Origin of the sequence: Duganella sp. BJB1802 (genome assembly GCF_013369445.1) — a bacterium.
Lineage (GTDB): Bacteria > Pseudomonadota > Gammaproteobacteria > Burkholderiales > Burkholderiaceae_D > Rugamonas > Rugamonas vulcania_A.
The window spans coordinates 227,941-283,325 of sequence record NZ_JABWEF010000008.1 but is presented as its reverse complement, the minus strand read 5'-3'; the positions used below and the strand labels follow the sequence as shown (position 1 = coordinate 283,325).

At 66.4% G+C, this 55,385-nt stretch carries 52 protein-coding genes and 1 pseudogene (2 of these 53 only partly in view); 32 read left to right on the top strand and 21 right to left on the bottom strand.

The genetic code is table 11. The features are described 5' to 3' along the window. A protein-coding gene (locus HUX88_RS15225) for a helix-turn-helix domain-containing protein (protein ID WP_117011482.1) crosses the window boundary here: on the bottom strand, positions 1-148 show its 5' end (the start). Its footprint begins 743 nt before the window's first position; the window shows 148 of its 891 coding nt (coding positions 1-148); its start codon is at positions 146-148; its stop codon lies off the left edge, out of view. A 125-nt stretch (positions 149-273) separates the two neighbouring features. On the opposite strand from HUX88_RS15225, the gene HUX88_RS15220 reads away from it, so the two are divergent. Together HUX88_RS15220 and HUX88_RS15215 are read left to right on the top strand one after the other, a co-directional pair. After that, complete coding sequence (locus HUX88_RS15220; protein WP_176362322.1) at positions 274-1,440, top strand: 4-hydroxybenzoate 3-monooxygenase; 1,167 nt, start codon at positions 274-276, stop codon at positions 1,438-1,440. Between the two features lie 52 nt (positions 1,441-1,492). Beyond that, a complete protein-coding gene (locus HUX88_RS15215; RefSeq protein ID WP_176362321.1) occupies positions 1,493-2,176 on the top strand; it encodes a hypothetical protein in 684 nt (227 codons plus the stop codon). Positions 2,177-2,189: 13 nt separating this feature from the next. Here the strand turns inward: HUX88_RS15215 and HUX88_RS15210 are convergent, their stop codons facing one another. From HUX88_RS15210 to HUX88_RS15190, 5 genes are read right to left on the bottom strand one after another with little or no spacing between them, the layout of a single operon-like run. After that, on the bottom strand, positions 2,190-2,408 hold the full coding sequence (locus HUX88_RS15210; RefSeq protein WP_176362320.1) for a hypothetical protein: 219 nt from the start codon (positions 2,406-2,408) through the stop codon (positions 2,190-2,192). A gap of 24 nt (positions 2,409-2,432) precedes the next feature. After that, positions 2,433-3,359 carry a PaaX family transcriptional regulator C-terminal domain-containing protein gene (locus HUX88_RS15205; RefSeq protein WP_176362319.1) on the bottom strand — a complete coding sequence of 309 codons (927 nt, stop codon included), beginning with the start codon at positions 3,357-3,359 and terminating at the stop codon, positions 2,433-2,435. Beyond that, positions 3,356-4,690, bottom strand: coding sequence for a permease (locus tag HUX88_RS15200; RefSeq protein WP_176362318.1), 1,335 nt, complete (start codon positions 4,688-4,690; stop codon positions 3,356-3,358). The genes HUX88_RS15205 and HUX88_RS15200 overlap by 4 nt, the downstream gene beginning before the upstream one ends. Continuing rightward, complete coding sequence (locus HUX88_RS15195) at positions 4,687-4,947, bottom strand: DUF2249 domain-containing protein (RefSeq protein ID WP_117011102.1); 261 nt, start codon at positions 4,945-4,947, stop codon at positions 4,687-4,689. Before HUX88_RS15195 ends, HUX88_RS15200 begins: the two co-directional genes overlap by 4 nt. After that, positions 4,944-5,405 carry a hemerythrin domain-containing protein gene (locus tag HUX88_RS15190; RefSeq protein ID WP_117011101.1) on the bottom strand — a complete coding sequence of 154 codons (462 nt, stop codon included), beginning with the start codon at positions 5,403-5,405 and terminating at the stop codon, positions 4,944-4,946. The genes HUX88_RS15195 and HUX88_RS15190 overlap by 4 nt, the downstream gene beginning before the upstream one ends. A 147-nt stretch (positions 5,406-5,552) precedes the next feature. On the opposite strand from HUX88_RS15190, the gene HUX88_RS15185 reads away from it, so the two are divergent. From HUX88_RS15185 to HUX88_RS15165, 5 genes are all read left to right on the top strand, one after another. Continuing rightward, positions 5,553-6,590 carry a peptidase U32 family protein gene (locus tag HUX88_RS15185; RefSeq protein WP_176362317.1) on the top strand — a complete coding sequence of 346 codons (1,038 nt, stop codon included), beginning with the start codon at positions 5,553-5,555 and terminating at the stop codon, positions 6,588-6,590. Positions 6,591-6,603: 13 nt separating this feature from the next. Further along, a complete protein-coding gene (locus HUX88_RS15180; protein ID WP_176362316.1) occupies positions 6,604-7,506 on the top strand; it encodes a U32 family peptidase in 903 nt (300 codons plus the stop codon). Continuing rightward, positions 7,503-8,000 carry an SCP2 sterol-binding domain-containing protein gene (locus tag HUX88_RS15175; RefSeq protein ID WP_308937129.1) on the top strand — a complete coding sequence of 166 codons (498 nt, stop codon included), beginning with the start codon at positions 7,503-7,505 and terminating at the stop codon, positions 7,998-8,000. The genes HUX88_RS15180 and HUX88_RS15175 overlap by 4 nt, the downstream gene beginning before the upstream one ends. An 81-nt stretch (positions 8,001-8,081) precedes the next feature. Next, positions 8,082-8,336, top strand: coding sequence for a CopG family ribbon-helix-helix protein (locus tag HUX88_RS15170; RefSeq protein WP_176362315.1), 255 nt, complete (start codon positions 8,082-8,084; stop codon positions 8,334-8,336). Further along, positions 8,326-8,607 (top strand): type II toxin-antitoxin system RelE/ParE family toxin, encoded by a 282-nt coding sequence (locus HUX88_RS15165; RefSeq protein WP_117011091.1) that lies wholly within the window; start codon positions 8,326-8,328, stop codon positions 8,605-8,607. Before HUX88_RS15170 ends, HUX88_RS15165 begins: the two co-directional genes overlap by 11 nt. Before the next feature lie 19 nt (positions 8,608-8,626). On the opposite strand, the gene HUX88_RS15160 is transcribed toward HUX88_RS15165, so the two are convergent. Together HUX88_RS15160 and HUX88_RS15150 are read right to left on the bottom strand one after the other, a co-directional pair. Further along, positions 8,627-9,334 carry an anaerobic ribonucleoside-triphosphate reductase activating protein gene (locus HUX88_RS15160; RefSeq protein WP_176362314.1) on the bottom strand — a complete coding sequence of 236 codons (708 nt, stop codon included), beginning with the start codon at positions 9,332-9,334 and terminating at the stop codon, positions 8,627-8,629. Between the two features lie 13 nt (positions 9,335-9,347). After that, positions 9,348-11,552, bottom strand: a pseudogene (locus HUX88_RS15150) (ribonucleoside triphosphate reductase); the annotation flags it as partial. Positions 11,553-11,861: 309 nt separating this feature from the next. Between HUX88_RS15150 and HUX88_RS15145 the strand changes: the two are divergent. Both HUX88_RS15145 and HUX88_RS15140 read left to right on the top strand, forming a co-directional pair. Beyond that, the gene (locus tag HUX88_RS15145) at positions 11,862-12,392 is read left to right on the top strand and encodes a hypothetical protein (RefSeq protein ID WP_217916338.1); all 531 of its coding nucleotides are present in this window, start codon (positions 11,862-11,864) and stop codon (positions 12,390-12,392) included. A 160-nt stretch (positions 12,393-12,552) separates the two neighbouring features. Further along, positions 12,553-13,380: an endonuclease/exonuclease/phosphatase family protein gene (locus tag HUX88_RS15140; protein WP_176362312.1), complete on the top strand. Its 828-nt coding sequence runs from the start codon at positions 12,553-12,555 to the stop codon at positions 13,378-13,380. 101 nt (positions 13,381-13,481) lie between these two features. Here the strand turns inward: HUX88_RS15140 and HUX88_RS15135 are convergent, their stop codons facing one another. From HUX88_RS15135 to HUX88_RS15110, 6 genes are all read right to left on the bottom strand, one after another. After that, entirely contained in the window at positions 13,482-15,509 is a 2,028-nt protein-coding gene (locus tag HUX88_RS15135; protein ID WP_176362311.1) for a M13 family metallopeptidase, read from the bottom strand. Between the two features lie 73 nt (positions 15,510-15,582). After that, the gene (locus HUX88_RS15130; protein ID WP_176362310.1) at positions 15,583-16,161 is read right to left on the bottom strand and encodes an SCO family protein; all 579 of its coding nucleotides are present in this window, start codon (positions 16,159-16,161) and stop codon (positions 15,583-15,585) included. Next, positions 16,158-16,964 (bottom strand): formylglycine-generating enzyme family protein, encoded by an 807-nt coding sequence (locus HUX88_RS15125; RefSeq protein ID WP_117011073.1) that lies wholly within the window; start codon positions 16,962-16,964, stop codon positions 16,158-16,160. Before HUX88_RS15125 ends, HUX88_RS15130 begins: the two co-directional genes overlap by 4 nt. Next, entirely contained in the window at positions 16,961-18,382 is a 1,422-nt protein-coding gene (gene nirK / locus HUX88_RS15120; protein ID WP_176362309.1) for a copper-containing nitrite reductase, read from the bottom strand. The genes HUX88_RS15125 and nirK overlap by 4 nt, the downstream gene beginning before the upstream one ends. A 131-nt stretch (positions 18,383-18,513) precedes the next feature. After that, positions 18,514-18,780 carry a DUF2249 domain-containing protein gene (locus HUX88_RS15115; protein WP_117011069.1) on the bottom strand — a complete coding sequence of 89 codons (267 nt, stop codon included), beginning with the start codon at positions 18,778-18,780 and terminating at the stop codon, positions 18,514-18,516. Between the two features lie 56 nt (positions 18,781-18,836). Then, positions 18,837-21,104 (bottom strand): nitric-oxide reductase large subunit, encoded by a 2,268-nt coding sequence (locus HUX88_RS15110; protein WP_117011068.1) that lies wholly within the window; start codon positions 21,102-21,104, stop codon positions 18,837-18,839. Between the two features lie 185 nt (positions 21,105-21,289). Here HUX88_RS15110 and HUX88_RS15105 point away from each other — a divergent pair, with 185 nt between their 5' ends. The 6 genes from HUX88_RS15105 to HUX88_RS15080 all read left to right on the top strand — a co-directional run bounded on the left by HUX88_RS15105 (position 21,290) and on the right by HUX88_RS15080 (position 27,360). Beyond that, a complete protein-coding gene (locus HUX88_RS15105) occupies positions 21,290-21,685 on the top strand; it encodes an Rrf2 family transcriptional regulator (RefSeq protein ID WP_176362308.1) in 396 nt (131 codons plus the stop codon). Between the two features lie 198 nt (positions 21,686-21,883). Beyond that, positions 21,884-23,152: a nitrate/nitrite transporter gene (locus HUX88_RS15100; RefSeq protein ID WP_117011066.1), complete on the top strand. Its 1,269-nt coding sequence runs from the start codon at positions 21,884-21,886 to the stop codon at positions 23,150-23,152. A gap of 25 nt (positions 23,153-23,177) precedes the next feature. Beyond that, complete coding sequence (locus HUX88_RS15095) at positions 23,178-24,563, top strand: NarK family nitrate/nitrite MFS transporter (RefSeq protein ID WP_117011064.1); 1,386 nt, start codon at positions 23,178-23,180, stop codon at positions 24,561-24,563. A 13-nt stretch (positions 24,564-24,576) separates the two neighbouring features. Beyond that, complete coding sequence (gene hemN / locus HUX88_RS15090) at positions 24,577-25,995, top strand: oxygen-independent coproporphyrinogen III oxidase (protein ID WP_176362307.1); 1,419 nt, start codon at positions 24,577-24,579, stop codon at positions 25,993-25,995. 11 nt (positions 25,996-26,006) lie between these two features. Continuing rightward, on the top strand, positions 26,007-26,687 hold the full coding sequence (locus HUX88_RS15085) for a Crp/Fnr family transcriptional regulator (protein WP_176362306.1): 681 nt from the start codon (positions 26,007-26,009) through the stop codon (positions 26,685-26,687). Between the two features lie 10 nt (positions 26,688-26,697). Further along, positions 26,698-27,360 carry a carbonic anhydrase gene (locus HUX88_RS15080; protein WP_117011058.1) on the top strand — a complete coding sequence of 221 codons (663 nt, stop codon included), beginning with the start codon at positions 26,698-26,700 and terminating at the stop codon, positions 27,358-27,360. 193 nt (positions 27,361-27,553) lie between these two features. Here the strand turns inward: HUX88_RS15080 and HUX88_RS15075 are convergent, their stop codons facing one another. The 3 genes from HUX88_RS15075 to HUX88_RS15065 all read right to left on the bottom strand — a co-directional run bounded on the left by HUX88_RS15075 (position 27,554) and on the right by HUX88_RS15065 (position 28,981). After that, on the bottom strand, positions 27,554-28,033 hold the full coding sequence (locus tag HUX88_RS15075) for a hypothetical protein (RefSeq protein WP_117011056.1): 480 nt from the start codon (positions 28,031-28,033) through the stop codon (positions 27,554-27,556). A 341-nt stretch (positions 28,034-28,374) separates the two neighbouring features. Next, the gene (locus tag HUX88_RS15070; protein ID WP_117011055.1) at positions 28,375-28,593 is read right to left on the bottom strand and encodes a DUF3079 domain-containing protein; all 219 of its coding nucleotides are present in this window, start codon (positions 28,591-28,593) and stop codon (positions 28,375-28,377) included. Between the two features lies 1 nt (position 28,594). Next, the gene (locus tag HUX88_RS15065) at positions 28,595-28,981 is read right to left on the bottom strand and encodes a hypothetical protein (protein ID WP_176362305.1); all 387 of its coding nucleotides are present in this window, start codon (positions 28,979-28,981) and stop codon (positions 28,595-28,597) included. A gap of 206 nt (positions 28,982-29,187) precedes the next feature. Between HUX88_RS15065 and HUX88_RS15060 the strand changes: the two genes are divergently transcribed. The 9 genes from HUX88_RS15060 (at position 29,188) to HUX88_RS15020 (ending at position 40,984) form a co-directional block, all read left to right on the top strand. Continuing rightward, complete coding sequence (locus tag HUX88_RS15060; protein ID WP_217916337.1) at positions 29,188-29,631, top strand: nitrous oxide reductase accessory protein NosL; 444 nt, start codon at positions 29,188-29,190, stop codon at positions 29,629-29,631. A gap of 170 nt (positions 29,632-29,801) precedes the next feature. Further along, positions 29,802-33,509 (top strand): nitrate reductase subunit alpha, encoded by a 3,708-nt coding sequence (locus tag HUX88_RS15055; protein WP_161089183.1) that lies wholly within the window; start codon positions 29,802-29,804, stop codon positions 33,507-33,509. Then, the gene (narH, locus tag HUX88_RS15050; protein ID WP_117011052.1) at positions 33,506-35,062 is read left to right on the top strand and encodes a nitrate reductase subunit beta; all 1,557 of its coding nucleotides are present in this window, start codon (positions 33,506-33,508) and stop codon (positions 35,060-35,062) included. The genes HUX88_RS15055 and narH overlap by 4 nt, the downstream gene beginning before the upstream one ends. Continuing rightward, positions 35,055-35,735: a nitrate reductase molybdenum cofactor assembly chaperone gene (gene narJ / locus HUX88_RS15045; RefSeq protein WP_176362303.1), complete on the top strand. Its 681-nt coding sequence runs from the start codon at positions 35,055-35,057 to the stop codon at positions 35,733-35,735. The genes narH and narJ overlap by 8 nt, the downstream gene beginning before the upstream one ends. Positions 35,736-35,745: 10 nt before the next feature. Next, a complete protein-coding gene (narI, locus tag HUX88_RS15040) occupies positions 35,746-36,429 on the top strand; it encodes a respiratory nitrate reductase subunit gamma (RefSeq protein ID WP_117011050.1) in 684 nt (227 codons plus the stop codon). A gap of 10 nt (positions 36,430-36,439) precedes the next feature. Next, positions 36,440-37,186: a peptidylprolyl isomerase gene (locus HUX88_RS15035; protein WP_176362302.1), complete on the top strand. Its 747-nt coding sequence runs from the start codon at positions 36,440-36,442 to the stop codon at positions 37,184-37,186. Between the two features lie 119 nt (positions 37,187-37,305). After that, positions 37,306-38,280: a GTP 3',8-cyclase MoaA gene (gene moaA, locus HUX88_RS15030; RefSeq protein ID WP_176362301.1), complete on the top strand. Its 975-nt coding sequence runs from the start codon at positions 37,306-37,308 to the stop codon at positions 38,278-38,280. An 85-nt stretch (positions 38,281-38,365) separates the two neighbouring features. Beyond that, positions 38,366-40,294: a type IV pili methyl-accepting chemotaxis transducer N-terminal domain-containing protein gene (locus HUX88_RS15025; RefSeq protein ID WP_117011044.1), complete on the top strand. Its 1,929-nt coding sequence runs from the start codon at positions 38,366-38,368 to the stop codon at positions 40,292-40,294. A 24-nt stretch (positions 40,295-40,318) separates the two neighbouring features. Next, the gene (locus tag HUX88_RS15020; RefSeq protein WP_176362300.1) at positions 40,319-40,984 is read left to right on the top strand and encodes a response regulator; all 666 of its coding nucleotides are present in this window, start codon (positions 40,319-40,321) and stop codon (positions 40,982-40,984) included. Between the two features lie 7 nt (positions 40,985-40,991). Here HUX88_RS15020 and HUX88_RS15015 read toward each other — a convergent pair whose 3' ends face one another. After that, complete coding sequence (locus HUX88_RS15015; protein WP_176362299.1) at positions 40,992-41,255, bottom strand: heavy-metal-associated domain-containing protein; 264 nt, start codon at positions 41,253-41,255, stop codon at positions 40,992-40,994. A gap of 198 nt (positions 41,256-41,453) precedes the next feature. Between HUX88_RS15015 and HUX88_RS15010 the strand changes: the two genes are divergently transcribed. After that, positions 41,454-42,656, top strand: a complete 1,203-nt coding sequence (locus HUX88_RS15010) for an NnrS family protein (protein WP_176362298.1) — start codon at positions 41,454-41,456, stop codon at positions 42,654-42,656. Positions 42,657-42,670: 14 nt separating this feature from the next. Further along, positions 42,671-44,302 carry a bifunctional aminoglycoside phosphotransferase/ATP-binding protein gene (locus tag HUX88_RS15005; protein ID WP_176362297.1) on the top strand — a complete coding sequence of 544 codons (1,632 nt, stop codon included), beginning with the start codon at positions 42,671-42,673 and terminating at the stop codon, positions 44,300-44,302. Here HUX88_RS15005 and HUX88_RS15000 read toward each other — a convergent pair. Next, positions 44,259-47,459, bottom strand: a complete 3,201-nt coding sequence (locus tag HUX88_RS15000) for an EAL domain-containing protein (RefSeq protein ID WP_176362296.1) — start codon at positions 47,457-47,459, stop codon at positions 44,259-44,261. The two genes, HUX88_RS15005 and HUX88_RS15000, sit on opposite strands and share 44 nt — an antisense overlap. A gap of 268 nt (positions 47,460-47,727) precedes the next feature. On the opposite strand from HUX88_RS15000, the gene HUX88_RS14995 reads away from it, so the two are divergent. From HUX88_RS14995 to HUX88_RS14970, 6 genes are all read left to right on the top strand, one after another. After that, positions 47,728-50,262 carry a cation-translocating P-type ATPase gene (locus tag HUX88_RS14995; RefSeq protein ID WP_176362295.1) on the top strand — a complete coding sequence of 845 codons (2,535 nt, stop codon included), beginning with the start codon at positions 47,728-47,730 and terminating at the stop codon, positions 50,260-50,262. Beyond that, on the top strand, positions 50,243-50,779 hold the full coding sequence (locus HUX88_RS14990) for a cytochrome b (RefSeq protein WP_217916336.1): 537 nt from the start codon (positions 50,243-50,245) through the stop codon (positions 50,777-50,779). Before HUX88_RS14995 ends, HUX88_RS14990 begins: the two co-directional genes overlap by 20 nt. A 76-nt stretch (positions 50,780-50,855) precedes the next feature. Then, entirely contained in the window at positions 50,856-51,827 is a 972-nt protein-coding gene (locus tag HUX88_RS14985; protein WP_176362294.1) for a YncE family protein, read from the top strand. Between the two features lie 6 nt (positions 51,828-51,833). Then, positions 51,834-52,496, top strand: a complete 663-nt coding sequence (locus HUX88_RS14980) for a response regulator transcription factor (RefSeq protein ID WP_161090982.1) — start codon at positions 51,834-51,836, stop codon at positions 52,494-52,496. Beyond that, positions 52,493-53,794: an ATP-binding protein gene (locus HUX88_RS14975; RefSeq protein ID WP_176362293.1), complete on the top strand. Its 1,302-nt coding sequence runs from the start codon at positions 52,493-52,495 to the stop codon at positions 53,792-53,794. The genes HUX88_RS14980 and HUX88_RS14975 overlap by 4 nt, the downstream gene beginning before the upstream one ends. Before the next feature lie 18 nt (positions 53,795-53,812). Then, positions 53,813-54,241 (top strand): hypothetical protein, encoded by a 429-nt coding sequence (locus tag HUX88_RS14970; protein ID WP_176362292.1) that lies wholly within the window; start codon positions 53,813-53,815, stop codon positions 54,239-54,241. Here HUX88_RS14970 and HUX88_RS14965 read toward each other — a convergent pair. Both HUX88_RS14965 and HUX88_RS14960 read right to left on the bottom strand, forming a co-directional pair. Continuing rightward, entirely contained in the window at positions 54,221-55,309 is a 1,089-nt protein-coding gene (locus HUX88_RS14965; RefSeq protein ID WP_176362291.1) for a serine hydrolase, read from the bottom strand. The two genes, HUX88_RS14970 and HUX88_RS14965, sit on opposite strands and share 21 nt — an antisense overlap. An 8-nt stretch (positions 55,310-55,317) precedes the next feature. Continuing rightward, positions 55,318-55,385, bottom strand: the final stretch of a protein-coding gene (locus HUX88_RS14960; protein ID WP_176362290.1) for an acyl-CoA dehydrogenase. Its footprint extends 1,030 nt past the window's final position; the window shows 68 of its 1,098 coding nt (coding positions 1,031-1,098); its start codon lies off the right edge, out of view; its stop codon occupies positions 55,318-55,320.

Genomic DNA, 55,385 nt, shown 5'->3' with positions numbered 1-55,385 from the left:
TGTGCTTTTCGATGTGCCAGTGGTGCACCCGGCTGCGGGTTTCTATCAGTTCGATATGCACGAATTCGGCGTTTTCCACCCGTGTTTGCTCGCCGTACAGGGCGAACTGTGGGACGTCCGGCGGTGCCGGTTTTGTGTTGCGGGTCATGGAGACGGGCGCCGATGGAAGTGGTTGGGTGTCGAAATAGTACAAGTTTTATGCCGTTTCATCCATTTTTTTTGCGATGGCCCGGCGCTACGATGGCGGCACACCAACACCATATCGGAGACAACATGCGTACCCAGGTAGCCATTATCGGCGCCGGCCCAGCGGGCCTGCTGCTATCCCATCTGCTGCACTTGAGCGGCATCGAATCGATCGTGCTGGAGTCGCGCAGCCGCGCCGACATCGAGGCGACCATCCGCGCCGGCGTGCTGGAACAGGGCACGATGGATATCCTCACCAACGCCGGCGTGGGAGCCCGCATGAAGGCCGAGGGCGCGCTGCATCACGGCGTGGAGCTGGCCTTCGGCGGCAAGCGCCACCGCATCGACCTGACGGAGCTGACCGGCAAGGCCATCACCGTCTATCCTCAGCATGAGGTGATCAAGGACCTGGTGGCGGCGCGCCTGGCCGCGCAGGGGCAGCTGCTGTTCGAAGTCGGCGGCGTGCAGCTGCATGGCGTCGACACCGCCACGCCGTCGGTCAGTTTTGTGCATGGCGGCGAGGCGGCGCGCATCGAGGCCGATTTCGTCATCGGCTGCGACGGCTACCACGGCGTCACGCGGCCGGCCATGCCGGGACAGGGGCGCGAGGACTTCACCCGCAACTACGGCTTCGGGTGGTTCGGCATCCTGGTTGAATCGGCGCCGTCGTCGGATGAACTGATCTACGCGCGGCACGATCGCGGCTTCGCGCTGGTCAGCACGCGCACGTCGACGGTGCAGCGCCTGTACTTCCAGTGCGATCCGGCCGACCACGTCGACAACTGGTCGGACGACCGCATCTGGGCCGAGCTGCACGCGCGGCTGGAGAACAACGACGGCTGGCGCGTCAACGAGGGGCGCATCTTCCAGAAGGGGATCATCGGCATGCGCAGTTTCGTGTCGACGCCGATGCAGTCGGGACGCCTGTTCCTGGCCGGCGACTCGGCCCACATCGTGCCGCCGACCGGCGCCAAGGGCATGAACCTGGCGGTGTCGGACGTGAACCTGCTGGCACAGGGACTGGAGCAGTTCTACCGCCAGGGCCGGGACGAGCGCCTGCAAGGCTACACGGATGCCGCGTTGAAGCGCATCTGGCGCGCCGAGTACTTCTCGTGGTGGATGACCAGCCTGCTGCACACCTTCGCCGACGCCACGCCGTTCCAGCGCGAGATGCAGCGCGCCGAACTGGAATGCGTGGTCAGCTCGCGCGCGATGGCGACCGCGCTGGCGGAAAACTACGTCGGCGCCTTCTGACCGTCCGCGATCCGGTAAAATTCGCGGATCAGAACCATTCGATCCGCGCCAGATGAATACACAAGCAGCACCGACTCCCAAGTACAAAAATTCGAAACCCGGTTGGTTTAGAAAGCGGTTCCGCAAGGTGGAAGTCATCCACACCAAGCTGACCGACCAGAATGAGGCATACACGATATTCGCCAACGGCGAGCTGCTGGGAAAAGTGTCCAGGCACACGCATAAGAGGATCGTGGACTCCACCAGTCAGTGGTTCGAATTCCTGAACTGGGCGTTCGGAGCGGCTTGCTTCGTCTTCGCGCAAGGCGTCCAGGGAACGCCGAATCCGCCGCTCAACGCCGGCATTTCGCTGGTCTGGATGTTCCTGCTGTATCTACACCAGAGAACAGTCAAATTCCCACGGCTGCTGTCCAAGGATACAACCATCGACCTGCCGGGCGACCAGGGCTCCCTCGACGAGCGCAGGAAGATCCTGTTGAAGGCATTGACCGGGAAATACCTGGGGTTTTTCGACATCGTCAGGCGGGCGCCATTTTTCCTGATCGGTTATTTCTACCTGGTGTTCATCGCCACGCTGGCGTATGGACCTTTCCAGAACGCGGAACTCCTTGGCACCAAACTCTCTCGTCTATTTCTGCCTGATAGCTGCGCGTGTATCGTCAAGCCGGTTGAAGACAAGCCCGTGACAGCAGTCCCCAAGCCGTTCGACCCACAACACTGGACCGGGCCGCGCTAAGCGGCCGGCCGCTTCAGCGCTTCCGGCCCGGCGACGCCACGGCGGCCATGGGCGCGCGCGGACTGGCCGCGCCGAACAGCGCCTCGACCATCGGGTCGCGCCGTACCACGGTCTTGTTGGCGCGCAGCGGTTGGCAGATGTCGTCGATCAGGCGGTGTATGCGGCTGCCTTCGCGGCTGATGGTGACGCTCAAGGTGGGACCGTTGTAGAAGGTCTTGATGATGGATTCCATAGGTTTCTCCTGAATGTATGGACCTTATGCCGTCAGCACATGGTCGGATGTGAGTAGCGGGCGGCGTATCCGCGCGACGCCGGGGGCCGGGCTGGGCGCCGCCGCGGCGGCCGTCACCGTCTGGATGTGGCGGCGCGCCTGGCCGGCGCAGCGGCAGTACAGCGCCACGTAGGTCTGGTAGGCCGCCATCGCCGGCCACGCGGCCGGCAGCAGCTCCTGCGGCAGCAGCGGATCGGCGCGCCGGCAATGCTGGTAGCCGTGGCTGACCAGCAGCCGTATCGCGAAGGCTTGCGCGTCGCTGATGGCGCCGTGCTGGTCGAGCAGCTTGCGCAGCGGCTGGAAGCGCTGCTGGAACTGGCGATACAACGCGTCGGCGGCGTCCAGGTCCCATTCGCTGCGGCCGAACAGCGGCTGGCGCATGGCCGCGGCCAGCTGCGTGCCGCTGACGTCGAACGAAGCCAGGCCGTGGTCTTCCGACGCGGACGCGCCCTCGATGCCGGCGCAGTAGGACGCCGGCCGCGCCAGCAGGTTGTGCGCCAACGGGCAGTAGTCCAGTGCCAGCAAGCGCTTGCGCGCGGCGGTGTAGCGCGCGGCGCTGATGCCGCCGCTGTTGACCAGGATGCTCCAGTCCTCGGCGAAGCTGCGGGCCGGCGGGATGTCGAGCCGTTGGCGCGCGGCGCGCACGGCGGCCGCAGTGGCCGGGGCCAGCATGCACAGGCTGCGGCGGCCATGGCGTTCGACCCGGATGGCCTGGTGTTCGGTCAGGCGGAACAGCGCCGTGCGGATCGCCCGCTCCTGGAAGCCCAACGGCTCCATCAGCGCGATGGCGCTGGCCAGCCATTGGCTCTTTTGCCCGAACAACTGGGCTTCGCTGAACATCAGCACCAGCATGGTGTTCAGGCGCGGCCTGGCTTGTCGCAGGCAGTCTTCGAGATGGCTTTCGGTGTTCATGTTGGGGCGGTGACGGATAAAGTGGAGCCGGACCCGGAGCGCAGCCGCCAGTACAGGCGCGCCGCCGTGGCCAGGTTGTACCAGAGCCAGAGGCAGGCCACGCACATCAGGGCGGCGGCCGGCCGGGCCAGCGCGTCGGGTCGGAGGCAGGCGGCCGACAGCAGCAGCAAGGCCGCCGCGTGGGTCCGGAATTGCCACTTCGCGCGGGACTCGGGAATGATCTTGTTGATGCCGGGGAGCTTGTGTCCGGGGCCGGGCGCCTCTTCGCGCAGGTGGTACCAGGTCAGGAAGGGCACGATCTTGTACAGCATGCCGTGGATGGCCGATTGCGCGACGCCGGCCACCAGCAATACCCCCAGCAGCAGCGGGCGCGCGTTGGACGCCTGGTCGGCGGGCCACAGCCACACCGCCAGCGCGGCCAGCAGGCTGGCCATCGCGGTGCGCCAGTACAGCGTGGTGGGATCGGCCGTCGGGCGCGTGCGGTGCGCCAGCAGGTACAAGGTGCAGGCGCCGAACACGCCGTAGCCGGCGCCCAGCAGCACGGTGCAGGCGTCGTGGAACAGGCGGGCCGGCCCCTGCAGGCCGCTCGACAGCGAGGCCGCCGTCAGCAGCAGGAACATGGCGGTGGTGTAGCCGCCGGTGAGCAGCGCGGGATAGGGCGGCGTGACCATGAACATCGGCACCACCTGGAAGGCGATGGCGATCACCAGCAGGCCGACCCAGCCCTGCAGGCCCCACATCGCGTGCAGGTCGGTCAGGCGGGCCAGCGGCCAGCCGGTGGCGCCGGGCCAGGCGAAGGCGCCGGCCAGCAGGCCGCCCAGCACCATCGTCACGCCCAGCGCCGCCAGCGCCAGGCGGATGCCGGCCATGACCGCGCCGGAGCCGGGCGCGTGCTGGCGCCACATGCCGACCGTGCAGGCGCCCAGGAACAGCAGCAGCGCGGACAACAGCAGCGCCATCGCGCCGCGGAACAACCAGGTCTGCTCCAGCCAGAAGGCGGAGGCCAGCAACAGCGTGCCCGCGCACAGGCCGGCGTGCACGGCGGCGCCCACCGCGCCGGCGCGCGGCACGGTGATGCCGGCCACCACCGGCAGGATCTGCATCAGCGCCCCGATCATCGTCATGCTCAGGCAGCCGAGCACCATCAGGTGCGTCAGCGCCAGCGTGTGCGGCGACCACCGGCTGATCAGCGCGTCCGGTCCCTGCCACGCCAGCAGCGCCGCCGCCAGCGCCGCGAACAGCGGGGCGCTGAGGAAGAAGCGCAGCGGCAGCGACAGCGGCGGATTGTCGTCGAACGACAGCGCGCGCCGGGGGGCGTCGAGGGGTTTCATGCGGAGGGCGCGTCCGGCACCAGCCAGATCAGCACTTCGAAGCGCAGGTCCTCCAGCTGGGTGGTGCGGTAGTCGTAGCCGTAGCGCTGCAGCACGCGGTACAGCGGAATGGGATTGCGGTCGATCAGCACGCGCAGGCGCTCGTCCGGTCCCAGCGTGTCGAGCGCGTCGAGGATGCGCACCATCGGCTCCGGCGGCTCCATGCCGCCCACGTCCAGCAGGCGCGCGCTGCCTTCGTGTGCCAGCGCGGCGCTCATGCCGGGCTCCCGGTTTCGGCCAGCGCCAGGCTTTCCATGCCGGCGATGACGGCGTCGGCCTGGTCCGCCAGCGCGCGGTCGGCGTGCGGGTAGAGGATGCCTTCCTCCTTCAGGTTGTGCTGGTGCATCAGCACGCGCAGCGTGTCGGCGTTGTCGAAGAAGTCCTCGCTGTCGCGGCGGCCGAGGGCGGCGCTCATCTCGCACAGCGTGTCGCGCATGTGGCCGTGCTCGGCGCGCATGACGGCGGTCGGGCCGTAGGCGTTGCCCATGGCACGGTCCAGGCGCGGGAACAGGACGCGCTCCTCCTTGTCCAGGTGGAGCTCGAACATCCGCAGGAAGGCGGCGAAATCGTCCTCGGCCATGTCCCAGTCCTTGCGGGCGATGGCCGCTTCGGCCACGGCGTACTGCTCGTCGCAGCGGCGGTGTTCGCGATCCATGTAGGTGGCGATCTTGTTCATCTCGATTCCTTGGTTATGTGCTGTGGAGCATTGTCCCATTCGAGCAAGCTGAATTTCTTTGATTCACATCAAGGATTTTCAGGTTGACGGCGGGATACAGTTCGTTCGCCGTTTGGCCATGATCAATTACCCGTGCCTTTTCACCACATGAATCGAACCGACTCTCCCGTTTCCCCCGCCGCGCGGCCCATCGAGCTGGTGTGCCCGGCCGGCAGCCTGCCGGCGCTCAAGTCGGCGGTCGACCTGGGCGCCGACTGCGTCTACCTGGGCTTCCGCGACGCCACCAACGCGCGCAACTTCGCCGGCCTCAATTTCGACGACGCCGCCATCGCCACCGGCATCGCCTACGCGCACGAGCGCGGCTGCAAGGTGCTGCTGGCGCTGAACACCTACCCGCAGCCGGACGCCACCGACTTGTGGCGCACCGCCATCGACCGCGCCGCCGCGGCCGGCGTCGACGCCGTGATCCTGGCCGACCCCGGCCTGATGCGCTACGCCTGCGACCACCACCCGTCGCTGCGCCTGCACCTGTCGGTGCAGGGCTCGGCCACCAACGCCGAGGCCATCAACTTCTACCACCAGCACTTCGGCATCGCCCGCGCGGTGCTGCCGCGCGTGCTGTCGCTGGCCCAGGTGGAGCACGTGGTCAAGCACACCGAGGTCGAGATCGAAGTGTTCGGCTTCGGCAGCCTGTGCGTGATGGTCGAGGGGCGCTGCGCGCTGTCGTCCTACGTGACGGGCGAATCGCCAAATACCCACGGCGTGTGCTCGCCGGCCAAGGCGGTGCGCTGGCAGCAGAACGCCAACGGCCTGGAATCGCGCCTGAACGGCGTGATGATCGACCGCTACACGCCGACCGAGAACGCCAGCTATCCGACGCTGTGCAAGGGCCGCTTCGAGGTCGAGGACGAGACCTACTACGCGGTCGAGGAGCCGACCAGCCTGAACACCCTGGAACTGCTGCCGCAGCTGCTGGAGATGGGTGTGCGCGCGGTCAAGATCGAAGGGCGCCAGCGCAGCCCGGCCTACGTGGCGCAGGTCACGCGCGTGTGGCGCGAGGCGCTCGACCAGTGCCTGGCCAACGCCGCGCGCTACTCGGTCAAGCCGGGCTGGATGTCGGAACTGAATACCTTGGCGGAAGGGCAGCAGCACACGCTGGGCGCCTACCACCGCTCGTGGAAATGAAACTGGAGTCACAATGATGAAATTAGCCTTGGGGCCGCTGCTCTACTACTGGCCGCGCGCCCAAGTGATGGAATTCTACGAACAGATCGCCGACACGCCGGTCGATATCGTCTACCTCGGCGAGACCGTGTGCTCGCGCCGGCACGAGCTGCGCGCCGCCGACTGGCTGGCCGTGGCCGCCATGCTGGCCGAGCGCGGCAAGGAGGTGGTGCTGTCCTCGCTGGCGCTGATCGAGTCCAGCGCCGACTTCGGCGCCCAGCGCCGGCTGGCGGCCAACGGCCACTACCAGATCGAGGCCAACGACATGGGCGCGGTGCAGCTGGTGTCCGGGCAGGGCGGTTTCATCGCCGGTCCGCACCTGAACATTTACAACCCGCCAACGTTGCAGCTGATGCACGAGTTGGGCGCGCGGCGCTGGGTGATGCCGTTGGAGATGAGCCGCACCGGCCTGGGCCACATGCAGAACGGACGTCCGGCCGGCATGGAGACCGAGGTGTTCGCCTTCGGCCGCATGCCGCTGGCGTTCTCGGCGCGCTGCTTCACCGCGCGCAACCGCAACCTGCCCAAGGACGATTGCCGCTTCAGCTGCATCGACCATCCGGACGGCCTGATGATGCGTACCCGCGAGAAGCAGGAGTTCCTGGTGCTGAACGGCATCCAGAGCCAGTCCGCGCTGGTGTACAACCTGGTGGGCGAAATGGCCGAGATGAGCGCGATGGGTGTCGATGTCGCGCGGCTGAGCCCGCAATCGCAGCACATGCCGCAGATCATCGCGGCCTTCGACGCCGCGCGCGGCGGCGCCTCGCAGGCCACGCCGAGCGCGCAGGCCATGGAGGGGCTGCTGCCGGCCGCCGCCTGCAACGGCTACTGGTACGGCAAACCCGGACTTGAATATCGCATGGAGGACGCAGCATGATGAATACCATAAGCAATCCGCAGCAGGGCGGCGCGCGGCCCTTGCCGGCGCCGCTGGCGGCGTTCGGCCGGCTGCTGCCGGCCTATCCCGGCGCGCTGCTGTGCGTGGCGGCGCTGAACCTGGTGCTGCGCCCGCACCTGCCCGACGATGTGCGCGCCAGCCTGCGCGGCAAGCACATGCGGGTGAGCGTCAGCGACGCCGGCGTGTCGTTCGATTTCACCTGGCGCGACCAGGGCTTCGCGCCGCTGCGTGCGGAAGGTGTGCCGGACCTGGACATCGGCGCCTGCACCCGCGACTTCATCGCGCTGGCCCGCCGCGAGCAGGACCCGGACACGCTGTTCTTCTCGCGTCGTCTGTCGATGCAGGGTGATACGGAGCTGGGTCTGCTGGTCAAGAACACGATGGACGCGATCGCGCTGCCGATGACGGAACTGGGCAAGCAAGCCCTGACCCGCCTGTTCGACAGCCTGCCAGGCCGGCGCACGCGGGCCTAGTCCGGAGCGCGACGGCTGCCGCCTTGGCTTTGTGACTATAATACGTACATCGACCACGTCTTATATGTTCACTTTACTCCGATGAAGATCAAGAAGCCAAGCGCCGACAAGGCAATGACTGTCCGCCTCCCGGCAGACCTGGTCGGTCAGCTTGATAGGCTGATTCAGGCAACCGGCCGCAACAAGAGCGCAATCACCGTGGCCGCACTCCGTCATTACCTGGAGACCGAGTCCTGGCAAATCCGGGACATCGAGGAAGGTATTGCGGAAGCGGATCGCGGCGAATTCGCTAGTGCGAGCGAAGTAAAGTCCTTCTTCGAAAAATATGGCGGTTAAGTGGACCAAAACTGCGCTGGCCAACCTCGTTGCCATCGTCGAGTACATTGAGCAGGATAACGCCGAACGGGCAAAATCGTTTGTCCTGGAAATCCAGGCGAAAACAAATAGCCTGGCCGAGTTCCCCAATATGGGACGTCCCGGCCGAGTGACCGGTACTCGCGAGTTGGTCATTCACCCCAACTACATTATTCCGTACAGAGTCCGAGGGGACGTGGTGGAAATCCTGCGGGTGCAGCACGTGGCCCGGCGCTGGCCCCGGCGGTTTTGAAACGTCTGCCAGGCCAGGGTTAGTGGTTGCGGCGCACGCTGAAGCGGGGGAATAGCGGCTTGATGCGTTCCAGCAGCTCCTCCCCCGGATAGCCGGCCACCGCGCTGGTCACCAGCGCATCGTCCTGGCAGCCGGTGGCGCGGAACTCCTGCAGCACGTAATGCCCGACGCCCAGCGCCGACAAGGCCCGCGCCAGCGCCACCAGCTGCGTGGGCGGCAGCTGCGCCGGATGCACGGTGGTGCGGCACTCATACTCGACACCGCTGGCCTGCACCGCCGCGATGCTGGTCCGCACCGGATCGCCGCTGCCGGCCACGCCCGTCACCACGGGATACAGCGAGAACGGCGCCTTGACGTCGAGCCCCACCCAATCCACCAACGGCAGCACGCTGGCCAGCCGGTCCGGGTAGATGCCGGCCGTCTCCAGGCCGATGCGGAAGCCCAGCGCGCGCACGTCGGCGATGGCCTCGCCCAGCGCCGGATCCATCGTGGCCTCGCCGCCGCAGAACACCACCGCGTCCAGCAAGCCCACGCGCCGCGCCAGCGCGGCCAGGATGCCATCCCACGGCAGCGGACTGTCGCCGGTGCGCGGCTGCAGGTGCGGATTGTGGCAATAGCCGCAGCGCCACGGACAACCCTGCACGAAGATCACGGCCGACAGCAGGCCGGGATATTCGGTGGCGCTGAACGGCGTGTAGCCGCCCACCTTGAGCGTGGCGCGTCCCATGTCAGCGGCCGGCGTTGACGGCGGCTTCGCTGAAGAATTTACGCTCGTGGAATTCCCCCTGCTTGCCGATGTTGAACGAGGCCAGCGGACGGTGGTAGCCCATCACGCGGGTCCAGATCTCGCACGGCTGGCGCTCGGCGTTGTCGAGTTCGGCGATGGTGGCTAGTGGCAGATTGTTCATGTCGTTTCCTTGGTTGAGTTGAAAAGATCAGGCCGTGGCGGCCTGTTTGCGCGCCAGCAGATCGGCGTCGCACTTGGGGCAATACTGATGGCTGCCGTTCAGGTAGCCATGCTTGGGACAAATCGAGAACGTCGGCGTGATGGTGATGTACGGCAGGCCGAAGCGGCTCAGCGAACGGCGCACCAGCTGGCGGCAGGCGTCCGCGCTCGACAGCGCCTCGGTCATGTACAGGTGCAGCACGGTGCCGCCGGTGTACTTGCGCTGCAGCGCGTCCTGCTGCTCCAGCGCCTCGAACGGATCGTCGGTGTAGCCGACCGGCAGCTGCGAGGAGTTGGTGTAGTAGGGCATCTCCGCCGTGCCCGCCTGGCGGATGGCCGGGTAGCGCTTGCGGTCCTCCTTGGCGAAGCGGTAAGTCGTTCCCTCGGCCGGGGTGGCCTCCAGGTTGTACATGTGGCCGGTCTCGGACTGGAACTCGACCATGCGGGCGCGCACGTGGTCCAGCAGGCGCAGCGCCAGCGCGCGGCCCCATTCGGTGGTGATATCGTGCTCGCCGCTCGGATCGAAGTTGCGTACCATCTCGTTGATGCCGTTCACGCCCAGCGTCGAGAAGTGGTTGCGCAGCGTGCCCAGGTAGCGCTTGGTGTACGGGAACAGGCCGTTGTCCATGTGGCGCTGGATCACCTTGCGCTTGATCTCCAGGCTGTCGCGGCCCAGCTCCAGCAGGCGGTCCAGCGCGGCCAGCAGGCCGGCTTCGTCGCCGCGGTGCAGGTAGCCCAGGCGCGCGCAGTTGATCGTCACCACGCCCAGCGAGCCGGTCTGCTCGGCCGAGCCGAACAGACCGTTGCCGCGCTTGAGCAGCTCGCGCAGGTCCAGTTGCAGGCGGCAGCACATCGAACGGATCATGTTCGGCTTGAGCTCGGAGTTGATGAAGTTCTGGAAGTAGGGCAGGCCGTAGCGCGCCGTCATCTCGAACAGACGCTCGGCGTTCGGGCTGTCCCACACGAAGTCTTCGGTGATGTTGTAGGTCGGGATGGGGAAGGTGAAGGCGCGGCCCTTGGCGTCGCCGGCCATCATGATCTCGATGTAGGCCTGGTTGATCATGTCCATCTCGGCCTGCAGGTCGCCGTAGGCGAACGGCATTTCCACGCCGGCGATGTGGGGGATCTGCTCGCGCAGGTCCTCCGGGCAGACCCAGTCGAAGGTCAGGTTGGTGAACGGCGTCTGGGTGCCCCAGCGCGAGGGCACGTTGAGGTTGTAGATCAGCTCCTGCATGTACTGCTTGACCTCGGGATAGCTCAGGCTGTCCTTGCGGATGAAGGGCGCCATGTAGGTGTCGAAGGAGCTGAATGCCTGCGCGCCGGCCCATTCGTTTTGCAGCGTACCGAGGAAGTTGACGATCTGGCCGATGGCGCTGGACATGTGGCGCGGCGGGCTCGACTCGACCTTGCCGGGCACGCCGTTCAGGCCCTCGTTGAGCAGGGTGCGCAGCGACCAGCCGGCGCAGTAGCCGGCCAGCATGTCGAGGTCGTGGATGTGGATGTCGGCTTCGCGGTGGGCGCGGCCGACTTCGGGAGGATAGACGTGGTTGAGCCAGTAGTTGGCGATCACCTTGCCCGACACGTTGAGGATCAGCCCGCCCAGCGAATAGCCCTGGTTGGCGTTGGCGTTGACGCGCCAGTCCTGGCGGTCCAGGTATTCGTTGATGGAGGCGGCGACGTCGACCAGCGAGTGGCGGTCCTGGCGCAGCTTGGCGTGCTGCTCGCGGTAGACCACATACGCGCGCAGGGTTTTGCGGTAGCCGGCGTCGTACAGCACGCGCTCGACGGTGTCCTGTGCCAGCTCGACCGTCAGCACGTCCTCGGGACGCAGCGACGACAGGTGCAGCAGCGTGCACTCGGTCAGCTGGGCGGCCTCGCGGGCGTCGAACTCGCCGCTGGCGCGGCCGGCCTTGAGCAGCGCGGCTTCGATCTTCTCCAGCGCGAAAGCCTGCTCGCTGCCGTCGCGTTTGGTGATCTGCGTATGAAACAATCCTTGCATGCTTTCTCCTTGATCCCATATCTAGTTGGTTTCGATAGGTTAGGCACTAGATATGGTGTCGTCAATCAAAGTCAGCGGGATTTTGCAATTCCATGATCCAGATTGCCTTTGTGACTGTGTTGACGGCCTTGTATCGTGTGGTGATACGCGCTACAGTCGTGCCGGCCATACTTGATGTAAACCAAATGGAGTCAAAAACCAATTGGGGTCAAGTCTGACATTCGGACACGGTCTCTACTGTCGGTCGGCGCAACAGCAGAGATCGTGTCCGAATGTCAGACTTGACCCCAATTTCGGTTCAAAAAAACGATGAAGAAAATTTTAGCTTTGTTTGCTGTGATATCGATTTCGGTGACTACGCCGGCGCTTGCACAAGATCACGCACCGGTATCGTCCATCACAACCGCCACTTGGGCGCAGTACAAGGGCGATTATCAGCAAAGCCCGCTCTGTGGCAAGGACGAGATCACGTTGTGGACCTGCGAGACAGGCAAGCGGGTCTATTCGCTGTGCTCTTCGCATGAAATGACGCGCACGTCCGGCCACATGCAGTACCGGGCTTCCGATCACGGCAAGGTTGTGCTGACGTACCCGGCTGAGAAGCGAACGCCGCTGGGAGCATTTGTTTTCAACTCCTACGGAAGCGGCGACGCATCGGTCGAGTTCACAAACAACGGCTACGTCTATACGCTGTTTGATGCGCTTCGAGGGAATTCGTCAATCCATGTCGTAGCACCGTCTGGAAAACAGACGGAAATAAAATGCGGCGGCAATCAAACCCTTCAGCTCAACTACTCGATGCGGCTGATGTATGACTCAGGTGTGTGGGCAGGCAACTAAACAGAATGGGGTCAAGTCTGACATTCGGACACGAGCTCTGCTGTAGGGCCCGTCTACAGCAGAGCTCGTGTCCGAATGTCAGACTTGACCCCAAGTGTTTGACCCCAAGTGTTGCTTTGCACCGGTGCTAGAATGCAGCTTCTCTTTCGAAAGGAGTCCCATGCGTCGCCTTGCCTTGCTGTTGCTCTTGCTCGCTCCGATGGCCTTTGCTCAGGTCGACCTGAATGTGGCTACCTATAATCTCCGCTTCGATAATCCCAACGATGGCAAGAACGTCTGGTCCGCCCGCAGGGACGCCTTGCGCGCGCTGGTGCGCTATCACGAGTTCGACCTCTGGGGAACGCAGGAGGGCTTGGGTAATCAATTGACGGATCTTGACGCGCTGGGGGACTTTGCGCGCGTCGGCGCTGGCCGCGATGATGGCAAGCACGTCGGCGAACACTCAGCCATCTTCTATCGAAGCGCGCGCTTCGCGCTGGAGGACCACGGCGATTTCTGGCTCAGCGCCACGCCCGAGCAGCCGTCGATGGGTTGGGACGCGCGCTGCTGCAAACGCATCGCGACCTGGGCGCGCCTGCGCGACAAACCGACCGGCCAGGTGTTCGTCGTCCTGAACGCGCATTTCGATCATGAAGGCGTGGTGGCGCGCCGCGAGTCGGCGCAGTTGCTGCTGCAACGCGGCCGCGCGCTGGCGGGGACATTGCCATTGATCGTGATGGGCGACTTCAACAGCACACCCGACAGCGAAGCCTACGCCACCATCGGCGCCGCGCTGCGCGATGCAAGGGCCATCAGCCAGACGCCGCCTTATGGACCGGTGGCGACTTTCAATGACTTCGACGTCACCAAGCCGCCCCGCGAGCGCATCGATTACATCTTCCTCAGCCCGCAGTGGCAGGTGCTGCGCTACGCCGTCCTCACCGACTCGGTCGACGCGCGTTACCCATCGGACCACTTCCCGGTCGTGGCGCGCCTGCGCCTGCGCTAGCGCCCAATGGGGTCAAGTCTGACAATCGGACACGATCTCTGCTGTAACGCTGCTTTACAGTAGAGGCCGTGTCCGAATGTCAGACTTGACCCCAATTTTGTTTACCACATGATGACGCGCTGCTCCGGCGGCAGATACATCGGATCGCCCGGCTTGATGCCGAACGCTTCGTAGAAGCCCGGCTGGTTCATCACCGTGCCCTTGGCGCGGAACTCGCCGGGCGAGTGCGGATCGCTCTTGATCTGCGCGATCGCCGCTTCGGGACGCAGCTTGGCGCGCCATTTCATGGCGAAGCCGATGTACAGGCGCTGCTCGCCGGTCAGGCCGTCCAGCACCGGCGACGGCTTGCCGCCCAGCGAACGCTGGTACGCCTTGTACGTGATCGACAGACCCGAGTTGTCGCCGATGTTCTCGCCCAGCGTCAGCTCGCCGTTGATGAAGTAGCCCGGCACCGGGCTGTAGGCGCCGTATTGCTTGACCAGGCCGGCCGCGCGCGCCTTGAAGGCGGTGCGGTCTTCCACGGTCCACCAGTTGCGCAGGCGGCCCCTGGCGTCGTACTGGCTGCCGGAGTCGTCGAACGCGTGGCTGATCTCGTGACCGAAAGTGATGCCCAGCAGGCCGTAGTTGACCGCGTCCTCGGCCTTCACGTTGAAGAACGGCGGCTGTAAAATCGCGGCAGGAATCGTGATGGCGTTCAGCGATGGGTTGTAGCTGGCGTTGACGGTCTGCGGCGTCATCGACCATTCCTCACGGTCCACCGTCTTGCCCAGTTTTTCCAGGTTGCGCGCACGGCTCCACGCGCGCGCCGAGCGTACGTTGGCGATCAGGTCGTCCTTCCGGGTGTTCATGGCGCTGTAGTCGCGCCATTTTTCCGGGTAGGCGATGTTCGGCTTCAGCGCCGCCAGCTTGAGCTGGGCTTCCTTCTTGGTCTCCGGGCCCATCCAGTCCAGCTGGTCGATGCCGTCCTTGAACGAGGCCACGAAGTTGTTGAACATGGCCATGACGCGCGGCTTGGTCTCGGGCGGCAGGTACCTCTGCACGTACAGCTTGCCCACCGCGTCGCCCAGCGCGCCATCGGTGAAGCGCAGCGCCAGTTGCCACTGCGGTTCGCTCTGAGGCACACCGCGCAGCACCGTGCCCTCGAAGGCGAAGCGCTCCTTGACGGCGGCGCTGTCCAGGTAGGAGGCGTAGCTTTCGATGATGCGCCAGTTGAAGTAGCTCTTCCACGATTCCAGCGGCACCTTGGCGACGGCGTCGGCGAAGCCGGTCAGGAAGCTCGGCTGGCGCACCACGGCCGACGATTCCTTCGGCGCCAGGCCGGCGGCGGTGAAGTAGGCTGGCCAGTCGAAGGCCGGCGCCAGCGCGGCGAACTGGTCGAACGCCACGCGGTTGTAGGATTTGACCGGATCGCGCATCTGCACGCGGGTCCATTGCGCGGCGGCCAGGCGGGTCTCGACGTCGAGGATCTGCGCGGCGTGGGCGGCGGCTTCCTGGTCGCCGCTCATGGCCAGCATGGTTTCGATATGCGTCAGGTACTTGGCGCGCACGGCCTTGAGCTTGGCGTCGTCGTCCTTGAGGTAGTAGTCGCGGTCGGGCAGGCCCAGGCCGGACTGGCCGACGTTGATGGTGTAGTGCTCGGGATCCTGCGCATCCGGCGCGACGTGGGCCGAGAACGGCGTCGGGATGCCGTTGCGCTGCAGGTAGGCCAGCAGCGCCGGCAGGTCTTTCTTGTCCTTGAGCGCGGCCACGCGGGCCAGGTCGGACCGCAGGGGCTTGAAGCCGGCGGCGTCGCGCGCCTTATCGTTCATGAAACTGGTGTACAGGTCGGCGATCTTGTGCGTGTCGCTGCCCGGCTTGCCGGGGTGCTTGACGGCCGCGTCCATCAGCGTGCGCAGCTGGCCTTGCGCGGTTTCGCGCAGTTCGATGTAGGTGCCCCAGGTCGATTTGTCGGCCGGGATGTCGGTGTTGCGGGTCCAGACGCCGTTGACGTAGCCATAAAAGTCATCCTGGGGACGGATAGTCGTGTCCAGGGATTTCAGGTCGATGCCGGACGCCTGTTGGGCATGCAGCGACGGGGTGGAAAAGGCGAACAGGGCGCAGCAGGCGGCGCTGGCTAGCGTACGTTTCACGAAGGTTCCTCTGACGTGGGTTGGTCGGTGGGCGGGATTATACCCGCCGACCAGTCCCTGCCAGTAACCAACTTTACTTGATCAGCGCGGCCACCTGCTTGACGAACGCGGGATCGGGATCGGCGTCGAGCCGGGTGGTGTCGGCCAGCACGCTGCCGCTGGCGTCGAGCAGCGCGATGCGGGTGGTGTGGTTGATCTCGCCGCTTTCCAGCACGCGGTACTTGATGTTGAGCGTGGCCGCCAGCGCGCGGGTCTGGCTGTCGCTGCCGGCCGCCACCAGGCGGTACTGCGCCGGGTCGAGCTGGTGCATCATCAGCAGGCTGCTCAGCGCGGCCGGCGTGTCGTGTTTCGGGTCCAGGCTGATCATCAGCACGCGCACGCGCTTGCCGTCCGGCCCCAGCGCGGCCACGGTGCGCTTGAGCGTTTCGATGATGACCGGGCAGGCCGCGTGGCAGTCGCCGTAGAACATGGTGATGAGCACCGGCGTGCCGGCCATGTCGTGCAGCGCGAAGTGCTGGCCGGCGGCGTCGGTCAGCGTGGCGTCGAGGTGGTAGACGGAATTGCCGGGCAGCGCGGCGGCCGACCAGGCGTACATGGGGAGTAGCAGCGCGGCGGCCAAAGCGGCGCGGCGCAGGGGAGCGAAGTAGTTCATGGTCGTGATCCTTGTTCGTGAGGGGCGGGCTCGCGCACGCAGCGGAAGCCCAGGTTGGCGCCGTCCTGCCGCGCGTCCATCGCGGACAGCAGGGCCAGGCGCATCAATACTGCGTAATTGCGGCGGTCGGCCAGCGACAGGGCGGCGCCGCCGCAGTAGTCGAGCAGTTTCTGGTCGCCGCTGGCGCGGCTGTCGGCATTGACGAACAGGCCGCTGTAGTCCTCGACCCATTCCCACACCAGCCCATGCAGGTCGTGGATGCCGTAGTAGTTGGCCTGGCCGGCCGCCACGCTGTGCGGCGGCTGCTTGCCGGCGTCGGCGTACCAGCCCAGGATGTGGGCCAGCCAGGCCGGATCGTCGCGGGCGTCGGCGCGGTGGTCGTCGGCGGCGGCCGCGAACTCCCATTCGTACCAGCGCGGCAGGCGGCCGCCTTCGGAGGCGCAATACGCCTGCGCGGCGAACCAGCCCACGTGCACCACCGGCGCGTCGGCGGCCAGTGGCGTGTAATCGGTGGCGCCGCTCCAGCCGGACAGATAGCTGGGCGCGGCCAGCAGCGCAGGCACCTGCCCGCGCCGCCATTCCGGCGTGTGGCGCACGAAGGCGGAGAATTCCGCGTTCGTCACCAGCCGGGTGCGCAGCAGATAGGGCGCCACGACCGCGGGCGACGCCACGCCGTCGGCGGGCAGCACGCTGCGCAGCGTGCCGCCGGCGATGGCGCGGTAGTCGGCATCCCCGGCCATGCCGTCGCCGGCCAGCACGGCCAGCGTCAGCACGGCGCTGCGGATCGCGGCGCGCCCGTTCATGGCTGGCGCGATTTGCGCATGTCGCGCACTTGGGCCGGCGTGACCGCAGGCGTACCCTTGTTCAGCTCGACACCGACGTAGTTGATCACGGCGGCGATGTCGTCATCGCTGAGGTCCTGCGGCGGCATCACGCCGTTGTAGTGCTCGCCGTTGACGACGATCTCGCCATTGCGTCCGTTGAGCACGATGTGCGCCATTTCATACGGACGTTGCTGGAAGAAGTCGGAATTGGCCAGCGGCGGGAACACGCCGGCGACACCCTTGCCGTCGGGCTGGTGGCAGGCCGAGCAGTTGCTGTCGTAGACGGCCTTGCCGCGCAGTTGCTGGGCGCGGTCGGCCACGACCGGTGCCGGCTTGGCGGCGGCGGGCTTGGCGGCCACCGGGGCGGCGGCGCCGGCCAGCGGCTTCTTGATGCCCTTGCTGTAGATCTCAGGCCGGTCCGGGCCGCTCACCGCCAACAGGCCGATGGCGCCCTTGTTGAAGGCGCGCGTCAGCGAGTGGTCGACCAGGGTCAGGTTGCCCGGCACGCGCGGCGTGAATTCGACGATGGTCGAACCGCCGGCGGGCACCATGGTGGTCTGCACGTTTTCCTGGTAGTGGGTGCCACCCTCGGTGTAGACGCGGTCGAAGATGGCGCCGATCACGTGGAAGCTGGAGGTGATGTTCGGGCCGCCGACGCCGAAGTACATCCGCACTTTCTCGTTGGCCTTGGCGGTCAGCGCGTTGGCGCCGGTCAGCGCGCCGTCGGCGCCGTTGAATACGACATAGGTAGGTTTTTCATCGATGGCCTTCTGCATGTCGAAGCCCTGCAGGCCGGGCGCGCGGTAGGCGCCGTTGGTGTAGAAGTCGCCCTGCATCACGTAGTATTCGCGGTCGACCGGAGCCATGCCTTCCTTGGGCTCGACCAGGATCATGCCGTACATGCCGTTGGCCACGTGCATGCCGACCGGCGCGGTGGCGCAGTGGTACACGTACAGGCCGGAGGCCAGCGCCTTGAAGGTGAAGGTGGCTTCGTTGCCGGGGGCGATCAGGGTTTGCGCGGCGCCGCCGCCCGGGCCGGTCACGGCGTGCAGGTCGATATTGTGGGGCAGCTTGTTGTCGGGCAGGTTGAGCAGGTGCAGTTCGACGGTGTCGCCTTCGCGCACGCGGATCATCTTGCCCGGCACGGTGCCGCCGAAGGTCCAGAAGGTGTAGCGGGTGCCGGGGGCGATTTCGCGCTCGACTTCCTCGACGGTCAGGTTGACCACGACCTTGGCAGGGGTCTTGCGGGTGATCGGCGGCGGCAGCAGCGGCGGGGCGAGCAGTTCTTGGGTGATGGTCGGCAGAGCGGTTTCGGACGGGGTGGCCGCGTTCACGGCGCTCATGGCGAGTACGGCGCTGGCAAGGCCGGCCGCTACCAGTTTCAATTGCGTTTTCATTTTTATGTCGCCTTGTAGTTGGTGGGTCGCACCCATGTCTGAGTGCGAGTCCATGCTATGGGAACAAATCGGAAATTTCTTTGACTTAGATTATGGAATTCCGGAAATACGACACAGGGCCTACGGGATGACTAGTGCGTAGTGACTAGGAAATCGATCACCACATGGCCGGCTTCGCGCGCCAGGTAGGCGGCCTGCACGCGCGGGCCGTAGCGGTGCTGGATCTGGGCCAGCAGCGGCAGCGGGTCGTGGTCGTTACAGAAGCGCATGATCTCGCCGGGGTTGAGCGAGTCGAGCGCGCCGAAGATGGCGGCGTGGCGCAGGCGGCGGGCCACGCCACGGGCGTCGAAGGGATAGATGCCGTCGGGGATGGTCGGCTGGGAACAATCGTGGGACATGGTGGACTCCTTGTATAAGAAAGCAGGGCGCCCGGGGCGCCCTGCGGTACAGTCGATCAGGCGCGGTCGGCGGCCACGGCCTCCAGGCGGGCACGGCGCGCGGTCAGCAGGCGCCAGGCGAACAGCGCCAGGAACAGCGTGCCGATGGCGAACACCACGTCGCCCGGTACGCGCATCCAGACCAGGGTCTCCATCAGCTTGGAGTGGATCACCTCAGGCGAGCGGGCGAACCACATGCCGGTGCTGACGCTGGCCCAGGCCTGGTACAGGCCGGCGGGCACCAGCGAGATGAACACCATCATCGCCAGGCCGATGTTCAGGCACCAGAACATGACCTTGAGCAGCGAGTCGGACCAGGCCATGCGGTCGCACAGGCCGCGCAGGCAGAACAGCAGCAGGCCGATGCCCAGCATGCCGTACACACCGAACAGCGCGGCGTGGCCGTGGGCCGCCGTCATGTTCAGGCCTTGCATGTAGTACAGGGCGATCGGGGTGTTGATCGAGAAGCCCAGCAGGCCGGCGCCGACGGTGTTCCAGAAGCCGACCGCGATGAAGCACAGGATCGACCACTTGTAGGTGGCAACCCATGGGGCGGCCTTCGAACGCTGGTAGTTGCGCCAGGCTTCGACGCCGATCATCGACAGCGGTACCACTTCCAGCGCCGAGAACATGGCGCCGATGGCGATCACGAAGGTCGGCGTGCCGGTGAAGTACAGGTGGTGCAGGGTGCCCAGGATGCCGCCGAACAGGAACACGATGGTTTCCAGCACGATGGCGCTGTTGGCGGTCGAGGCGCGGATCAGGCCCAGGCGGGTGAACAGCAGCGCGATGACGGCGGTGGCGAACACTTCGAAGAAGCCTTCCACCCACAGGTGCACCAGCCACCAGCGCCAGTATTCGATCATCGAGTAGTGGGTGTGCTGGCCCCAGGTCAGCGAGGTGGCGTAGAAGCCGCCGATGCACAGCGCGGCCAGGAACACCATGACGATCAGGCCACGGCTTTCCGATTTCTTGACCAGCGCAGGCCACAGCGCGCGGCCCAGCAGCGTGACCCAGAACAGCAGGCCGATGAACAGCAGAATTTGCCAGATGCGGCCCATGCTGGTGAATTCCAGGCCCTGGTTGCCGATCCAGAAGGCGAACGCAGTGCCCTTGTGTTGCAGCGAACCGAGCCAGCCCATGGCGGTCGAGCCGACCACGATGAACAACAGCGCGTAGAACAGCACGTTCACGCCCAGTTTCTGGAACTTGGGCTCGTGGCCGGAGATGGCCGGCGCGATGTACAGGCCGGTGGCCAGCCAGGCGGTGGCGATCCACAGCACGGCGAACTGGGTGTGGATGGTGCGGCTGACCACGAACGGCAGGATCTGCGCCAGCGGGTAGCCGAAGAAGCTGTGGCCTTCGACCGCGTAGTGGGCGGTGATGACGCCCATGCCGACCTGGGCCAGGATCAGGCCGATGACGACGAAGAAGTATTTTTTGGTCGCCAACATCGATGGCGTGGGCTTCAGGTTGAACAGCGGGTCGGTCTTCGGCGGGACGGGATCGGCTTCTTCCTTGGCGGCCGAGTGGACCATCACCATGGCGGCGATGGCGCCGATCATCAGGATGATACTGGCGATCGACCAGATGCCGGCGCCGGCGCTTGGACGGTTGTCGATCAGCGGCTCATGCGGCCAGTTGCTGGTGTAGCTCAGGTCCACCGAGCCGGGACGGTCGGTGCCGGCGGCCCAGGCCGACCAGAACACGAAGGCCGGCAAGGCCTTCAGGTCGTCCGGATCGGGCAGCGAGTTGGCGTTCATCGCATATTGTTCGCGCAGATGGTCCAGCGCGCGGTTGTCGCCGAACAGGTCCATGTAGTGGCGCGCCACTTCGCGCACGGCGGCGGCGCGGTCGGCCGACAGCACGATGGTGTCGCGGCCCGAATCATAGGTGTTGCGGCGCATTTCTTCCTTCAGACGCGCGTTCAGCGCCGCCTGGTTGGATTTGCTCAGGTCGTCGAAGTTGGCGCCGAAGTCGCGCTTGGCCCAGATCTGGCGCAGCGCCAGCGCCTCGCGGTGCAGCCAGTCGGCCGACCAGTCGGGGGCGACATAGCTGCCGTGGCCCCAGACGGTGCCCAGCTGCTGGCCGCCGGCCGAGAGCCAGGCCTGCTGGCCGCGGTCGACCTGGCCTTCGTCGAACAGCATGCTGCCGTCCGCGCTGATGATGTGTTTGGGGATGGGCGGCGCGGTCAGGTAGATTTCCGCACCCACCCAGCCGAGGACGGCGAAGGAGAGGGCGCAGATGACGGCGAGCCAGGTCCAGAGCTTGCGTGTGGCGTGCATGGCATGGTTCCTTATTGTTGGCTAGATGGAGTGGTGCGCGAACCGGCATGGACCGGATCGACAGGGCCGATTCTAGGCGCGCCGTTTAAACATGTATATTCGATTCCAGTTTTTCTTGATCCAAGTTATGAACAAATATTTTGGATGCATGAATAATGGCGCTGCCGTCTTCACTGGAGCTGACCATGCGTCTGACCGCCTTTACCGACTACACCCTGCGCACGCTGATCTACCTGGCGGGCCAGCGCGACCGGCTGGTGACCATCGCCGAAATCGCCGAACGCCACGGCATGTCCAAGCACCATCTGACCAAGGTGGTGTATGAGCTGGGCTTGACGGGCGTGATCCGCACCGTGCGCGGGCGGCACGGCGGCGTCGAGCTGGCGCGGCCGGCAGAGGAGATCCGCATCGGCGAGGTGGTGCGGGCCAGCGAGCCGGATTTCCACGTGGCCGATTGTTTCGACGCCCGCCGCGCCACCTGCGTGTACGCGGGCCGCTGCTGCGTGCAGGGCATGCTGGGCCAAGCCGTGGGCGCCTACCTGACCGCGCTGGACGCGGTCACGCTGGCCGACCTGACCTGACCTGTCCGCCCGACGCCGGCGCCGGCGCCATCGCTGCGGGCGGCGCCACGCCCGCCACGCCCGCCACGCCCGCCGCCACGGCCGGCCTGGTCCCGGCCTAGTTCTTTCGGACTAGGGCGCTAGCCTGATTGCCTTGCCGTTCTGGCCGTCCTGCCGATAGCCGGGCGCCGCCGCAACGCTTACGCTGATGCCATCCCCATGTCCGTCAGGAGATTGAAAGTGTCTAACAATAACAAAGCAGTACAGGTGCTGGTGAGCAGCACCGTGTCGTTCACGATCTGTTTCGCGATCTGGATGATGTTCGCCGTGCTGGGCATCCCCATCAAGAAGATGCTCGGCCTGAATGAAACCGAATTCGGCCTGCTGGCCGCCATGCCCGTGTTGAGCGGCTCGCTGGTGCGTGTCCCGCTGGGCATCTGGTGCGACAAATACGGTGGCCGCATCGTGTTCTTCCTGCTGATGCTGGCCACCGTGCCGGCCATCTACCTGATCGGCCTGGCCACCGCCTACTGGCAGTTCCTGGTGCTGGGCCTGTTCATCGGCCTGGCCGGCGGCTCGTTCTCGGTCGGCACGCCCTACGTGGCGCGCTGGTTCTCCCGTGAGCGGCGCGGCCTGGCGATGGGCATCTTCGGCGCCGGCAATTCCGGCTCGGCGCTGACCAAGTTCGTGGCCCCGGCCATCATCGCGGCCTGGGGCTGGCAAGCGCTGCCCACCGTGTACGCCATCGCCATGCTGGTCACGGCGCTGCTGTTCTGGGTGTTCTCGGCCACCGACCCGTCGCACCAGAGCGGCGCCAGCGTGCCGTTCTCGGAGCAGCTCAAGGTGCTGAAGGACCGCCGCGTATGGCGCTATTGTCAATATTACTCGGTGGTGTTCGGCGGCTACGTCGGCCTGGCGCTGTGGATGACCAAATACTACGTGGGCGAATACGGCTTCGACCTGCGCCTGGCCGCGCTGCTGGCCGCCTGCTTCTCGCTGCCTGGCGGCGTGCTGCGCGCCCTGGGCGGCTGGATCGCCGACCGCTACGGCGCCTACAAGGTCACCTGGTGGGTGATGTGGGTGTGCTGGATCTGCTTCTTCCTGCTGTCGTATCCGCCCACCGCGATGATCGTCAAGACCACCCACGGCGACCTGCAGCTGACGCTGGCCCTGTCCCCATGGATGTTCACCGGCCTGCTGTTCATCGTCGGCACCGCCATGGCGATCGGCAAGGCCTCGGTCTTCAAATTCATCGGTGACGATTTCAGCGACAACATCGGCGCCGTGTCCGGCGTGGTCGGCCTGGCCGGCGGTTTGGGTGGCTTCGTGCTGCCGATCATGTTCGGCGCGCTGCTGGACCTGACCGGTGTGCGTTCGAGCGCCTTCATGCTGTTGTACGGCACCGTCTGCGTCTCGCTGGTCTGGATGCATTACTCGTTCCGCCCGACGGCGGCACCGCAGCCGCTGGCCGGCGCGGCCGCTGCCTGAGCCCCAATTATTCAAGGAGAAAATGATGAGCAAATATATGATCAACACGTGGGAGCCAGAGAGCCCCACGTTCTGGGGCAGCGGCGGCAGCACCACCGCCAACCGCAACCTGTGGATTTCGATTCCCGCGCTGGCGCTGGCCTTCGCGGTGTGGATGGTGTGGAGCGTGGTGGTGGTCAACCTGCCGGCCATCGGCTTCCAGTACAGCACCAACCAGCTGTTCTGGCTGACGGCCTTGCCCGGCCTGTCCGGCGCCACGCTGCGGATTTTCTATTCCTTCATGGTGCCGATCTTCGGCGGCCGCAAGTGGACCACCATCTCCACCGCCTCGCTGCTGATCCCGGCCATCGGCATCGGCTTCGCGGTGCAGGACGTCACCACCGGCTACCCGACCATGCTGGTGCTGGCGCTGCTGTGCGGCTTTGGCGGCGGCAATTTCGCCTCGTCGATGGCGAACATCAGCTTCTTCTTCCCTAAAGCGCAGAAGGGCTACGCGCTGGGCATGAACGCCGGCCTGGGCAACCTGGGCGTGTCGGCGGTGCAGTTCGTCGTGCCGCTGGTGATCACCGCCAGCGTGTTCGGCGCCATCGGCGGCGACGCGCAGACCGCCACCAAGGCTGGTCACACCACCACCATGTGGTTGCAGAACGCCGGCTTCATCTGGGTGCCGTTCATCGTTGTCAGCAGCCTGCTGGCATGGTTCGGCATGAACGACCTGGCATCGGCCAAGGCATCGTTCGCCGACCAGGCCGTGATCTTCAAGCGCAAGCACAACTGGCTGATGTGCTGGCTCTACACCGGCACCTTCGGCTCGTTCATCGGCTACTCGGCTGGTTTCCCGCTGCTGATCAAGACCCAGTTCCCTGATGTCAATCCGCTGCAATATGCCTTCCTCGGCCCTCTGGTCGGCGCGCTGGCCCGTGTGGTCGGCGGCATCATCTCCGACAAGCTGGGCGGCGCCCGCGTGACCGTCTGGACCTTCGCGGCCATGATCGGCGCCGTATATGGCGTCATCACCTTCCTGCCGCATGGCGGCACGGGCGGCAACTTCACCGGCTTCTTCTGGATGTTCATGCTGCTGTTCGCCGGCACCGGCGTCGGCAACGCCTCGACCTTCCGCATGATTCCCGTGATCTTCCTGACCGAACGTCAACGCGCCGCCGCCGGCCAGCCTGCCGCCGTGCAGCAGCAAGCCATCATCGACGCCAACAAGGAAGGCGCGGCCGTGCTGGGCTTCACTTCGGCCGTGGCCGCCTACGGCGCCTTCTTCATTCCGAAGAGCTACGGCACTTCGATCGCCATGACCGGCGGTCCCGACGCCGCGCTGTGGTGCTTCATCGCGTTCTACGTCAGCTGCATCGCCATCACCTGGTGGTGCTACGCCCGCAAGAACGCGGCCATGCCTTGCTAATTGGAGTTTTACCATGCCATCCGCCAGAGTGATCGCCCTGACCCCGTCCGTCGAATTCGACGCCGCGCTGGTGCGCAAGTTGAACCAGATGGGGCCGCGCTACACCTCCTACCCGACGGCCGACCGCTTCGTCGGCGGCTTCGGCGCGGAGCAGTACCGCGCCGCCGTCGCCAGCGTCGATCCGGCCGTGCCGATGTCGCTGTATGTGCACATCCCGTTCTGCGCGTCGCTGTGTTACTACTGCGGCTGCAACAAGATCATCACGCAGGACAAGGAGAAGGCGGTCGAGTACCTGTACTACCTGTACCGCGAGATCGCCTTGCAGGCGGGCCTGCTGTCCGGCCACCGGCGGGTGGACCAGCTGCACTTCGGCGGCGGCACGCCGACCTACCTGAGCGACGAGCAGATGAGCGAATTGCTGGCCAATCTGCGCGGGCATTTCGATTTCGCGCCGGACGAGGAGGGCGAGTTCTCCATCGAGGTCGATCCGCGCACGGTCACGCCGGCCCGCATCGCGACCTTGCGCCGCCAGGGTTTCAACCGGGTCAGCCTGGGCATCCAGGATTTCGATCCGGCGGTGCAGCAGGCGGTCAACCGCATCCAGTCTTACGAGGAAACGATGGATGTGCTGCAGGCCGCGCGCGACTGCGGCTTCCGCTCGATCAGCGTGGACCTGATCTACGGCCTGCCGCTGCAAAGCGTGGCCAGCTTCGGGCCGACGCTGGACAAGATCGTCGCCGCCAGACCGGACAGGATCGCGGTCTACAACTACGCGCACATGCCGCAGCTGTTCAAGTCGCAGCGCCTCATTTCCAGCGACGACCTGCCGGACGCCGAAACCAAGCTGGCCATGCTGGGCCTGTGCATCGAGCGGCTGACGGAGGCGGGCTATGTCTACATCGGCATGGACCATTTCGCGCTGCCGGACGACGACCTGGCGCGCAGCCAGCGCGAAGGCAAGTTGCAGCGCAACTTCCAGGGCTATTCCACGCATGCGGACGCGCCGATGGTGGCGCTGGGCGTGTCGGCCATCAGCGCGGTGGGCGCCAGCTACAGCCAGAACGAGAAGGTGCTGTCGGCCTACTACGAGCGGCTGGACAAGGGCGAACTGCCGATCGCGCGCGGCATCGTGCTGACCGAGGACGACATGCTGCGCCGGGCCGTGATCGGCCAGCTGATGTGCGATTTCGAACTGGACTACGCCAGCCTGGCATTGCCGGAAGGCGTGAGCGCGGCCGAGTATTTCGCGCCCGAGCTGGAGCGGCTCAAGCCGCTGGAGGAAGAGGGCTTGCTGTGCATTGGCAGCAAGGGCTTGCGCGTGAAGATGCGCGGGCGCCTGCTGATCCGCAATATCTGCATGGCGTTCGACCGCTACCTGCACGCGCCGCCCGTTGAAGGGCCGCAGCCGCTGCGCTATTCGCGTACCATTTGAGGAATATGGCGATGGAAAAGAACAAGATCAAAGTGCAAGCCTTCCTGGCGCGGGTGCCGCTGTTTAACTCGATGGGGCCGGAAGAGCTGTCGCGCATCGCGCTCGGCACCACGGAGGTGCGGGTGGAACGGGGCGGCACCATCTTCCAGCGCGGCGATCCGTGCATCGGTTTTCACCAGGTGGTGTATGGCCAGGTCAAGCTGGCGTTCACCTCGCTGGCCGGCGGCGAGAAGGTGATCGAATTGATCGGTCCCGGCCAGAGCTTCGGCGAGGCGCTGATGTTCATGGGCAGCCCGTACATCGTCTCGGCCACGGCCACCGACGACACGCTGCTGCTGCACGTGGCCAAGCCGGCGATCTACCGCGAGATTCACAACGATCCCGAATTCGCCTGCAAGATGCTGGCCGGCCTGAGCCAGCGCATGCACAGCCTGATGTGCGACATGGAGTCGTTCTCGCTGCGCTCCGGCACCCAGCGCGTGGCGGGCTATCTGCTCAAGGAGTTGCCGGAGGAAGACGGCGGCCAGTTGACGCTGCCCGCCACCAAGGCTGTATTGGCTTCGCGCCTGAACCTGACGCCCGAGCACTTCTCGCGCATCCTGGCCGACCTGAGCACGCAGCATATGATCGCCTTCAAGGGCCGCAAGGTCCAGGTGCTCGACGTGCCGGCGCTGCGCCGCTGCGCGGCCTGAGGGACTTATCATGGAAGATATCGAAAAATTCATCAGCGGCTTTGGCCGCTTTCAACAGCAGTATTTCAACAACAGCGACAGCCCGTACGGCACCTTGCGCGCGGGCCAGCGCCCGCGCACGCTGCTGATCGGCTGCTGCGATTCGCGGGTCGATCCGGTGCTGCTGACCGGGAGCGATCCGGGCGACATTTTCGTGGTGCGCAATATCGCCAACCTGGTGCCGCCATGCACGCCGACGGCGTCGGCCGGTGTCAGTTCGGCGATCGAGTTTGCCGTGTGCGAGCTGGAGGTGGAGCGGGTGATCGTGCTGGGCCACGCCGGCTGCGGCGGCATTCGCGCCTTGCTGGCGCCGCGTCCGGCGCAGCGCGAGACCGATTTCGTCGGCCAATGGATGCGGATCGCCCAGCCGGTCGCCGAACGTGTGCGGCGCGATTTGGCCCATCACAGCAGCGCCGAGCAGCACCACGCTTGCGAACAAGCCAGCATCCTACTGTCGCTGGATAACCTGCTGACCTATCCGTGGCTCAAGCGCCGCGTGGACGAGGGCAAGCTCAAGCTGCACGGCTGGTACTTCGACCTGCAGAGCGGCGCGCTGATGGCCTACTCGCCACGCCGCCAACAGTTCCTGCCGCTGGTCTGCCCGCTGAACGCGCGCGACGCGATGGCTGCCTGAGCGCGATCGCTCGCTCAGCCGGATGTCTTGGACCCCGCAGGGGGGCTCCTTTTTCACGTTCAGTCTAATTTGTCCGAAACGGGGCGAGTTCGGTCTAATGGAGTCCAGAATCGATGAGGCGCCATATTTTTTAGACTGAATTCGCCTTTCGCAGGAAACTCGTAGACCGAATTAGTCCGTCGCCCTGGGCAGATTAGACCATCTTGGACGTTGTGGTGTGGCCGGTAGACCGCTGTTGCTGCAGATTGTCAAAGCGTGCTCGGCACTCGGCGGCGCGGATCCAATAATCATCGCCGGGAAAACGCAGCCACACAAAGCGCCATGCGTTGCGTCCCTTCGCGTGGCGGTTGGCGAACAACGATGGCGTCAACAATGTTCCATCGTCGGAAACGATATGGTCACCCACCACTTTGGCGAATTCAATGTTATCGCTGTGGCAGGTTCGCAGACTGGTTCCGTCGGGAAGGAATATATTCTTCCACTGGAAACCGCGCGTTGGCTGGCCGTTCCTGCGTAGTGCGAACCGCTCTTTATCCACCGCCAACCAGCGTTGCACAAGTTCCGTAATAAAGGTCTCCGGCTTGGCGCCAGGACGTGTGTCCATTAGGTGGAATTCAAGGTCCAAAAAAACAGCGACGGGCAGGTATATCGGTTGCTTCGGTTCGTATGCCATGGTTCAGTCCTTTCGAGAGGTGTCTAAAGATTGGACCGATGAATTGAAAATTGGGTTGTTTTAGTGTTATGCCTCATAGAGCTGGACTAAATTAGACTCTCGCCGTGGATTTTTTAGACGGTTCTCGACGTACCACTAGTTCTTTTAGACCGGAATAGACGTAGGTGGCCCGGAGTAGACTGAGTTAGACCATCGCTGATTTTGACATGCCCCATGCAGACGTCGCGGTCCCGGCAGAGGTCCGCAACGGAGCGGCTGTCGCGCGTTGTGCCAGCCTGTGAACTCAGCCTTGAGAAGTGACCGCAATTTGCGACCACCTGCTGCTTTTCAGCGGCGGGTTGCTATGGCTTGTCCGCAGGTGGTTGCTTTGGCTCGTCAGCAGGTTGCACATCCTGCGCATTCAGGCCGAAGGTCTCCCAGCCTTCGCCGAACAGCTCCACCGGATGCTGGGTGCGGTCCGAGCCGTTCCCGCAGATCATGTTGTCGGCGGGGCAGTAGCGGTCGCAGCCCCAGCAGATCAGCTCGGGCTTGGCCGGACGTATCGGGAAGATCTTGGCCATGTCAGGCGTAGCTCATCAACTCGCCGCTGCGGTCGAACGCCAGGAAGCGGTCCATCTGGCCTTGCTGGATGGCGCCCAGCATCTTGTTCAGCGCGGCGTCGGTTTGCTGCGGGGCGGGCAGGCGCCCCTGCTTGCCGGACAGGGTGGTGATCAGCAGCACGTCCCACGGTTGGCCCATGCCCTTGGCTTCCTCGGCAAGATTGGCAAACGTGTCGAGCTCGCCCACCTGCTTGTCCACGCACATGACCGGCACCAGCGTCGTGCGGGCCGGCGCGCCGGGCGGCAGGTCCGGTTCCGGCTCGGCGACGGCAAAGGCCAGCAGCAGGCGCTGCGGCTCCGGCTGCAGGGTGGCGGCGACGAGCAATTCTTCAAATGTGGCGATATTCATACTGTTCCTCAATGGTCGGTGATCCAGGTTGTATGTATAACCCGCGCCGGTCCAGCTGCCCATTGCCATGAATGACTAGTCGAGGTAGTCAGTTTGCCTTAGATCCGCGCCGAAATTCCATGACCCAGGTTAAGGACGCGCGCACCAGCGGCGGCGAATAATGACAGCGTGGCCCCCACTGCGGCCGCGTTGAAAGGACAATGATGATGAGCTTGATCGACCGCCCGGCGTATCTGCTGGCGCTGGCGTTGACCGCCGGCGCGGCCGGCGTGATGCTGACGAATTATGGCCCGCACACCGGGCCACTCGTGCAGGCACGCGCCGCGCAATGCGATGCGCCGGCGGCGCGCGCCATCGAAGGGCAGATCCGCTACGACAGCGGACTGGTGCTGCGTTTCTGTAGTCTGGATGCCATGTTTGCACAGCTGGGCGCGATGGAGCAGCCGGGCATGGTGCGCGGCGTCTACGTGCGCGCGGCCGACGGCCGCTGGCTGGCGGCGGCGGGCGCGCGCTACGGCCGGCGCGAGCGGGGCGCGTCCGCATCGCTGCTGGCCTACGCCGACAACGCCGCCGAGGCGGAGCAAGGCCGCCTGCTCAGCTACCACGAATTGCTGGCCACCTGCGCCGGCGGCAACTGCTCCCGCTTTTGACGAACTAGTCACTTCGGCGTAGTCCCCCTAGTCCTTCTCACGCCCCGCAGCCACCTTCTTGCCGATTCACACGAGGCGTTGCCTTCCCTAGACTGCAATCATCGTCGAGTCCATGCATGTTGCATGCGACCGCATGCCCGGTTGCCGCCGGGTGCAAGTTAGGAGGCAGCATGAGTCACTTTCTGGATCGCCTGAAGTTCTTCAATAAAACGGTATCGACCTTTTCCGACGGGCACGGCGCCGTCGTGCACGAGGATCGCACCTGGGAAAACGCCTATCGCCAACGTTGGCAGCACGATAAAATCGTGCGCTCCACGCACGGCGTCAACTGTACCGGCTCGTGCAGCTGGAAAGTCTATGTGAAGAACGGGCTGATCACCTGGGAAACGCAACAAACCGATTATCCGCGCACCCGTCCCGACCTGCCCAACCACGAGCCGCGCGGCTGCCCACGCGGCGCCAGCTATTCGTGGTACGTGTATTCGGCCCAGCGGGTCAAGTACCCGATGGTGCGTGGCCGCCTGATGGAAATGTGGCGCGAAGCGCGCAAGACCATGGACCCGGTCACCGCCTGGGACTACATCAGCCAGAATCCTGAACGCGCAGCGCTGTACAAGTCGGTGCGCGGCCTCGGCGGCTTCGTGCGCGCCACCTGGGAGGAAAGCAACGAGATGATCGCCGCCGCCAACGCGCTGACGATCAAGAAATACGGCCCGGACCGCATCGTCGGCTTCTCGCCGATTCCCGCCATGTCCATGGTCAGCTACGCTGCCGGCACACGCTACCTGTCGCTGATCGGCGGCGTGGCGCTGAGCTTCTACGACTGGTACTGCGACTTGCCGCCAGCCAGCCCGCAGGTGTGGGGCGAGCAGACCGACGTGCCGGAATCGGCCGACTGGTACAACTCGACCTACCTGATGGTCTGGGGCTCGAACGTGCCGATGACCCGCACCCCCGACGCCCATTTCTACACCGAGGTGCGCTACAAGGGCACCAAGACGGTGGCGGTGTCGTCCGACTTCGGCGAGATGGCCAAGTTCGGCGACATCTGGCTGGCGCCCAAGCAGGGCACCGACGCCGCGCTGGCGATGGCCATGGGCCACGTGATCCTGAAGGAATACCACACCGAGCACCAGTCGGCCTACTTCAAGGAATACGCCAAGCAGTACACCGACTTCCCGATGCTGGTGCTGTTGAAAGAACAGAACGGCACGCTGGCGCCCGAATACTTCCTGCGCGCCTCCCACCTGGCTAACAACCTCGACGAGACCAACAACCCGGACTGGAAAACCCTGGTCATCGACGAGGCCAGCGGCCGCATCGTGGCGCCTGCCGGTTCGATCGGCTTCCGCTGGGGCGAGTCCGGCAAGTGGAACCTGGAGATGAAAGAGGGTGGCAACAACGCGCCGGTCGATCCGCTGCTGTCGCTGATCGGCTGCAGCGATGAGGTCCTGCCGGTCGGCTTCGCCTACTTCGGCGGCAAGGACGCCAGCGATCTGCTGATGCGCAACGTCCCGGTCAAGCGCCTGACGCTGGCCGACGGCAGCACCGCATTGGTCACCACCGTGTTCGACCTGACGATGGCCAACTACGGCATCGACCGTGGCCTGGGCGGCGGCAACGTCGCCACCAGCTACGAGGACGACGTGCCTTACACCCCGGCCTGGCAAGTCAAGCACACCGGCGTCAAGGCTGCCGATGTGATCACCGTGGCCCGCCAGTTCGCCGAGAACGCCGACCAGACCCGTGGCAAGAGCATGGTCATCGTCGGCGCCGCGCTGAACCACTGGTACCACATGGACATGACCTATCGCGGCATCATCAACATGCTGATGATGTGCGGCTGCGTCGGCCAATCGGGCGGCGGTTGGGCGCACTACGTGGGCCAGGAAAAGCTGCGTCCGCAGACCGGCTGGACCCCGCTGGCGTTCGCCCAGGACTGGAACCGTCCGATGCGCCAGATGAACGGCACCTCGTTCTTCTACGCGCACACCAGCCAGTGGCGCCACGAAAAGCTGCACACCGAGGAAATCGCCTCGCCGACCGCCGGTCCCGACGTCGCACCGATGACGCTGCTGGACTACAACGCCAAGGCCGAACGCCTGGGCTGGCTGCCATCGGCGCCGCAGCTGCAGACCAACCCGCTGGAAGTGACCCGCGCCGCCGCCGCCGCAGGCATGAGCCCGGTCGACTACGCGGTCGGCCAGATCAAGGACAAGAAACTGGAATTCTCCTGCGACGATCCGGACAATCCAGCCAACTTCCCGCGCAATATGTTCGTGTGGCGCTCCAACATCCTGGGCAGTTCGGGCAAGGGCCACGAGTACTTCCTGAAGTACTTGCTGGGCACGCAGAACGCGCTGATGAGCGACGAGGACCACTGCATCAAGCCGCGCGACGTCAAGGTGCGTCCCGCCGCCGAAGGCAAGCTGGACCTGTTGGTGGTGCTGGACTTCCGCATGTCCACCACCTGCCTGTACGGCGACATCGTGCTGCCGACCGCCACCTGGTACGAGAAGGACGACCTGAACACGTCCGACATGCACCCCTTCATCCACCCGCTGTCGGAGGCCGTGCAGCCGCTGTGGCAGTCGAAGTCGGACTGGGAGATCTACAAGGGCATCGCCAAGAAGTTCGAGGAAATCGGCGGCGCCTACCTCGGCACCCAGCAGGATCTGGTGCTGACCCCGCTGATGCACGATACCCCGGGCGAACTGGGCCAACCGTTCGATCCGAAGGACTGGCGCGCCGGCGAGTGCGAGCCGATTCCGGGCAAGACCATGCCCAACTTCACCGTGATCGAGCGCGACTACACCAAGATTTACCAGAAGTTCACCTCGATCGGCCCGCTGCTGGAGAAGATCGGCAACGGCGGCAAGGGCATCAGCTGGAAGACCGGCCACGAGGTCGAGGTCCTGCGCGGCATCAACCGCACGGTGACCGAGCCCGGCGTCGGCCACGGCCAGCCGCGCCTGGACACCGCCATCGACGCGGCCGAGATGATCCTGTCGCTGGCGCCGGAGACCAACGGCCACGTGGCGGTCAAGGCCTGGGACGCGCTGTCCAAGATCACCGGACGCGACCACACCCACCTGGCGCTGCCGCGCGAGCACGACAGCATCCGCTTCCGCGACGTGCAGGCCCAACCGCGCAAGATCATCTCCTCGCCGACCTGGTCGGGCCTGGAGTCGGAAGAAGTCAGCTACAACGCCTGCTATACCAACGTGCACGAACTGATCCCCTGGCGCACGCTGACGGGCCGCCAGCAGTTCTACCAGGATCACCGCTGGATGCGCGATTTCGGCGAGGGGCTGTGCGTGTACAAGCCGGCGATCAACACCAAGACCACGGCGGCCATGCTGGGCGCCCAGCCGAACGGCAACAAGGAGATCGCGCTGAACTTCATCACGCCGCACCAGAAGTGGGGTATCCACTCCACCTACTCGGACAACCTGCGCATGCTCACGCTGTCGCGCGGCGGTCCGCACGTGTGGCTGTCGGAGACCGACGCCAAGGCGGCCGGCATCGTCGACAACGACTGGATCGAGGTGTTCAACGTCAACGGTACGCTGACCGCCCGCGCCATCGTCAGCCAGCGGGTGCCGGAAGGGATGACGCTGATGTACCACGCACAGGAAAAGATCATCAACGTGCCCGGCGCGGAGATGTCGGGCAAGCGGGGCGGCATCCACAACTCGGTGACGCGCGCCGTCACCAAGCCGACCCACATGATCGGCGGCTACGCGCAGCTGTCGTGGGGCTTCAACTACTACGGCACGGTCGGCTCCAACCGCGATGAATTCGTGTTGGTGCGCAAGATGAACAAGGTCGACTGGCTCGAAGGCCCGTTGAAGGAACAGACAGGGAGCAAAGCATGAAAATTCGCGCACAAATCGGCATGGTGCTGAACCTGGACAAGTGCATCGGCTGCCACACCTGCTCGGTCACATGCAAGAACGTGTGGACCAGCCGTGACGGTGTCGAGTACGCCTGGTTCAACAACGTCGAGACCAAGCCCGGCATCGGCTATCCGAAGCAGTGGGAAAACCAGGACAAGTGGAACGGCGGCTGGCGCCGCACCGACGCGGGCAAGATCGAGCCGCGCCAGGGTAGCCGCCTGAAGATCCTGGCCCAGATTTTCGCCAACCCGAACCTGCCGCAGATCGACGAGTACTACGAGCCGTTCACCTACGACTACGAGCGCCTGCAGAACGCGCCGCTGTCGGAGACGCCGCCGACCGCCCGTCCGATCTCCGTCCTGACCGGCAAGAAGATGGAGAAGATCGAGTGGGGCCCGAACTGGGAGGACGACCTGGGCGGCGAATTCGCCCAGCGCAGCCAGGACGCGCTGTTCAACAACATGCAGAAGGAAATGTACGGCACCTTCGAGAACACCTTCATGATGTACCTGCCGCGCCTGTGCGAGCATTGCCTCAATCCGACCTGCGTCGCCTCGTGCCCATCCGGATCGGTGTACAAGCGCGAGGACGATGGCATCGTGCTGATCGACCAGGACAAGTGCCGTGGCTGGCGCATGTGCATCTCCGGCTGCCCGTACAAGAAGATCTACTACAACTGGTCGTCCGGCAAGGCCGAGAAGTGCACCTTCTGCTACCCGCGCATCGAGGCGGGCCAGCCCACCGTGTGCTCGGAAACCTGCGTCGGCCGCATCCGCTACCTCGGCGTGCTGCTGTATGACGCCGACAAGATCGAGCAGGCGGCCTCGGTGGCCGATCCGCGCGACCTGTATCCGTCGCAGCTGGGCCTGTTCCTCGATCCGCACGATCCCGCCGTGATCGAAGAGGCGCGCCGCCAGGGCATTCCGGACTCGTGGCTGGAATCGGCCAAGCGTTCGCCGGTGTACAAGATGGCGGTGGAGTGGAAGGTGGCGTTCCCGCTGCATCCGGAATACCGCACGCTGCCGATGGTGTGGTACATCCCGCCGCTGTCGCCGATCCAGGCCGCCGCCGAATCGGGCCGCATGGGCAAGAACGGCATCCTGCCGGACACCGCCAGCCTGCGCATCCCGGTGCAATACCTGGCCAACCTGCTGACCGCGGGCGACCAGCAGCCGGTGATCCGCGCGCTGGACCGCATGCTTGCGATGCGCGCCTACATGCGCAGCAAGCACGTCGGGCCGGGCCCGGACCTGGAGGTGCTCAAGCAGGTCGGGCTGGAGCCGGAGATGGTCGAGGACATGTACCACATCATGGCCATCGCCAACTACGAGGACCGCTTCGTGATCCCGAGCAGCCACAAGGAAATGGCCGAGGACAGCTTCAACGAGAAGGGCAGCTGCGGCTTCAGCTTCGGCAACGGCTGCTCGGACGGCGTCAGCGACGCCAGCCTGTTCGGCAAACGCAAGCACGGCTCGGAGATCTTCATGTCGATGCCGAAATCGCGCAAGAAAAAGGAGAACCTCGATGTCTGACCATGACCAAAGCGGAGCTTTCGGCTACAGCATGCTGTCGGCCCTGCTGCTGTACCCGGAGCCGGAGCTGCTGGCCGAACTGCCGGAGCTGGAGCAGCGCCTTCAGGACAGGCTGCCGCGGTGGCACGCGGCGGTGGAGGGCTTGCTGCAGCACCTGCGGCGCACCCCGCTGATCGACCTGCAGCAACAGTATGTGATGACGTTCGACCGCAACCCGTCGCACTCGCTGCACTTGTTCGAGCACATCCACGGCGAGTCGCGCGACCGCGGCCAGGCCATGGTCGACCTGCTGGCCGAATACAGCAAGAACGGCATGCAGATGGTCGGCAACGACCTGCCGGACTACGTGCCGCTGTTCCTGGAGTTCCTGTCGCAGCTGGAGCAGGAGCAGGCCGAGCGCATGCTGGGCGACGCCATCCACGTGCTGGCCTACATCGGCCGCAAGCTGCGCGCCAACGGCAGCCCGTACGCCGGCCTGTTCGAGCTGCTGGAGACCGTGTCGCCGGTGGCGGCCGAGGAACTGGCCGAACCGCCGGTGCGCGACATGGACGAGGCGCTGGAAACCTTCGGCCCCGGCGCCGACGGCATCGAACCGCTGCTGGCGCCCACGCTGGCCGGCGGCGCACATCCGGTCCATTTTTATCCGAAGGCGGCGGCGCCACAGCGTCATTGAGGAGCACACCATGAACTACGTACATCAATTTTTATTCGGCATCTATCCCTACATCGCGCTGGCGATTTTCCTGGTCGGCAGCCTGATCCGCTTCGACCGCGAGCAGTACAGCTGGAAGTCCGAGTCCAGCCAGACGCTCAACAACGGCATGCTGCGGCTGGGCAGCCCGCTGTTCCACATCGGCGTGCTGGGCCTGTTCTTCGGCCACATGGCCGGCCTGCTGACCCCGGTGTGGGTGTGGGACACGCTGGGCGTCACCCACGGCGCCAAGCAGCTGGTGGCGATGGTGGCCGGCGGCGTGATGGGCTCGCTGTGCCTGGTCGGCCTGCTGATGTTGATCGCGCGCCGCCTGAGCAACGAGCGCGTCCGTGCCCGCAGCACCTTCAAGGACAAGCTGGTGCTGTGCTGGCTGCTGGCCACGCTGCTGCTGGGCCTGTCCTCGATCTTCGCCTCGGCCTCGCACATGGACGGCCACATGATGGTGCTGCTGATGACCTGGGCCCAGCACGTGGTCACGCTGCGCGGCGACGCCGCCGGCTTCATCGAGGAGGCGCCGCTGGTGTTCAAGCTGCACCTGTTCATGGGCATGTCGCTGTTCGCCATCTTCCCGTTCACCCGCCTGGTGCACGTGTGGAGCGGCTTCGGCGCCATCACCTACCTGAGCCGCGCCTATCAACTGGTGCGTCCACGCTAAGGAGAGAATCATGGGTATCGCAGTCAACGGCGTCGACATCGACGACAGCGCCATCGAGGCGGAACTGCCGCACCAGGCGCAGGCGGACAACCCGCTGCGCCAGGCGGTGCACGAAGTGGTGCTGCGCACCGTGCTGTTGCAGGAAGCGGACCGGCTGGGCATCGCCGGCGAGGACGACGACCAGCGCATCGAGGCCCTGTTCGCGCAGGAAGTCACGGTGCCGGAAACGGACGAGGACAGCTGCCTGCGCTACTACCTCAGTCAGCCGCAGCGCTTCCGCAGCGGCGACCTGGTCGAGGCGCGCCACATCCTGTTCCAGGTGACCCCGGCCGCGCCGCTGGAGCTGCTGCGCCAGACGGCCGAGCTGATCCTGGCCGAGCTGCAGGCCCGCCCCGAGCGCTTCGAGGAACTGGCGCGCCAGTACTCGAACTGCCCGTCGGGCGCGGTCGGCGGCAGCCTGGGCCAGCTGGCGCGCGGCCAGTGCGTGCCGGAGTTCGACGAACTGCTGTTCAGGTTGCAACCGGGCGAGCTGGCTGGACGGCTGCTGGAAACCCGCTTCGGCCTGCACATCGTGCAGGCCCGGCGCCGGGTGGAGGGCGAGGTGGTGCCATTCTCGGCCGTCCACGCCCAGATCGCCGACGAGCTGCGCCGCCAGTCGTGGCAGCGCGCCTTGCACCAGTACCTGCACATCCTGGTGGGCCGGGCCGACATCGCCGGCGTCGAGCTCGAGGGCGCGCAGTCGCCGCTGGTGCAGTAGGACTTCCCTGACGCGGTCCTAGTCACTTAGGACTAGGGCCGCTAAGCCGTCATGCGCAGTGGCAGGACGCGGCCCTGCCGCTACAATGACATCACACCATCTATCACAGGAGAGCGGCGATGTTAAGCGACAGGTTTGGTCGATCGATCGACTATCTGAGGGTCTCGGTCACCGATCGTTGCGATCTGCGCTGCACCTACTGCATGCCCAAGGATTACAAGGGCTACGAGGACCCTCCCGACTGGCTCACCTTCGACGAGATCGAGCGGGTCGTGGCGGCCTTCGCCCGGCTGGGCACCTCGCGCGTGCGCCTCACCGGCGGCGAGCCGCTGACCCGCCGCAACCTGCCGCAACTGGCCAGCCGCCTGTCCAGCCTGGACGGCGTGCGCGACCTGTCATTGTCCACCAACGGCACCCGCCTGGCGCGCCACGCCGAGGCGCTGGCCGCCTCCGGCATCACCCGCGTCAACGTCAGCCTCGACACCCTGGACCGCGAATGCATGGCCGGCATCACCGGGCGCGACTGCCTGCCGTCGGTGCTGGACGGCCTGCAGGCCGCCAAGGCCGCCGGCCTGGCGCCGATCAAGATCAACATGGTCGCCATGCGCGGCGTCAACGATGCCGAGATCGACGCCATGGCCGCGTTCTGCATCGAAGAGCAGTTCGTGCTGCGCCTGATCGAGGTCATGCCGATGGGCGAGACCGGCCGCAACACCGCCTACCTGAACCTGGCGCCGGTGCAGCAGCGCCTGGCCGAGAAGTTCGGCCTGGTGCCGCAGGCGCTGGAGCTGGGCGGCGGACCGGCGCGCTACTGGGCCACGGCCGACGGCAGCGCCAGCATCGGCTTCATCACGCCGCTGTCGCAGCACTTCTGCGCCACCTGCAACCGCGTGCGGCTGGCGGTGGACGGCACCTTGTACCTGTGCCTGGGCCAGGAACAGCAATATCCGCTGGCGCCCTTGCTGCGAGGCGGCGCCAGCGACGCCGAGCTGGAACAGGCGATCCGCGATGCCATCGAACTCAAGCCCGAACAGCACGACTTCGGCCGCCAGCCGGAGAAGATCGTGCGTTTCATGTCGCAAACCGGCGGCTAGGGGCGTGTATACTCGCGTCATTGCTGTTGAGATTATCGGAGAAAGCCATGTCTAGTGTAGCCACCGCCCGCCGGCGCCGAGCGCCATGCTGAAGCCGGCGTTGTTCGCCGGCTGGCAAAAACTGTCGACCCGCATCGTCGGCCTGCTGCTGAGTTTTCTGGCGATCGCGCTGACCGTGATCGGCTCGACGCTGCTGCTGTCCTGGCAGCTGGAGGGCAGCGCGGCCGCCATCAACGTGGCCGGCAGCTTGCGCATGGATAGCTACCGGCTGGCCCTGCTGACCACGCAGATGGACGCGCCGGCCGGCCGCCAGGCGGTCAGCGAGCAGCTGGGCCGCATGGAGCGCACGCTGGACCTGCTGCGCCGCGGCGATCCGCAGCGCCCGCTGTTCCTGCCGCCGACGGCGTCGATCCGCACCGTGTTCGCCGAGGTGCAGCAGCAGTGGCGGCTTGAATTGTCGTCGCAGGTGCGCAACGCGGTGGCGGCCGGCGGGCTCGACCCGGCGGAGAAAAGCCTGGTCCAGCAGCGCACCGAGCGCTTTGTCGAGCGCGTCGACCTGCTGGTGCAGCGCATCGAGCGCGACAGCGAGAGCCGCACCTTCTGGCTGCGCGCCTCGCAATTGCTGCTGCTGGCGCTGGCCTTGCTCGGCACGATCAGCATCATCTACCTGTTGTTCGACATGATCGTCGCGCCGGTGACGCGGCTGCAGGGCGGCATCGAGCGCATGCGCGAACAGGACTTCAGCGTGCGGCTGCCGGTCGACAGCAACGACGAGTTCGGCATGCTGGCCCACGGCTTCAACCAGATGGCCGACAAGCTGCAGGATTCCTACAGCAACCTGGAACGCCGGGTGCAGCTCAAGACGGCCGAGCTGGAGCACCAGAACCGCGAACTGGCGCTGCTGTACGACAGCGCCTCCTTCCTGCAGCAGACGCAGTCGGCCGAGGCGATGTGCAAGGGCTTCCTGCAGCGCATCAGCGATTACTTCAGCGCCGACGGCGGCTCGGTGCGGATCCTCGATCCGAACCGCGGCAACCTGCACATGCTGGTGCACCAGGGCATCTCGGAGGAGCTGGTCGAGAGCGAACGCTGCCTGAAGGTGGGCGAGTGCCTGTGCGGCGAGGCGGTGGTCAGCAAGCTGGCCGTGATCCACGACCTGCGCCGCAAGGACGACCGCCACACGCTCAAATGCCACCGCGAAGGCTTCGCGACGATCTCGATCTTCCATATCTTCGCGCAGCGCCAGTACCTGGGCTTCTTCAACCTGCACTTCCGCACGCCGACCGTGTTCAGCGCGGCGCAGACGGCGCTGCTGGAGACGCTGGGCCAGCTGCTGGGCACGGCGATCGAGAACCTGCGCCTGCAAGGGCGCGACCGCGAGCTGGCCGTGTCCGAGGAGCGCAACCTGGTCGCCCAAGGCCTGCACGACAGCATCGCCCAGGGCTTGAACTTCCTGAACCTGCAGGTGCAGATGCTGGAGCAGTCGCTGCAGCGGCAGCGGCTCGACGAGGTCGAGAGCATCGTGCCGGCCCTGCGCGCCGGCGTGGAGGAAAGCTACCAGGATGTGCGCGAGCTGCTGCACAACTTCCGCACCCGGCTACAGGAGGGCAACCTGGTGTCGTCGCTGGAGACGGTGGTCGACAAGTTCCGGCGCCAGAGCGGCATCGCGGTCGATTTCGAGGCCGACTCGGACGGCGCGCCGTTCCCGCGCGAGCACCAGCTGCAGTTGCTGTTCATCGTGCAGGAGGCGCTGTCGAACGTGCGCAAGCACGCCTCGGCCACGCAGGTCTGGCTGCGCCTGAAGGACGAGCAGGATTTCACCCTCAGCATCCGCGACAACGGCCACGGCTTCGATCCGGCCGCGCTGGAATCGCTGGGCGAGGCCCATGTCGGCCTCAACATCATGCGCGAACGCGCACAACGCATCGACGCGCAGCTGCAATTGAAGTCGGCGCCGGGCGCCGGCACCGAAGTGCTGCTGCGACTGCCGCGCGCCCAGCGCCGCGCGGCTTAACACTAACAAGAAAGGCTGGAGCCGATGGACAACGATACAAGCACGATCAGCGTGCTGCTGATAGACGACCACACACTGTTTCGCAGCGGCATACGCTCCCTGCTGCAACGCAACCCGGAGTTCGCGGTGGTGGGCGAGGCGGCCGATGGTTTCGAGGGCGTCAAGCGGGCGCAGCAGCTCAAGCCGCAGGTGATCCTGCTGGACCTGAACATGCCCGGCATGTCGGGCCTGGAAACGCTGGAGCAACTGCGCCAGGATTGCCCGGACAGCGCGGTCGTCATGCTGACCGTGTCGGAGGACGCGGAAGACCTGAGCGTGGCGCTGAAGGCCGGCGCCAGCGGTTATCTGTTGAAGAATATCGACACCGATTTCCTGAGCCGGGCGATCCGCCGCGCGGCGGCCGGCGAGACCGTGTTGGCCGAGTCGATGACGGCCAAGCTGGTGGCGCAGCTGACGGCGGGCGCGGCGGCGCCGGTGGCGTCCGAGCTGGACAAGCTGACGCCGCGCGAACGGGAAATCCTCGAGTGTCTGGCGCGCGGCGAAAGCAACAAGGGCATCGCGCGCGCACTGGACCTGGCCGAAAGCACGGTCAAGATCCATGTGCAGAACGTGCTGAAGAAACTCAAGCTGAGCAGCCGAGTCCAGGCCGCCGTGTACGCGGTCGAACATCGGATGCAGGGCAGCGCTTAACCACCGCTCAGCCGCCGCAGCAGCCGCCGCAGCAACCACCGGCGGCGGCCGGCGCGGCGATGGCTTCGGCGCCGGCCGGATAGCCCGCTTGCGTGAGCTTGCGCGTCAGCAGGTGGGGCGAGGTCAGCGATTCGTCGATCCGGACGCGGGCGCGGCGGTCGAGCAGGGAGACGCGCACGTCGCTGACGCCGGCGATGTCGCTCAGCAGTTTGGCGACGTTGTCGGCCGAGCCTTCGTCGTCCATGCCTTCGATGAGAAGATCTGTTTGCATAGCATTCCTTTGAAGTTGAGGTTGATTTGGAGCCATGCGGATAGCCTAAGCGAAACGGCGGCGGCGGTCGAGCGCGGAGACGCGAAATGGCCGGGCAATTCGGAATTTCTTGATCCAGGTTATGCGAATCCGGCGCCAGCCTTCACCGGCCGCCACGCCGGGCAGACAATGGTGGCGTACTCTTTTAGGACATAGATCATGAGCTTGCTGCATATCGAAGAACCCGCCGGCCAGGCCGCGGCCTGGGACAGCCATCCCATATGGCGGCTGGGCTTCCGCCCGTTCTACCTGGTGGCGGCGGCGTTCGCCGCGCTGGCCATTCCCCTGTGGATGCTGCGCTACCTGGGCTGGTTGCCGGCCGATGCCGGCGGCTGGCTGCATGTCGGCTTCGCCTGGCACATGCACGAGATGGTGTTCGGCATGGCGGCGGCGGCGGTGGTCGGCTTCCTGTACACGGCAGCGTTCAACTGGACCGGCTTCTGGACGCCGGTGCGCGGCAAGCTGGCGGCGCTGGTGGCCTTGTGGCTGCTGGGCCGCCTGGCGATGCTGCTGGCGCCGCCGCTGGCCGGCGCGCTGGTCGACTGGCTGTTCCTGCCGGCGGCCGCCTGGCCGCTGTGGCGCGTGATGCAGAAGGCCGGCAACCGCCGCAACTATTTCCTGGTCGGCTTGCTCGGCCTGATGGCGCTGGCCAACGGCGTGTTCCACGCGATCACGCTGGGCTGGATCGCGGCCAGCCCGATTCCGCCGGTGCAGGCCGCCGTGCTGGTGATCGTGCTGATGGAGGCCGCCATCGGCACCCGCATCATCCCCATGTTCACCCGCAACGGCGCGCCCGGCACCAACCCGCAGGTGCAGCCCAGGCTGGACAAGTGGTCGCTGGGCCTGGTGGTGGCGTTCTCGGTGAGCTGGGTCGCCATGGCGCCGGCCTGGCTGGTCGCCCCGATCGGCGTGGCTGCCGCCGTGCTGGTGCTGCTGCGCCTGTGGCGCTGGCAGGCGCTGCGCACCGGCGCCGTGCCGCTGCTGTGGATCATGCACCTGTCGTACGCGTGGATCGCGGCCGGGCTGGTGCTGCTGTCGCTGTCGCGCTGGCAGATCGTCAGCGCCAGCGCCGGCTTCCATGCGCTGACGGTGGGCTCGATGGCCGGCCTGATCCTGGGCATGATGACCCGCACCACGCTCGGCCACACGGGCCGCCCTCTGCGCGCCGGCAAGTTCGAGACCGCGATCTTCGGCCTGATCCAGTTCAGCGCCTTGTCGCGCGTGCTGTCGGCGCTGGGCTGGGACGGCGGGCCTGCCTTGCTGTTGCTGAGCGCCGTTTGCTGGACCACCGCCTTCGGCTTGTACGTCTATGTCTACGCGCCATACCTGACCAGCCCGCGCGCCGACGGCAAACCGGGCTGAGGCCGATCCGCCCCATGCGTCATCCCTCGTCATTCCTGGCGGCCGGCGCCGAGCCCGATCTGGAGCACCAACTGGCGCTGCTGCGGGGACTGGAGGCGCGATGGGAACGCGAGGGGCGCCGCTTCCAGCGTTTCGAGACGCATATCTCGTGGGTCTACGTGCTGGATGATTTGGCCTACAAGTTCAAGAAGGCGCTGCGCTTCGACGTGCTGGATTATTCCACGCTGGCCGCGCGCCGGCATTGCTGCGGGGAAGAGCTGCGCCTGAACCGGCGTCTGGCGCCCGGACTGTACCTGGGCGTGAGCGAAGTCACCGGCAGCGCCGGGCAGCCGGAGCTGGACGGCGACGGCCCCGCGCTCGAATACGCGGTGCGGATGCGGACCTTCCCGCAGCAGGCCTTGTGGAGCGTGCGCCTGCACGCCGGGCTGCTGGAGGCCGGCGAGATCGACGCGCTGGCGCTGCAGCTGGCGCAATTCCACGCCGGCGCCGAGCGCGTCGCGCCGGATGCGCCGTGGGGGAGCGCGCAGGCCATCGCCCAGCTCGGGCGCGGCGACCTGGCCACGGTCGGCGGCCTGCTCACCGGCCGCACGGAGCGCGCCCAGCTGGCCCGGCTGGCGCGCTGGCACGCCGCGCAGATGGCCGCGCCGCAACGCTTCGCGCAGCGCCGCGCCGCCGGCTGTGTCCGCGAATGCCACGGCGATCTGCACAGCGGCAATATCCTCAGCTGGGAAGGGCGGGTGGAAGTGTTCGACGGCGTCGAGTTCAATGACGAGCTGCGCTGGATCGACGTCGTCAGCGACCTGGCTTTCCTGGTCATGGACCTGCGCTTTCACGGCCGCGACGACCTGGCCGCGCGCCTGCTGCAAGGCTACCTGGCCGCCAGCGACGACTATGCCGGACTGGCGCTGCTGGCCTTCTATCAATCCATGCGCGCGCTGGTGCGCTGCAAGGTGTACCTGTTGGCCGCCACCGCCACCACCGCATCGGACGCGGCCGCAGTGGCGCGCGCGACGGCGCGGCGCTATCTGGCGTTGGCGCTGCAGGTGCAGCCCCGGCGCGGCGCGATGGTGTTGATGCACGGCTGCTCCGGCAGCGGCAAGTCGTACTGCGCCTCCCGCCTGGCCGCCGCGCTGGGCGCCATCTGCATCCGCTCCGACGTCGAGCGCAAGCGCCTGCACGGCCTGGCCGCCACCGAGCGCATGGGCGCGCCCGGCGGGCAAGGCATCTACGACGACGCCGCCAGCGAGGCGACCTACGCCCGCCTGCTGCAACTGGCGCGCGCCATCGCCGCCGCCGGGCTGAACGTGGTGGTCGACGCCGCCCATCTGCTGCGGCGGCAGCGGCAACCGTTCCAGGCGCTGGCGCGGGAGTTGGGCCTGCCCCTCGTCATTGTCGATCTGCGGGCCGGCGATGCGTTGATGCGCGAGCGGCTGCGGCTGCGGGCGCTGGGCCTGCCCGACGCGTCCGACGCCGGCGCGGACGTGCTGGACTATCAGTACGCCACCCGCCAGCCGCTGACCGCCGGCGAACGCCGCAACACGCTGCCGCTCGACAGCGCCGCGGCCGATCTGCCGGAGCGCATCGCCGCGCTGGCGAGGGCGATCAGCCTGCGCCGGAAGCGAAAGCCCGCGCGGCCAGCGACCTGAATTCCCGCTCCGGCAGCGGCTGGCTGAACAGGAAGCCCTGGAAGGCGTTGCAGTTGGTGGCCGCCAGGAAGGCATGCTGGTCGTTCGTTTCCACCCCTTCGGCGACGATGGTCAGGCCCAGCGTGTGCCCCAGCACGACGATGATGCGGGCGATCGCGGCGTCGTTGGGGTCGGTCAGCACATCGCGCGCGAAGGTGCGGTCGATCTTCAACTGATCCAGCGGCAGCCGCTTCAGGTACGACAGCGAGGAATAGCCGATACCGAAGTCGTCCAGCGCGAAGCCGATGCCGATGGACTTGAGAATACGCATCTTGTCGGCGACGCTGGAGAAATCGTCCAGCATCAGGTTCTCGGTCAGCTCCAGCTTGAGCCGGTGCGGATTGGCGCCGGCGTCGGCCACCGCCTTCTGCACCTGCGCGACAAAGGCGGGCTGGCGGAACTGGCGCGGGCTGACATTGACGGCCAGCGTCAGCGCGCCGAGGGCGGGATCGGCCGCCCACAACGCCAGCTGCGCGCAAGCGCTCTGCAACACCCATTGCCCCAGCGGCAGGATGATGCCGGTGCTCTCGGCCAGCTCGATGAACTGGTCGGGCAGCACCAGCCCGTTGCGCGGGTGATGCCAGCGCAGCAGCGCCTCCGCGCCGATCAGCTGTCCCGCCGCGTCGACCTGGGCCTGGTAGTACAGTTCGAATTCGCCGTGCTCCAACGCATGCTGCAGGTCGTGCTCGATCTCGGCGCGCAGGTTGGCGGCCTGCTGCATCCGCGGCTCGAAGAAGCGCAGCGTGTTGCGGCCGGCGCCCTTGGCCTGGTACATGGCCAGGTCGGCATGGCGCAGCACGTCGTCCATCGTCAGCTGGTGGTCCGAGATCAGCGTCACGCCTATGCTGGGCGTGCAATGGTAGGGGCGGTCGGCCAGCTGGTACGGCTGGTTCAGGGCCGCCAGCACCGCGTCGCCGATGGCCTGGGCCTTGCGGGCGGCCTCTGCCACGTCCGCGCTCAGGCCTTCGAGCATGATGACGAACTCGTCGCCGCCGAGCCGGGCCACGGTGTCGACGCTGCGCACGCAGGCCGGCAGCCGTTGCGCCACCTGGCGCAGCAGCACGTCGCCCTGGTCGTGGCCCAGCGTGTCGTTGAGCATCTTGAAGTTGTCCAGGTCGATGAACATCAGCGCGCCGATCAGCCCGGTGCGGGCGCTGCTGTCGATGGCGTGGCGCAGGCGGTCCACCAGCAGGCGGCGGTTGGGCAGCCTGGTCAGCGGATCGTAGAAGGCCAGCTGGCGGATTTCCTCCTCGGCCTGCTTGCGGGCGCTGATGTCGCTTTGCGTGCACACGTAGTGGCGGATCGCGCCCTGCGGGTCGCGGATGGCGCTGATGATGGTCCAGGTCGGGTAGATCTCGCCATTCTTGCGGCGGTCCCAGCACTCGCCCTGCCAGGAGCCCCGGTGGATGATGCTGTCCCACATGGCGGCGTAGAAGGCCTGGTCGTGGCGGCCGGACTTGAGCACGCGCGGCGTGCGGCCGAGGATTTCCTCCTGCGTGTAGCCGGTGCTGGCCGTGAAGGCGGAGTTGATGCGCAGGATGGTGCTCTGGGCATCGGTGATCATCATCGGCTCCTGCGAATCGAAGGCGACCGCGGCGATGTGCAGCTGCTCGGCCGCCAGCAGGCTGTCGGTGACGTCGAGCGAGATGCCGAGCAGGTGGGACGGCCGTCCGGCGCCGTCGAGCAGCACCATCTTCTTGGTGTGCAGATAGCGGGTCTGGCCGTCCGGGGCCAGCACGGCTTCGGCGGCCAGGTCGAGGATCTGGCGCGAGGCGATCACCTGGCGGTCGGACGCGGTGCGCGCCTGCGCCTCGGCCTCCGGGAACAGTTCCAGGTCGCTCCGGCCGATGAAGGCGTCGCGCGGCTTGCCATACAGTTGCTCGGCGGCCTGGTTGACCATCTCGTAGCTCAGGTCGTCCGCGCGCTTGACGAAGATCGCGGCCGGCATGTGCTCAAGGATGGACGCCATCATGTGGCGCGATTGTTGCAGGGCGTCGGTACGGTCCCGCACCCGCTGTTCCAGCTCGATATTGCTGAGCGTGATCCTGGCCTGCGCCTCTTGCCGGGCCGCCTCGCTGCGCCGCAGGCGCACCGCCGTCTCGGTCAGCGTCGCGGCGACCTGGTGCGCCTCGCGCAGCTTGATGCGGTGCGGCGGCAGCTCCGCGCCGCTGCCCAGCGCGGCCGACATCTCGACCAGCTGGGCCATGGCCCGCCGGATGTGGGCACTGGCGAGCGCGGCCAGCACGATGCCGACCAGCAGCAGCAGCCCGCTGGCGCCCAGGTCGAACGCCAGCGAGTGCCACAGTTCGCTGTCGACGCTGGCGCTCGGGATGCCGATGGCGACCGCCCAGCCGTTGGCGGGCGAGCGCACGTAGGTCGTGTAGACCGGGATGCCTTCGAGCGTGGTGGTGCGCAGATGCCCCTGCTGGGTGGCGGGGATCAGCTGCCGCAGGTCGGCCTGGGCCTTCTTGCCCACATACTGACCGGGCGAACGGGTGCGCGCGACGATGGTGCCGTCGCCGTCGATCAGGGCGACGATCCAGTCGGCCGGCAGCTTGCGGCTGGCCAGCAGCGGCGCGAACTCGCTGGCGGCGACGCCGACGTCGAGGAAGTAGGCGAGCTTGCCGCGGATCCGCACCGGGATGCAGATGCTCATGACGCCGGCGCCGGAGACGGCGCCGACATACAGGTTGGACACCTCCATGCGCCCGCTGGCCGCGACCCTGGCGATCAGGGCGGGATTGCCGTGCCGCGGCAGCGGCGTGCCGAACGGCTTGAGGGTGTTGACCAGTTGCTGTCCGTGGATATCGGTGAGCACGAAGTTGGTGGCCTTGCTGTAGCGCCTGGCCGCTTCGGCCTGTTGCTGGAACGCGGCCAGGTCGGCGTTGAGCAGGGCCGGCGAGGTGGTCAGCGTGCCGGCCACGGCGCCGAGCGCGTGGAATTCGCTGTCCATATCGAGCAACAAGTCGCGCGCTGTCTGCAGGGTTTGGGTGTCGCTGCGCGCGCGGCTGGCGTCGAACGCTTGCAGCGACCAGACCAGCCCGATCAGAAAACCGGGCAGGACCAGCGCCGCGACAATGAACAGCAAGATATTCCGAACGGTATGGATACGGTGCATGGACGTCCTGTATGGCGGCTGACGGCGGAAAAGCGACCTGATCCAATCATTATGGTGATTGCGAGCAGGAATTTTTATGATACGGATCAAGTCTCCAGACGACCATCCGGCCGTGACGCTGGAGGCGGCGCCGGGCAAGGCGCCCGGCGGGGGGGGGGGGGGGGGCCGGGGGGCGGGGGGGGGGGTGGGGGGGCAAAGCCGGCGGAAGCGGGCCGGGGGACGCCACCGGTGTGCTACGCTCGATCCATCGCGGAACGGGGACGATTGCATGGACGAGCGGCAGGATCTGGAAGGGCTGACCGCCCTGGAGGCGGCGGCCAGGCTGCGGGACGAGGGGCCGAACGAGCTGCCGGCGTCGCGCCCGCTGGGGGCGTGGCGGCTGCTGGTCGATGTGGTGTCCGAGCCGATGTTTCTGCTGCTGGTGGCCTGTGGCGGCATCTACCTGGCCATCGGCGACCGGGGCGAGGCGTTCATGCTGCTGGGCTTCGTGCTGGTGGTCATCGGCATGACGTTTTTCCAGCAGCGGCGCACCGAACGCTCGCTGGAAGCCTTGCGGGATCTGTCCTGCCCGCGCGCGCTGGTGGTGCGGGACGGCCGGCAGGAGCGCATCGCCGGTCGCGAGCTGGTGGCCGGCGACCTGGTGCTGCTGGCCGAGGGCGACCGCGTGCCGGCCGACATGGAACTGACGGCCGCCTCCAACCTGACGGTGGACGAATCGATGCTCACCGGCGAATCGGTGCCGGTCACCAAGCACGCGGTGGCGGAAGGCGCCGGCAAGGCCGAAAGCCGGGTCTACTCCGGCACCCTGGTGACGCAGGGAACGGCCAGCGGCGTGGTGGTGGCGACCGGGCCGCGCAGCGCGCTGGGCCGCATCGGCGTGTCGCTGGCGACGCTGGGCGGCGAACTGACGCCGATTCAAATGGAGACCGGACGCGTGGTCAAGACGGTCGCCGTGGCCGGCTTGTGCCTGGCCGCCGGCCTGGCGTTCGCCCACTGGTGGCTGCGCGGCGACTGGCTGCAAGGCTTGCTGGCCGGGCTGACGCTGGCCATGGCGATCCTGCCGGAGGAGTTGCCGGTCATCCTGACGCTGTTCCTGGGCCTGGGCGCGCGGCGGCTGGGGCGCGAGCAGGTGCTGGCGCGCAGCATCCCGGCCATCGAGCTGCTGGGCGCGACCAGCGTGCTGTGCGTCGACAAGACCGGCACGCTGACCGTCAACCGCATGCGGGTCGCGCAACTGTGGTCGGAGCAGGGCGGCTACGCCTGCGATGCCGCCAACCCGGAGGCCCTGCAGGAAGAGCTGCACGGCCTGCTCGAATACGCGGTGCTGGCCAGCCATCGGCGCGCCTTCGATCCGATGGAGTCGGCCATCGGCGAGGCCGGCGCGCGCCTGCTGGCCAACACCGAACACCTGCATGCCGACTGGACGCTGATCGACGACTATCCCTTGTCGCGCCAGATGCTGGCGATGTCGCGGGTGTGGCGCTCGCCGGACCACTCGGCCTACCTGGTCGCCGCCAAGGGCGCGTCGGAGGCCATCGTCGACCTGTGCCACATGGCGCCGGAGCGCGCCGCCGCCATCGCGGTGCAGGTGGCGGCGATGGCGGACAGCGGCCTGCGCGTGATCGCCGTCGCCAGCGCCAGCTTCCCGGCGGTGCGCCTGCCGGACAACCAGCATGATTTCGATTTCGTGTTTCTCGGCCTGGTGGCGCTGGAGGACCCGGTGCGCCCGGAAGTGCCGCAGGCGGTGGCGGAATGCCAGGCGGCGGGCATGCGCGTGGTGATGATCACCGGCGACCATCCCGCCACGGCGCTGGCGATCGCGCGGCAGGCGGGCATCGCCGGCCCGGGCGTCGGGCTGTTGTCCGGCGAGGAGCTGGGCGCGCTGGACGACGCGGCGCTGCGGGCGCGGCTGCCCGCCACCGGGGTGTTCTGCCGGATCTCGCCGGAGCAGAAACTGCGGCTGGTGCAGGCTTTCCGCGGCCGGGGCGACATCGTCGCCATGACCGGCGACGGCGTCAACGACGCGCCGGCGCTGAAGGCGGCCAGCATCGGCGTGGCCATGGGCGCGCGCGGCAGCGACGTCGCGCGCGAGGCGGCGGCGCTGGTGCTGCTCAAGGATGACTTTTCGTCGCTGCTGCTGGCGGTGCGCCACGGCCGGCGCCTGTTCGCCAACCTGCGCAAGGCGATCGTGTTCATCGTCGCGGTGCACGTGCCCATCGTGGGCTTGTCGATCCTGCCGGTGCTGCTGGGATGGCCGATCCTGCTGATGCCGGTGCACATCCTGTTCCTGCAACTGGTGATCGATCCCGCCTGTTCCATCGTGTTCGAAGCGGAGCCGATCGAGGCTGGCGCGATGGCGGCCAAACCGCGCAGCCCGGACCAGCATCTGTTCGACCGCGAAATCCTGGTGCGCGGCCTGCTGCAGGGGGGCGGACTGTTGCTGATCCTGATCGGCCACCATGTGCTGGCCGCCTGGTCGGGGCAGTCCGAGGCGAGCGTCCGCACCACGACCTTCCTCGCGCTGATCCTGGCCAATCTTGGGCTGATCCACGCCAACCGCAGCTGGACGCCTTCCGCGCAGGGACGGCGCGCGGTGCCGAACCGGTCCTTCGCCTGGATCGCCGTGTCGACGTTGTTGTTGCTGGCGCTGGTGCTGGCGGCGGCGCCGGTTCGGCAGCTGTTTGCCTTCGCGATACCTGGCGCGGCGCCGCTGGCGTTGTCGGTTTTGGTCGCCGCGCTGAGCGTGGCGTGGTTCGAGCTCGTTAAACGGAAAGGAAAATCAAATGAACGATCGAATGAATGAGTGGCGATACGGGCGGCTTGCGGTCTGGCTGCACTGGCTGTCCGCAGCCTTGATCGTCGGGCTGCTGGGCGTGGGCTGGTACATGATGGCCATCGAAGACGAACCGGGAAGCGGCTGGTACTTCGACCAGCACAAGTCGTTCGGCCTGGTGCTGTTTGCCTTGCTGCTGATCCGGCTGTGCTGGCGGCTCACGCACAAGCCGGCGCCGCTGCCGGCCGGCGTGCCCGGTTGGCAGAGAACCGTCTCCAGCCTGACCCAATGGCTGCTGTATGCCTGCATGTTCGCCATGCCGGTGATCGGTTTTCTCGGCGCGGCCCATACCAAGCGTGGCGTGGCGCTGTTCGGCGCCGCTTTCCCCGCCTGGTTCACGCCCGACCATGACGTGGCCGAGCAGTTCTTCGATGTACACTCCGGCCTTGCGGTTATCATGACGGCGCTGATCGTGCTGCATGTGCTGGGAGGCCTCAAGCACCTGTTGGTCGACAAGGACAGGGTCTTTCACCGGATCTGGTTCTGAGGGGCGGGCGACGTTAATAGTCGTTTAATGAAGGACCGAATACACTGCGGTCCTCACTCACTTTTGCGAAAATGCGATGAAAACGACGATATCGGGCACGATGCTGTCCCTCGGCCTGCTGCTGGCGGCGGCCTTGCCGGCGGCCCACGCGGCCGACTACGCGGTGCGCCAGACCTGGACGCTGGACCAGGCGGGCCGCTGGGACTATCTGGAGGTCGATCCGGTGCGCCATCGCCTGTTCGTGACGCGTGGCGACCGTGTGCAAGTGCTCGATCTGTCGTCGGGCAAAGTGGCCGGCCAGATCGGCGGGTTGCAGCGCGCGCACGGCGTGGCGTTCGCGCAGAAGCTGAACCTGGGCTTCGCCAGCAGCGGCGGCGGCAACAGCGTCGTCGTGTTCGACCTGGCGACGCTGCAGACGCGCCAGGAAGTGAAAGTCGCCGGCCAAAATCCCGACGCCATCCTGTTCGAGGAAGGCAGCGGCAAGCTTTATACCTTCAACGGCAAGACCAACAACGTCTCGGTGTTCGACGCCGCCAGCATGGCGCCCAAGGCCACGATCGAGGTGGGCGGCAAGCCGGAGTTCGCGGTCACCGATGGCAAGCGCATTTACGTCAACATCGAGGACAAGGCTGAAATTGCGGTGATCGACATCGCCACCGACCGCCAGGTCGCGCGCTGGCCGCTGGCCGGCTGCGAGGAACCCACCGGCCTGGCGCTGGACGCCGCGCACCGTCGCCTGTTCTCGGCCTGCCAGAACGGCGTGCTGGCCGTGACCGACGCCGCCAGCGGCAAGGCCGTGGCGCGCGCCGCCATCGGCAAGGGATCCGACGCGGTGGTGTTCGACGCCGCCAGCGCCACTGTGTTCTCATCCAACGGCGACGGCACGCTGAGCATGATCCATCAGGACGACGCCGACCATTATGCGAAGGCGGCAACGCTGCGCACCGAGAAGGGCGCGCGCACCATGGCCATGGACCACGACGGCGGCGCCGTGTACCTGCCGACCGTGGTCGATAAACACTTCACGGTCATCGTGGCCACACCCTGAGCGACCATGCGACTGCTGTTGATAGAAGACGACCCGATGATCGGCGAGAGCATGCTGGAGGCCCTGCGCGGCGAGCGGTATGCGGTCGACTGGGTGCGGGATGGCGTGGCGGCCGAGCTGTCGATGCGCCAGGATATCTACGACCTGCTGATACTGGACCTGGGCCTGCCCGGGCGGCAGGGCATGGACGTGCTGCGCCGCCTGCGCGCGCAGGGCGGCCAGACGCCGGTGCTGATCGTCACGGCGCGCGACGCCACCGCCTCGCGGGTCGAGGGCCTCGATGCGGGCGCCGACGACTATCTGGTCAAGCCCTTCGACCTCGATGAACTGCTGGCCCGTATCCGCGCGGTGTTGCGCCGGCGCGGCGGCCATCACCATTCGCTGGTGACGCATGGCGCCTTGAGCGTCAACCTGGCGGCGCACGAGGCCACGTTCAACGGCGTGGCGCTGCACCTGTCGTCGCGCGAATTCGCCTTGCTGCGCGCGCTGCTCGATGTGCCGGGCAGCGTGGTGTCCAAGGCCCAGCTGGAAGAGAAGATCTACGGCTGGGGCGAGGAAATCGAGAGCAATACCATCGACGTCTACATCCATCACCTGCGCAAGAAGCTGGGCAGCGAGTTTATCAAGAATGTGCGCGGCGTCGGCTACAAGCTGGCCAGCCTGACATGAAGTCGATCCGCGCGCGTTTGTTGGCCGGACTGTTGTTCGGCACCCTCTGCTGCACGCTGGTCGCGGGCCTGCTGTTGTTCCAGCGGGCCAATCACGAAGCCGACGAACAGTCGGACCTGCGCCTGCGCGAGGTGGCGTGGGCCTTGCCGCCCCACTTGGGCGACGGCGTCCAGGTGCCCAAGGACGCGGACCTGGACGACGCGGTGCTGGTGCAGGTGTGGGACGCCGCCGGCCGCGTGGCGTATGTGTCGGAGCCGTCGCAGGCCTTGCCGCGGCAGTCGCTGGCGGGCTATGGCTCCATCACCCATCGGGGCGAGCGTTGGCGCGTGTATGGCGAGCGGCGCGCGGACTATTACATGCAGATCGCCCAGCCGTTCGCGATGCGCGAGCGCATCGCGGCGCACATGGCGCTGCGCATCGTGCCGCCGTTGCTGGCGCTGTTGCCGGCATTGGGGGCGCTGATCTGGATCGTGGTGGGCTTGGCGCTGCGGCCATTGGAACAGGTGGCGCAAGCCGTGCATGGCCGTTCTCCCGGTTCGTTGCAGCCGCTGGACACGGCGGGCATGCCGCCCGAGTTGATGCCGATCGTCGTCGCGCTCAACGGCCTGCTGGGCAAGATCGACAGCGCGATGGCGGCGCAGCGCAGCTTCGTCGCCGACGCCGCGCACGAACTGCGCTCGCCGCTGACGGCGCTCAAGCTCCAGCTGCAACTGGCCGAGCGGGCCGGCAGCGACGCGCAGCGCGAGGTCTCGTTCCAGCGGCTGCATGAACGGCTGGACCGCTCCACGCATCTGGTGCATCAGCTACTGACGCTGGCCCGCCATGAGCAGCATCACACGCGGCCGGCGCTGGTGCGAACCGACCTGCTGGCGCTGGCGCGGCAGGTGGTCGGGGATCACAGCATCCTGGCCGAAAGCCGGGGCATCGATCTGGGCGTGACGGGCGGCGGCGAGCCGCTGTGGGTGCCGGTGCATCCGGAAGGCCTGTCGGTCATGCTCAGCAACCTGGTCGACAACGCGGTGCGTTACACGCAGCCGGGCGGGCAGGTCGATGTTTCGGCCGGCATGGCGCGCGGCATGGCGTTTCTGCGGGTGGCCGACAACGGGCCCGGCGTGCCGGAGGCGGAACGCGCGAGGTTGTTCGACCGTTTCTACCGGCCGGACGGCAACGCGGTCTGGGGTTGCGGCCTTGGCCTGTCTATCGTCAAGAACGTGGTGGAGGGCCATGGCGCTGAAATTGAATTGACCAGTAACGACGGCGTTGGCTTGGTGGTCACCGTGTATTTGCCAACGGCTTGATTTAACAAGGATAAGGATATGCTTACATTACGACAGTTGCACCGCTACCTCGGCGTCTTCTTCACGCCGGCCATTGTGTTCTTTGCTTTCTCCGGGGCGCTGCAAACCTTCGACCTGCACAAGGGCGCGCATCGCGGCGATCCGCCGACCTATCCGTGGATCGCGGCCATGGCCACGCTGCACAAGGATCAGGAGGTGTATGAGCCACCCAAACCGAAGGCGCCCGCCGCTGCGTCCGCGCCGGCTGCTGCAGCCAAAGCCGCCGCGCCGGAGGAACACGTCAACATGCCATTGAAACTGTTCGTGGTGGCGCTGGCGGTGGGCTTGTGCCTGTCGTCGCTGGCGGGCTTGTATATCGCCTTCACCAATCCGCGCAGCCGCCGGTCGGCCGGCTTTGCGCTGGCGGGCGGCATGGCGCTGCCGGCGTTACTCGTGCTGCTGGCCTGACGGCGTCGCCGGCATCGGGTTGGCGGAGACGCAGGGCGCACGCACCAGCAGCTCGGCCAGGTGCAGGAACTCGGCGGGTGTGACTTTGCGTGCGGTCTTCGCCGCCGCCGCGTCGACCGCGCGCTGGTGGCTGATCACCATGTTTTGCGACGGGACGACCAGGATGTACTGGCCGTAGTAGCCCCAAGCCATGTAGGAGCCTGTCAGCGGCGAGCCTGCCGGCAGCGAGGGTATCCACCACAGCAGGCCGTAGTCGAGCCGGCGGCGCGCGGTGGAGGGTGGATGCATGTCGGCCGCGCGCGTGAGCGGCGTCGCGATGCGGGCGAGCCAGTCGGCCGGCAGCAACTGGCGGCCGTTCCAGCTGCCTCGCTGTAGCATCAGTTGGCCGAGGCGGGCCATGTCGCGTGTCGACAAGTGGAAGTGATAGGCCAGATGGCGCGAGCGGGCCGGATCGCCGGTGCGGTGCTGCTGCGAGAGCCGGAAGTCTTCCATTTGCAAAGGCCGCGCCAGATCGCTGGCGAAGCTTTGGTAGATGTCGCGCCGCGTCAGCTGCTCGTACACGGTGCCGGCGGCGTTGAAGTCCCAGTTGTTGTACAAGAAGTAGGCGCCGGGCGTTTGCGAGCCGCGTGGCGGCGCGGCGTCGGCGTCGTCGCCGGGATTGGCCGCCGCGTGATACACGCCGGAGCGCGCCGCCAGCAGATCGCCGACGGTGGCCGTGCGCTCCAGCGGCAGCAGGCCGCCGATGTCGTCGATGTCCAGCGATGCGAGGCTGCGGTCCAGCGGGATCGTGCCGTCGGCGACGTAGGGGCCGTACATCATGGCCAGTATGCTCTTGCGGACCGAGTAGACTTGGTTGGCCTGTTCCACCGGGCCATGGCTGGCCAGCACTTGGCCGTCGCGCACCGCCAGCATCGAGGTGGTGGCCAGCGTCTTCAGATAGTCCTGCGCCTGTGCCAGTCCCGCGCGGCAGGCCTGGCTTTGCGTCGGCATGGCGCTCCAGTGCGCGCCCGGCGTGGCGGCCGACGCTCCGGCGCACAAGGTCAATAACAGATATCCCGACGATCGCATGGCCGTACCTAAGGCAGCAGCAGCGAGTGCTGGCTGGCGGTGTGGAAGTCTCGCCAGACCCGGTTGATGGCGCTGT

What these genes read in the sequence shown, in the direction of transcription:
- HUX88_RS15220 (WP_176362322.1), top strand. Translation starts at nt 274, where the DNA reads ATGCGTACCCAGGTAGCCATTATCGGCGCCGGCCCAGCGGGCCTGCTG.
- HUX88_RS15215 (WP_176362321.1), top strand. Translation starts at nt 1,493, where the DNA reads ATGAATACACAAGCAGCACCGACTCCCAAGTACAAAAATTCGAAACCC.
- HUX88_RS15210 (WP_176362320.1), bottom strand. Translation starts at nt 2,408, where the DNA reads ATGGAATCCATCATCAAGACCTTCTACAACGGTCCCACCTTGAGCGTC.
- HUX88_RS15205 (WP_176362319.1), bottom strand. Translation starts at nt 3,359, where the DNA reads ATGAACACCGAAAGCCATCTCGAAGACTGCCTGCGACAAGCCAGGCCG.
- HUX88_RS15200 (WP_176362318.1), bottom strand. Translation starts at nt 4,690, where the DNA reads ATGAAACCCCTCGACGCCCCCCGGCGCGCGCTGTCGTTCGACGACAAT.
- HUX88_RS15195 (WP_117011102.1), bottom strand. Translation starts at nt 4,947, where the DNA reads ATGAGCGCCGCGCTGGCACACGAAGGCAGCGCGCGCCTGCTGGACGTG.
- HUX88_RS15190 (WP_117011101.1), bottom strand. Translation starts at nt 5,405, where the DNA reads ATGAACAAGATCGCCACCTACATGGATCGCGAACACCGCCGCTGCGAC.
- HUX88_RS15185 (WP_176362317.1), top strand. Translation starts at nt 5,553, where the DNA reads ATGAATCGAACCGACTCTCCCGTTTCCCCCGCCGCGCGGCCCATCGAG.
- HUX88_RS15180 (WP_176362316.1), top strand. Translation starts at nt 6,604, where the DNA reads ATGATGAAATTAGCCTTGGGGCCGCTGCTCTACTACTGGCCGCGCGCC.
- HUX88_RS15175 (WP_308937129.1), top strand. Translation starts at nt 7,503, where the DNA reads ATGATGAATACCATAAGCAATCCGCAGCAGGGCGGCGCGCGGCCCTTG.
- HUX88_RS15170 (WP_176362315.1), top strand. Translation starts at nt 8,082, where the DNA reads ATGAAGATCAAGAAGCCAAGCGCCGACAAGGCAATGACTGTCCGCCTC.
- HUX88_RS15165 (WP_117011091.1), top strand. Translation starts at nt 8,326, where the DNA reads ATGGCGGTTAAGTGGACCAAAACTGCGCTGGCCAACCTCGTTGCCATC.
- HUX88_RS15160 (WP_176362314.1), bottom strand. Translation starts at nt 9,334, where the DNA reads ATGGGACGCGCCACGCTCAAGGTGGGCGGCTACACGCCGTTCAGCGCC.
- HUX88_RS15145 (WP_217916338.1), top strand. Translation starts at nt 11,862, where the DNA reads ATGAAGAAAATTTTAGCTTTGTTTGCTGTGATATCGATTTCGGTGACT.
- HUX88_RS15140 (WP_176362312.1), top strand. Translation starts at nt 12,553, where the DNA reads ATGCGTCGCCTTGCCTTGCTGTTGCTCTTGCTCGCTCCGATGGCCTTT.
- HUX88_RS15130 (WP_176362310.1), bottom strand. Translation starts at nt 16,161, where the DNA reads ATGAACTACTTCGCTCCCCTGCGCCGCGCCGCTTTGGCCGCCGCGCTG.
- HUX88_RS15125 (WP_117011073.1), bottom strand. Translation starts at nt 16,964, where the DNA reads ATGAACGGGCGCGCCGCGATCCGCAGCGCCGTGCTGACGCTGGCCGTG.
- nirK (WP_176362309.1), bottom strand. Translation starts at nt 18,382, where the DNA reads ATGAAAACGCAATTGAAACTGGTAGCGGCCGGCCTTGCCAGCGCCGTA.
- HUX88_RS15115 (WP_117011069.1), bottom strand. Translation starts at nt 18,780, where the DNA reads ATGTCCCACGATTGTTCCCAGCCGACCATCCCCGACGGCATCTATCCC.
- HUX88_RS15110 (WP_117011068.1), bottom strand. Translation starts at nt 21,104, where the DNA reads ATGCACGCCACACGCAAGCTCTGGACCTGGCTCGCCGTCATCTGCGCC.
- HUX88_RS15105 (WP_176362308.1), top strand. Translation starts at nt 21,290, where the DNA reads ATGCGTCTGACCGCCTTTACCGACTACACCCTGCGCACGCTGATCTAC.
- HUX88_RS15100 (WP_117011066.1), top strand. Translation starts at nt 21,884, where the DNA reads ATGTCCGTCAGGAGATTGAAAGTGTCTAACAATAACAAAGCAGTACAG.
- HUX88_RS15095 (WP_117011064.1), top strand. Translation starts at nt 23,178, where the DNA reads ATGAGCAAATATATGATCAACACGTGGGAGCCAGAGAGCCCCACGTTC.
- hemN (WP_176362307.1), top strand. Translation starts at nt 24,577, where the DNA reads ATGCCATCCGCCAGAGTGATCGCCCTGACCCCGTCCGTCGAATTCGAC.
- HUX88_RS15085 (WP_176362306.1), top strand. Translation starts at nt 26,007, where the DNA reads ATGGAAAAGAACAAGATCAAAGTGCAAGCCTTCCTGGCGCGGGTGCCG.
- HUX88_RS15080 (WP_117011058.1), top strand. Translation starts at nt 26,698, where the DNA reads ATGGAAGATATCGAAAAATTCATCAGCGGCTTTGGCCGCTTTCAACAG.
- HUX88_RS15075 (WP_117011056.1), bottom strand. Translation starts at nt 28,033, where the DNA reads ATGGCATACGAACCGAAGCAACCGATATACCTGCCCGTCGCTGTTTTT.
- HUX88_RS15070 (WP_117011055.1), bottom strand. Translation starts at nt 28,593, where the DNA reads ATGGCCAAGATCTTCCCGATACGTCCGGCCAAGCCCGAGCTGATCTGC.
- HUX88_RS15065 (WP_176362305.1), bottom strand. Translation starts at nt 28,981, where the DNA reads ATGAATATCGCCACATTTGAAGAATTGCTCGTCGCCGCCACCCTGCAG.
- HUX88_RS15060 (WP_217916337.1), top strand. Translation starts at nt 29,188, where the DNA reads ATGAGCTTGATCGACCGCCCGGCGTATCTGCTGGCGCTGGCGTTGACC.
- HUX88_RS15055 (WP_161089183.1), top strand. Translation starts at nt 29,802, where the DNA reads ATGAGTCACTTTCTGGATCGCCTGAAGTTCTTCAATAAAACGGTATCG.
- narH (WP_117011052.1), top strand. Translation starts at nt 33,506, where the DNA reads ATGAAAATTCGCGCACAAATCGGCATGGTGCTGAACCTGGACAAGTGC.
- narJ (WP_176362303.1), top strand. Translation starts at nt 35,055, where the DNA reads ATGTCTGACCATGACCAAAGCGGAGCTTTCGGCTACAGCATGCTGTCG.
- narI (WP_117011050.1), top strand. Translation starts at nt 35,746, where the DNA reads ATGAACTACGTACATCAATTTTTATTCGGCATCTATCCCTACATCGCG.
- HUX88_RS15035 (WP_176362302.1), top strand. Translation starts at nt 36,440, where the DNA reads ATGGGTATCGCAGTCAACGGCGTCGACATCGACGACAGCGCCATCGAG.
- moaA (WP_176362301.1), top strand. Translation starts at nt 37,306, where the DNA reads ATGTTAAGCGACAGGTTTGGTCGATCGATCGACTATCTGAGGGTCTCG.
- HUX88_RS15025 (WP_117011044.1), top strand. Translation starts at nt 38,366, where the DNA reads ATGCTGAAGCCGGCGTTGTTCGCCGGCTGGCAAAAACTGTCGACCCGC.
- HUX88_RS15020 (WP_176362300.1), top strand. Translation starts at nt 40,319, where the DNA reads ATGGACAACGATACAAGCACGATCAGCGTGCTGCTGATAGACGACCAC.
- HUX88_RS15015 (WP_176362299.1), bottom strand. Translation starts at nt 41,255, where the DNA reads ATGCAAACAGATCTTCTCATCGAAGGCATGGACGACGAAGGCTCGGCC.
- HUX88_RS15010 (WP_176362298.1), top strand. Translation starts at nt 41,454, where the DNA reads ATGAGCTTGCTGCATATCGAAGAACCCGCCGGCCAGGCCGCGGCCTGG.
- HUX88_RS15005 (WP_176362297.1), top strand. Translation starts at nt 42,671, where the DNA reads ATGCGTCATCCCTCGTCATTCCTGGCGGCCGGCGCCGAGCCCGATCTG.
- HUX88_RS15000 (WP_176362296.1), bottom strand. Translation starts at nt 47,459, where the DNA reads ATGCACCGTATCCATACCGTTCGGAATATCTTGCTGTTCATTGTCGCG.
- HUX88_RS14995 (WP_176362295.1), top strand. Translation starts at nt 47,728, where the DNA reads ATGGACGAGCGGCAGGATCTGGAAGGGCTGACCGCCCTGGAGGCGGCG.
- HUX88_RS14990 (WP_217916336.1), top strand. Translation starts at nt 50,243, where the DNA reads ATGAACGATCGAATGAATGAGTGGCGATACGGGCGGCTTGCGGTCTGG.
- HUX88_RS14985 (WP_176362294.1), top strand. Translation starts at nt 50,856, where the DNA reads ATGAAAACGACGATATCGGGCACGATGCTGTCCCTCGGCCTGCTGCTG.
- HUX88_RS14980 (WP_161090982.1), top strand. Translation starts at nt 51,834, where the DNA reads ATGCGACTGCTGTTGATAGAAGACGACCCGATGATCGGCGAGAGCATG.
- HUX88_RS14975 (WP_176362293.1), top strand. Translation starts at nt 52,493, where the DNA reads ATGAAGTCGATCCGCGCGCGTTTGTTGGCCGGACTGTTGTTCGGCACC.
- HUX88_RS14970 (WP_176362292.1), top strand. Translation starts at nt 53,813, where the DNA reads ATGCTTACATTACGACAGTTGCACCGCTACCTCGGCGTCTTCTTCACG.
- HUX88_RS14965 (WP_176362291.1), bottom strand. Translation starts at nt 55,309, where the DNA reads ATGCGATCGTCGGGATATCTGTTATTGACCTTGTGCGCCGGAGCGTCG.